This is a genomic window from Brevibacillus dissolubilis, from assembly GCF_006170445.1.
Taxonomy (GTDB): domain Bacteria; phylum Bacillota; class Bacilli; order Brevibacillales; family Brevibacillaceae; genus Brevibacillus_B; species Brevibacillus_B dissolubilis.
Map to the genome: position 1 here is coordinate 344,629 of NZ_VCNA01000003.1, position 57,671 is coordinate 402,299.

Consider the following 57,671-nt stretch of genomic DNA (forward strand, 5'->3'; position numbering starts at 1 on the left):
CATGTAAGGGTGCGTATTTTCCCACAGGCCTGGTTCGTTGTCGATCTCATACGCTTTAATTCCGGTTGGGGTAGCTGCACTGCCAAACTTATGAATCATCAGGTTGACGAATTCATCCATGTAGACATAGTTGTCTGTCAGGTCTGGAGTCGTGCTGAATGGTGCATTTTTCGCAGCTTTTACCTCTACCCAGCGGTTGGATGGAGCTGTTTCGGTGGCATTTACTTGCCCATTGGTGTCCTTGGCTACAAAGCCTGCGGTCTGGAGCGTGGTCAGGGTCAGAGCACCTTTCGCCAGGGATTTCTGGTGGAAGCCTGCTACCCCGATACCCGGATCTGCCATATTGCCGCCCCATGGCACACCGCCATAGTACCACGGAATATAGTTATCACTCATGTTGAAATAATCTTCACCTGCATTGGAGGCATTGTTCTCCCAGTTGTAGGTGGAGAGACGGTTCCCGCCGAGACGTCTTGCTGTCCAATTCTCTGTGCCGGACAAGTCATCATTGGTTCCATAGATGTAAGGACTGATCGGTGCGCGGTCTGCTGTCGGATCGATGGTGAAATTGACTTGGAACGGGCCAGTCGGTTCGTACTTGGTGTTGACCTTGAGCAGATCGCTCCACTGCCCTGCTGTGCTGCCGTCTTTGGCACGGACGCGGTAGGTATGCTGAGAGCCGCTGACGAGATTGCTGTGGGTGTAGGAAAGATTCGTCTGAGCATCAATCACATTGCCGTCTACTTCGATGTCATAGCCTGTAATCTCTTCCTGCAACTTATCCCACGTAACGGTGATCGTATCTGCCGTCGCGGTCGCTCTCACATTGGACGGAGCTGGGAGCTGCTGTTGACCTGTTGTTTTCAGCTGAATCTCAGAGCTCCATACGCTGAGTGATTCGCCTTGACGGGTACGGACTTTGTAGGAATGTCGCGTCCCTGGATTCAACCACTGTACGAGGTAGGTGTTGGCTCTGATATCGGTGATGATTTTGCCGTCTGCCCAGATATCATAGCCGGTCGCCCCTGCCACTTGATCCCACGTCAGAGAGATCGTCGTATCGGTTGGGACAGCAGCCAGATTCAATGGAAAAGCAGGCATGTCGAACAATTCAGGCTCTGTACCCCAATCTAATGTGCCACCCACATATCCGGTGACTTTTTCACTGAAGACTTCTTCGTTGGAATTGATGAACGAGTAGTCATTGGTCTGAGTGAACTTGGAGGAGTAGTCGCTAAAATAGAACCAGGTGTAGACCCCTACCATGGCTCCAGGTTGCAGGGCACCCGCCTGATCGGTGAAGCCAATCTCCATGTAATGATCAGCTGTAGCAGAAGGAATCGGCATCTTCACGATCTTCGCGATGACCACTTCTTTTGCTTTGGTGCTCCAGAAGTTGACGCTGACTGGTTTTTCCTCATCGATCGTGAAGTAGTAACGTGCCTTCACGTCTTGGAGGTTGATCGGTGCATTGCTTACATTGGTGATCTCGATGTTGGGTTCAGCCTGTGCGGTTGTGGCATCTGTGCCCGTCTCGACGCTTACTTTCACCTTGGTTGGACTGGTAGAAGAAGCATTGGTCTTCGCGGTAATTGCCGAACTCCATGCGCCTGTAACACTTGCATTTTTGGCGCGGACTTTGTACGTGTGTGTGGTATCTGGCTGCAAACCGTTGTGGGTGTAGGAGGTTCCGGTTACCCCCACAACTGCTCCATCCACTTCGACATCATAGCCAGTCGCACTCGTTACGCCATCCCAAGACAGTGTGATGGAGCTGTCAGTTGGAACTGCTTTCAGATTGGCAGGAACGGCTAGAGCGGGTTGTTCGCTGGAGACGACTTGGAATTCCCCTGCGGAAACGTTTTGATGATAGCTCTGCGTACGGTCTGGATTGTGGACGTCGACCACGACCCGATAGGTGCCAAGCTCTGCATCTGCTGGGACGGCCCAGTCGAATTCCAGATGCTTAGTTTCAGAGGTGGTGAACGTGGCTGTGAATTCTTCGGTCAGCACATTGGCTCCGTTTGGCTGCAGCACGCTGATATCTACCGCCGTATCTGTCCCCAGATCAGCCGTCACAGTCGTGTCTACATGCACGGTGCCGCCTGGAAGTACCTGTTGCGGTGTTGTTGCCGCACTGCTGACGAACTTGATCGTTGGCACTGCTTTTTCCACTTGAATGAAGGTGGCTCCTGCGTGCCATTTATATTGCTTGCTCCAGCCAGCTCCAAAAATCCCTACGCTGACGGTATATTTGCCTTCTGGAAGATTCGTCGGTACGTTCCATTTGAACGGAATCGACTTGGCCTCATTCGCGTTCACGTTCACATTATCGATGAACGATTGATGGACTCTTTTTAAAGAAGGATCAAAAATCTCCAAATCGATCAACAAGGAAGCCGCTTCCGACATCGTTACCTGTACATCAAGGTCGGTGCCAGAACCCTGGGTGACCGTAGATGGTGTAGCCTGTGCAGATGAGGCTAGGACAGTCGCCTCTGCTCTCGCAATATCGGCTGGGCCGATCAGACTGAAGGTGTTGAGCATAAGCAGGCAAGCGGTCACGAATGCGAGCCATCTCCGCCCCTTACTGGGTGAAGCAAAAGACATAATGAAGTTCCCCTTTCATTTTTGAGCTGGTTCATTCTCGGTATCGGTTAAGTCGTCAGGTTAGTCATATGGGATTGGAATAATAGCAGGTTGAATAGGCTTCGTGTACATATACATGCACATGCAACTTCTCCCTTTTTTAGCGAATCACCTCGGTTCCTTTTACCCACGAGAGTCATCATACCAGATATTTCTTTGGAATATTATAACTTTTTTCTAAAACATTCATAATCAGGACTGTCCCATATCTACAAGGACTAGACGCATTACTTGAGACCCAATAAAACGATTTTGGATTCGTACAAAAAGTCTTATATACCTGTTCGGCGGAAGTGGCTGAAAAACTATTTTCCGGGAAATAAAAAAAGACACAGATCAGATTCGATGCGCAACTGCTTGCGCCACGCGGAACCTCTGTGTCTTTTTAATGTATGTTGGATTTAGAGTGGAAGCAGCATTGCGATCACTTGTTTACCGCTTACCTGAATCCCTTTGTCTTGTTTTCCGCAATGCTTGAGGTCTTTGACCAGCTGCTCAGCCAATTCCTTCGCTGGTTGGGTGTTTTTCTTTTCGACGAGAACGGTCAGCTGTACGGCATCTCCTCCTGTGAGGACACGCTCGGCTTGACGTTTTTTGGTATCGTAATCGTGTTCTTCGATGAAGGCGTTGAGACGGATTTCTTTGGTCTTCATCCCTTTTTCGGCTTTGCGGTTCTTCTTGTTTTCTTGGTTTTGCTCTGCTTTGAAGTCGGATTTGCTGACCAGCTTGCATGGCGGCGGGCTGGTGTTGAGGGAGAGGCAGACGAGGTCTACCTTCAGCTCTTTTGCCATGCGCAGGGCTTCTTTGGTAGAGACGATCCCGAGGTCTTCGCCATTGAGACCGGTCAGTTCGACTTCGGATGCTTTGATTTTTTCATTGAGAATCATGGTTGGAGGGTCACCTGTCTTCTGTAATGTAAGATCTTTTAATCTATTATAGCGTATTGTGTTGCACGGTAGGGCATCTACAGGATTGAACGCAGAAAACTCATGCGATGAAAAAAGAGCTAGTCAGGGTTTCACACTGCCAAACCCTAACTAACTCTACCTTCATCTATTCCCGCATTTCAAGTCCCAATGCCGAAACCAACTCTGTTAAATCTTAAACTGCTTGACAAGCTCATTCAGCTTTTCAGCCATCGTGGACAGCGATTCGGAGGCAGCCGTGACTTCCTCCATGGATGCGGTCTGCTCTTCGACTGAGGCCGCGATGGCGTCGGTATTGCCTTTGGACTGTTGGGAGATCTCCGCTACCTGATCCATCGAGGCGTTCATCTCTTGTGCGCCTGCGTTGACCTGTTGAACGATCGCTGCCACTTCTTCTGCCTGTTTGGTAACCTCTTCGATGGCTTGCGCAATCTGGGCAAAAGCCTTCGCCGCCTCTTCTGTCGTCGCCAAGCCTTCTGCGACCGAATCACGGCCAGCTTCCATCGCGATCGCTGTACGGTCGATATCCCGCTGGATCGCCTCGATGATTTCTTTGATATTGGTCGTTTCGGCAGAAGACTGTTCTGCCAGCTTGCGTACCTCATCCGCAACTACCGCAAAGCCCTTGCCTTGCTCCCCTGCTCTCGCTGCCTCAATCGCGGCGTTGAGCGCCAGCAGGTTGGTCTGTGAGGCAATCCCGTTGATCGCTTCCACAATCCCAGAGATTCGCTTGGATTTCTGACTCAGCTCATTCATCACGGCGGAGGCTTCCTGCGTATTGAAGGAGATTTCCGTCATTTGGGTACGTACCTCGTTGACGACCTTATGGCCATTTTGTGCTCGGTCGTTAGCGATTTGGGAGGCGTCGGAGACTTTTTCCATGCTGTCGGAGATATGAGCCATACCTTTTGTGATTTCTTGTACGGCCAGGACAGAACCATTGACCGTGTTGACTTGCCGTTCCGCTCCGTTTGCCACCTCTTGGACCGACTCAGCGATCTGGGAAGCGGCCTGAGCCGATTGCTCTGCACTTGCTGTCAGCTCTTCTGAGGTGGAGGCCACTTGCTCAGCCCCGAGTGTTACCTCTTTCATCATCGAACGCAGCTGCTCTGTCATTTTATTGAAGTTGTGCGTCAGTTGTCCAACTTCGTCTTTGGTTTTTACCGGAAGAGGTTCTACCGTAAAGTCACCGTTTGCCACGATTTCCACTTGTTTGGCCACCGCATTAATCGAGCGGGAGAGGATGGAGGAGAGCACCCAGCCGATGATCAACGCCACGACAACCCCGGCAAGGGTCAGGTTGAAAACCGCTTTCTTCCCGGCCTCATCCGCTGCAAGCGCCTCTGCTTTGGCCGCTTCTGCCCCATCTCCGTTGATGTGGATCAGCTCAATAAGCGACTTTTTTGCCGTATCGAATGAAGTATCAGATGCTTGGAGCGCTCCAAAAGTAGCATTGGTATTTTGCGTGTTCGATACTTTGATAACAGCCGCGATGCTCTCTTTTACTGCCTCCCAATCTCTTGCAAACTCTTCACTTTGTTCTTTTTCTTGTTCGCTGATCAGTGGTTCGTACACCTTCCGTCTTTCTTCCACGAGATTGATGGTGTCCGTAATCATTTTTTCTATCTCAGCTTTACGTGGCAGGTCCGGTGCCGAACCATGCATCAGGATTAGGCGCTGCAGCTCGGTGACATTGGCATTGATAATACCGAGAGTATCCTTGCTAGGACTCCATTTGTCTGTCACTTCCACTAATTTGATACTGACATCAGACATTTTGGTATTGCCTACTCCACCTTGCGCGATCAGGATCAGGACGATAGCGAAAAACCCGATTAAAAGTTTCTTGCGGATGGTTAGTTTCATAAAGACCTCCAAATAAGATGGTTGTTTTCGTTTATAGATGATTTATGATTTCAATGTATACCATTGTTTTGCATATACTAAAAATAATTCTTCCTCTATCACTTTTATTAAAAGATATGTATCGGATTTTCCCTGTTCTCTTCCTATTTAAACAGGAAACTTTATTCCTTGTTTATATTTGTTTATCTTGATCGGATTCACTGCCTCGCTTCTTTGTTCTTCTTGGTTATGACTTCCATTAAAACAGAGAGTGCTTAAAATTTTATAAACAATGCCTAAAACTTTAATTAATAAAGTCTTAGGCATTTGGTTCGGTGGATGTAGCTTTGTGGGAATTCGGGCAGGTGGAGAAAATAAGGTCCACAATTGGATTCGTGGGTATGTACATAGGTCCAGGTGAATTCTTTATCTACAATATAAATATCGTCTTCATATTCGAAATCGGAAGCGGTAATGCCAGCAGCCTCGGTAAGTAATAATGCCTTTCTCTGATGCTGGTAGAACACATAGCAGCTTGATTTCTCGATCATATCTAATGCCATCCTTGCCTCCTCTTCTTTTAGACAAGGATGTTTTCCAAAACTGAATAAGTGCCAGAGATATTGATGAAGATAAATGCGTTTTTTCTCTTTTGGTGTTAGGTGATCGGCAAATTTATTTTCCCAGCGGTCACGCAGTTTTCTGCCTTTCTTCTCCAGGAGGATGATGGGGATGTTTTTGGCAAGACCTTCTTTCTGCAAATCCTCGCTCCAGCTGATGATGTGATCCTGACGAAACTCTTCATACGTTAGGCAGTTTTCACCAAGGACTGTCCGCTCGTCCACCTGACCAAAAGACACTTCATACTTGTCGGTAATCTCAATCGTACACATGTACTTTCCTTTTTTGCTGTGCACCTGTATCATCTCGCCTATTTCGCATACCTCATCCGGTTGGGCATCATACCAGACTTTTGGTGTGCACGTCGCCGTCTTTTTTCCTTGGAGAATCTGCTGGACGAGGGTTTCGTCGTTTTCATCCCGACCCCAAAAGGTTGTTTTTTTCATATGGCTCACTTCCAATCTTTGATCTTTAAGCAAAGCATATCATATTACCACAAAAGGAAATCACTGTAATCAGGTACCCTCTCCAACTAAAAAACGTCCATATAAAAATAAAGCCCTGTATTAGCAATTCTTTTGCTAGTACAGGGCTTCGGACTTATGACATATATCTGTTTACCTACTCTTAACTACACTTCGAATACCCACAGCTCGTGCACGTCTTGCAGCCTTCCGCAGGCAACAGACTTGCCGATCCGCAAGACGGGCAGAAATCACGGTTGCCGCCATGGAAGTCGTCTTCAAAATCATGGTCATGCTGTGGCTCTGGGCTTGCCTTCACGTACTTCGGCTCGCTCGCAGCTGCTACGGATGCGTTCTCGTCTTCGCCGTCGAGGTGCATTTCCAGTGCTTTTGCTACTGCATCTGGGATGGACTCGACACGGTTGGCGCCGAAGCCGACTGCACCGGAACCGCCGATACCTTTGAGGTGCTTGATCAGCAGACGGGCTTTGTTTCCGTCAGGGAGTTCACCGAAACGCAGGAACAGCGTGGAGACGCGGCCGAGTGCTTCGGACATAGCGAAGACATCGGAGCCTGCTTTGCCTACATTGACGAGGACTTCGTACGGATGCCCGTCCACCTCGTTGACCGTGATGTAGGCTTTGCCCAGTGGGGTGTTCATTTTATAGGTAGCGCCGCTCAATTTTTTCGGGCGCTTGCTGTATTCGGATTTTTTCTTCCCTGCTTTGACTGGTGCGGTTGCAGCTGGTTGGGCGGCGACGGTGGTTTCCTTGGCTTCCGCTGTGGTTGCTTCGGTTGTTGATTCCGCCTTGGCCTCTGTTTTGTCTTCCTTCTTATCGGTAGAAAGAACCTGCACGTCACGGCTGCCGTCACGGTAGATGGTTACGCCTTTGCAACCAAGGTCAAACGCCAGCTCATAGAGACGCTTGGTGTCTTCGACAGTGAAGTCGTGCGGTGCGTTGGCTGTTTTGGAGATGGAAGAGTCGACCCACTTCTGAATCGCTGCTTGGACGCGGACATGATCCTCTGCACTGAGGGTCATGGCGCTCACGAAGAAGTCTGGGAAGTCTTGGTCTGGGTTTTGATCGACCCAGTCCTTCGCGATTGGTACGTATTGTTTATCGAAACCCAAGCGGCTCTGACGATAGTATTCAAACGCGTAGAACGGCTCGATCCCGGTGGAAGTGCCGACCATCGTACCTGTGGAGCCGGTCGGTGCTTGGGTGAGCAGGGTTACGTTGCGGATGCCTTTTTCGCGGATGGCATCTCTGACTTCGTCGTCAAATTGCTTCATGAAGCCGCTCATCAGGAATTTTTCGGTGTCAAACATCGGGAAGCTGCCTTTTTCCTCGGCGATCTCAGCAGATGCGAGATAAGCTTCGCGGGCGATGAAGTTGTACAGCTTGTCCAAGAATTCAAGAGATTCAGTGCTGCCGTAGCGGATTTCGAGCTTGATCAGCATTTCCGCCAGACCCATGGAGCCAAGACCGACGCGGCGTTCGCCTTTTTGGTTGGCTTCGTTCTCTTCAAAATGATATGGTGTCGCGTCAATGACGTTGTCCAGGAAACGCACGGAGTAGCGGACAGCGGTTGCGAGCTTGTCCCACTCTACTTCTTTATTGTCAACGAATTTGGAGAGGTTGAGGGCGGATAAGTTGCACACGCCCCATGCTGGGAGGCCTTGTTCTCCACACGGATTCGTACAAATGATCGGATTATAGTACCAGCTGTTGGACATATCATTGTAATACTCGATGAACACAATACCCGGTTCAGCGGATTTCCAAGCTGATTCAATGATGGTGTGCCATACATCGCGGGCACGGACGGTTTTGTAGACGTTGACTGCTTTGCCCAGCTCGTCGCGCCATTTGGTCAGGTTGCCGTCCCACAGCTCGTCATATTCAGGATCGGATGTATCAGGGAAGACGAGATCCCAGTCGAGGTCTTCCTTGACGGCTTTCATGAAACCGTTGGAGACGCAGACGGACAGGTTAGCGTTGGTAACCAGACCCATCTGTTGTTTAACGGTGATGAATTCGAGCAGGTCTGGATGCCAGTCGTTCATCATGAGCATGAGGGCTCCACGGCGACTTCCCCCTTGCTCAATTAACCCAGTCGTATAGCTGAACAATCCGCCCCACGATACAGAACCGCTGGACGAACCATTCACTCCACGGACGAGTGCACGTCGTGGACGCAGGCTGGACAGGTTGATCCCGACACCGCCGCCGCGTGACATGATCTCTGTCATCTGGCTGAGTGTCTCCATGATGCCGCCGCGTGAATCTTTCGGCGATGGGATCACGTAGCAGTTGAACAAGGTCAGCTCGTCACTGGCGCCTGCACCTGCTGCGATGCGTCCGCCTGGAACGAGTTTCCAATCATCTAAAAGTTCACGGAACTTGGCTGTCCACTCGGCACGTTTTTCCTCGGTTTTCTCAACGGATGCGAGTGCTGTGGCCAGCCTGTCCCACAATGCTTCAGGTGTAAGCTCCAGCGGACGGGTGGTGCGCTCCAACGGGCTTTCGAATGTATCTCCGCTGCGAAGCTGGATGGTCGCGATGTTATTGTTGAGCGCGATCACTTCTCCAACTTCCTTCTGCGGAAATTTGGGGTCATCTTTCGTAAGTACGAGGACGGTATCCCCTACAGTTGTCTTTTTATAGTTGAGGTCCTTCATCGCATATCGATCTAAAAAGATCTTCTCACTTAACCCCTCTAATCGTTTCCCATTTGATGTCACAGAAACTTCCCCTCCAGTAGTCCACAGCAAATTGACCCGATTCGGTCAATTTGTTATGGTGTATGTAATGCATGGTTAAACATGTATCTCATCTCGATGAGACGTTTCTAAAGATACCACACGCTTCGACATGAATCAATATCTTGACGCGCACGAAATTTTTTTCGACATCCAACACTATATATTGTGGTGAGGTGTTAGACTTTTAGTTCCTTGGGGGGATTGACAATGTATTACGTAGACGGGCGTTGGGTTGAAGCGGGTCAGGCCGCGATTTATCCCGAAGACCGGGGGTATAATTTTGGTGACGGAATCTATGAAGTCGCCCGAATTTACCAAGGCAAGATTTATCAATGGAAAGAGCATTTGGAGCGTCTAAACCGCTCTGCGACTGAGATCGGGATGAAGCTGCCCTGGTCGGAAGATGAGCTTCTGGATATCGTCCAAGAATTGATGAAAAAAAATCTTCCAACACAAGATGTTGATGCTGTCCTCTACATACAGATCACGCGTGGGGTTGAGCCTCGTAATTTCAATTATTCTCAAAACATTAAGCCGATTCTGACCGCTTTTGTCCGCGAAAAGGCTCGTCCGCTCCATGACATGCAAAACGGCATCACCGCCACCCTCGTTCGCGATATCCGCTGGCTGCGCTGCGACATCAAAACACTCAACCTCCTCGGTGCCGCCATGGCCAAGCAGCAAGCCGTCGAAAACGGCTACCATGACGCCATCCTCCACCGCGACGGACTCGTCACCGAGGGCAGTGCCTCCAACCTCTTCGCCGTCAAAAACGGTGTCCTTCACACCCACCCAGCCACCAACCTCATCCTCCACGGCATCACCCGAGCTACCGTGATTGGACTGGCACAAGATCTGGGGATTCAGGTGATCGAAGAGGTGTTTGATACTGAATTTTTAAAAGAGTCAGATGAGTTGTTCTATACCGGAACGACAACCGAGATCTGCCCAATCGTTTCCGTTGACGGAAAAGCAATCGGTACGGGCAAAGTCGGCGAGGTTGTGAAGAGATTGCAAGAGGCTTTTGATAAGCATATTGCAGAGTAAGATAGGCAAATGGAAACGAGCCAAGCAAAGAAACATATATAATAGAAAAGAAGTAAAAATCAAGAAGAAAGAATTACAGAAAGCTACATAGGAGTGCTTCGGATTAGACAGGATCGTTAAGGAAGCAGCTATCGCCAAATCTCCGAAGATAAGAGAGAAGCCTAGATTGCCACCACCGCTAGTGGATCAACCTAGGCTTTTTTATTTTTCATTGCTCCTGTCTTTCCCTACTCCCTAGCCGGCTGGAGAGGAGGCGACATTCATGACGTGCGCCTCTTTGAACCGCCCCCCAGCGAAGCAAGCATCATGTGTGGCTAACGCTCCCCTGAATCCGCCCAGGGGCAAACCCCTTCGCTTGAATCCGCTTCCTCGAACATTTTTGACCCGGCCCACACTTGATGATTGAGAAGCGGCCAGTCTCTTCTTCGAAGCGAGGTTCAACAAGGCAACGCCATGAATGTCGCCTCCTCTCCCACTCCGAATCCAGGGATTCAAGCCAAAAACAACTAACTATCGCCGGAAATTCCACTCCCGCGTACTATATCTAGTTTCCGCCAACTCTTCCGCTAGCTTTTGCTCATACTCACTCAACTCAGACGGCACAAGCTCCACCCCAAGTCCACTCGCAAACCCTTTATAAAACGCCTCAATCGACTCCGGCAGCTCAATCCGCCGTTCGCTCACCTCATTAATCGTCACCGCTCTCTCCCGGAATCCGTCAATCATCCGCTGACGCAGACGGTCACTGGAGAACTTCAACAGCGAGAACAGCATGTCCACATCCATATCCAACAGAATCGACCCATGCTGCAAAATCACGCCCTTCTGACGCGTCTGGGCACTGCCTGCGACCTTTTTGCCCTCGACGACGAGTTCATACCAGGATGGCGAGTCAAAGCACGCAGACGAGCCAGGAGAGCTGTATTTTTCCTTCTCCTCTTCGCTTGCAAGCGATACCATTTCTGCATTCAAGCCAAGATTCTGAAAACCATGCAAAAGCCCCATCGAGAGAACCTTGTACGATTCGTTCACACTGCGCGGCATATTGGGATAATCCTCGTTGACGATCACGCTGTAGGTTAGCTCCTGATCATGAAACACAGCGCGTCCCCCTGTCGCACGGCGCACGAAGCCAAAGCCGTGACGCTCTACTGCCTCGATATCGATCTCTTTTTCTGCCTTTTGAAAATAGCCGATGGACAGTGTAGCAGGGTCCCATGTATAGAAACGAACGGTCGGTGGTACTTTTCCTTCACTGTGAGCGATGAGGATAGCTTCATCAATCGCCATGTTCATTGCTGGTGACATATTTTCAGTGATGATATAGCGCCAGGATGTCATCTGATAGAGTCTCCCCTTTTTATCATTTATGTATAAAAAAATGAAACGTAACTCGTCCATTGTACGTCTCATTAATTAGACAGGCAAGCATGAGCGGCAACTTACGCAAGACAACTACGAGTCAGACCCAATACGGAGGTAACGAGTGATGAGAAATTTTAATGTACTGTAAAAAAACAACCGAGCTATATCAATAAAAAGGACTGCCTCCATTTGTGAGACAGTCCTTTTTATATGTGATGCGAAAGTTTTACACTTCTTTGGTATAACGCAGGATCGGCTTACGGGCCGCTGTCGCTTCATCCAGACGCTTAACCACAGTGGTGTGAGGAGCTTCCTGTACGATCTCTGGAGTCTCTTCGCACTCGCGGGCAATCTGGAGCATGACGTCGATGAACTCGTCGAGGGTTTCTTTGGTCTCGGTTTCGGTCGGTTCGATCATCAGGCACTCTTCGACGATGAGCGGGAAGTAGATCGTTGGTGGATGGTAGCCGAAGTCAAGAAGACGCTTCGCGATGTCGAGGGTACGCACGCCTTGTTTTTTCTGGCGAATACCGGAGAGGACGAATTCGTGCTTGCACACGACATCATATGGCAGATGATACGCAGTTGCGAGGCGGCGCATCATGTAGTTGGCATTGAGTACCGCATACTCGGATACTTTGCGCAGACCGTCTGCACCCATGGTACGGATGTAGCTGTAAGCACGCAGCAGGATCCCGAAGTTACCGTTGAAGCCTTTGACACGTCCGATGGTTTGTGGACGCTCGCTGTCCATGTAGTAGCTGCCGTCTTCACGCTGAGCTACGATTGGAGCTGGCAGGAACGGGATGAGGATTTCTTTTACGCCGACTGGACCTGCACCTGGGCCACCGCCGCCGTGAGGGCCAGTGAAGGTTTTGTGCAGATTCAAGTGAACGACGTCAAAGCCCATGTCACCCGGACGAGCGATGCCGAGGATCGCGTTGGCATTGGCACCATCGTAGTAGAGCAGGCCGCCCGCTTCGTGGACGATCTGTGCCATTTCTACGATATCCTCTTCGAACAGACCAAGGGTGTTCGGGTTGGTCAGCATGAGTGCTGCAGTGTCAGGGCCTACCGCTGCGCGGAGTGCTTCGATGTCTACGAGACCACGGTCGTTGGACGGGATGGTGATCGTCTCAAGACCTGCGATCGTCGCAGATGCCGGGTTGGTACCGTGTGCGGAGTTCGGCACGATAACCTTGGTACGGTTCGCTTCACCACGGCTCTCGTGGTAAGCGCGGATCATCATCAGACCAGTCCACTCCCCTGCTGCACCTGCTGCAGGCTGGAGGGTTACAGCGTCCATACCGGTGATTTCAGCGAGGTCTTGCTGCAGGTTGTACATGACTTCGAGTGCGCCCTGTACAGACTCATCTGGCTGGTATGGGTGGATGTGAGCGAAACCAGCGTAACGCGCCACGTCCTCATTGATTTTTGGATTGTATTTCATCGTGCAGGAACCGAGTGGGTAGAAGCCGTTGTCTACACCATGGTTGCGGCGGGAGAGTTCGGTATAGTGACGAACCAGCTGAAGCTCAGAGACTTCTGGCAGTTCAGCTGGGGTTTCACGGATCAGGTGTTGCGGGAGCAGTGAGGTCACATCTACTTCCGGCACATCAAGCTCAGGCAGGTTGTAGGCTACGCGGCCCGGTCTGCTCATTTCAAAGATGAGTTCTTTTTCTTTATGCACGTACGATCGCCTCCAGTTCTTGCGCCAAGGTATCAATCTCCGCTTTGGTACGAAGCTCGGTGACTGCGATCAGCATGTGATTCGCAAGTTCTGGGTAGTCGAGGCCGAGATCGTAGCCGCCGATGATGCCTGCGTTAAGCAATGCGGTGTTGACATCCTTCACCGGTTTTGGAAGCTTCACGACGAATTCGTTGAAGGTTGGGCTGTTGAAGACCACTTCGAGACCTGCAGTGTTTGCCAGGGCTTGCTTCGCGTAGTGAGCCTTTTGCAGGTTCATCATCGCCATCTCCTGTACGCCTTGTTTGCCAAGAGCGGTCATGGTGACAGATGCAGCGAGTGCGAGGAGCGCTTGGTTGGAGCAGATGTTGGATGTCGCTTTTTCGCGGCGGATATGCTGTTCACGGGCTTGCAGGGTGAGTACGAAGCCGCGTTTGCCTTCTTCGTCTTTGGTCTGACCGACGATTCGGCCTGGCATTTTGCGCATCAGCTTGGAAGTGGTGGCAAAGTAACCGCAGTGTGGGCCGCCGAAGGATACTGGAATCCCGAATGGCTGCATGTCACCGGTTACGATGTCTGCGCCGAGTTTACCAGGTGCTTCGAGTACGCCGAGTGCTACAGGGTTGGATGCAACGATGAAGAGTGCGCCTTTGTCTGCTGCGATTTTTTTGATCGCGGCGAGGTCTTCGATGGAGCCGAAGAAGTTCGGATACTGCACGATCACTGCACCTGTACCATCTGTAACAGACGCTTCGAGTGCTGCCAGATCAGTTACACCTGCTTGGGTATAGCCGACAGTGACGACTTCAACGCTTTGACCTGCTGCATAGGTAGTGAGAACGTCGCGGTATTCTGGGTGAACCGCACCGGATACGACCACGCGGGCTTTGTTGGTGTGGCCTGCCGCCATCATCGCTGCTTCCGCTGTAGAGGTAGCGCCGTCGTACATGGAAGAGTTGGCTACTTCCATGCCAGTCATTTCACATACCATGGTTTGGAATTCAAAGATCGCCTGGAGTTCACCTTGGCTGATCTCTGGTTGATAAGGAGTGTACGCGGTGAAGAACTCACCACGCAGAAGCATATGGTTGACGGTGCTTGGGATGTAGTGCTGGTACGCACCTGCACCGAGGAAGTTCACATGGGTGGTGAAGTTGGCGTTTTTATTGGAGAGTGCGCTGAAATAACGCACATGGTCCACTTCGTTGAGCGCCTCAGAGATGTTGAGCTCACGCGGGAAGCGTACTTCTTTTGGAATGTCGGTGAAAAGCTCTTCGATGCTGTTGATTCCGAGCGCTTCAAACATCTCGCGCTTGTCTTGATCCGTTTGTGGAAGATAACGGTATCTCACAGTGTGGTTCCCCCTTATGGCGAATGCCTTACTTTTTCTCGCGTTTATAGAATGGAGCAGCAACGACTACGGATTTGAGGCGTTTGCCGCGGATCTCTACGTCGAGGTTGGTACCGATTGCGGCGAATTCGGATTTGACGAGTGCCAGACCGACGTTCTTTTTCAGCGTAGGAGACTGAGTACCTGTGGTCACTTCGCCCACTTGCTCGTCACCCACAAAGACTGGGTAATGGCTGCGCGGGATGCCGCGGTCAATCATCTCTATGCCGACCAGCTTGCGTGGGGCACCATTTTCTTTTTGCGCCTTGAGCACGTCGTTACCGATGCATGGCACGTCTTTGTCTACCTTGACAGCAAAGCCGATGCCAGCTTCGATCGGTGTGATATCCTTGGACAGCTCTTGGCCGTACAGCGGCAGCTTCGCTTCAAAACGGAGCGTGTCGCGTGCACCAAGACCCGTCGGGAGCAGGCCGTCTTCTTTGCCCGCTTCGAGGATGGTGTGCCAGAGCTGCTCGGCTTTGTCTGCATCCATGTACAGCTCGAAGCCATCTTCACCGGTGTAGCCGGTACGGGATGCGAGGCAAGGTACGCCGTCCACTACCACATTGCGCTCAAAACGGAAGAAGCCGATTTGGGACAGGTCGGTCGTGGTCAGCTTTTGCAGGATGCGCTCAGCGTCTGGGCCTTGGATCGCCAGCTGTGCGGTCTGTGCGGAGATGTTCTCGATCGTCACGTTGTCGGTGAGATTTTCCTGCATCCACGCGAAGTCCTTGTCGATGTTGCCTGCATTGATAACGAGCAGATAGTGGTCATCTGCATATTTGTAGACAAGCAGGTCATCCACAGTACCACCGTCCGGGTAGCACATCGCACTGTATTGCGCCTGGTTGACAGCCAGCTTGGATACGTCATTGGTGGTCAGGCGTTGCAGATAGTAGAGAGCGCCTTCGCCTTTTACATCTACTTCACCCATGTGGCTTACGTCGAACAGACCTGCTTTGGTACGTACCGCTTCATGCTCTTGGGTGATGCTTGAGAATTGGACCGGAAGCTCCCAGCCACCGAAGTCAATTGTTTTAGCGCCATAACGGCTATACGCCTCAAATACCGGCGTGCGTTTCAGATCTGCCATGGTACATCCACCTCCTATGTATTTCCACGCTTTACTTTTCCCCGATTCCAAGCAAAAAAGGACAGAACCAAAGAAAAGGTTGCGCGTATGACAAACAGCGCCCCTATTCTCTTGGTCTCTGTCCTGTGTACCTGAGAGTTACCTCGCGATGATCTCGATGACTGACATGCTCGCAAGTTTCCCCTTTGGTGGCTCATCATCGAGCTCTCTCCAGAGGTGCGTCCGGTAGAGGTACTTTTGCCTGAGAGATTCACCCGTGGGCTTGCTCCTTCGGCGTCGTCCTACTTGGAATATTCCGACTCGAAATATTCCGACGATCTCTCCCTACTACTTTCAACCGCATAAGATCGGGATTATTATACATATTTTGCACCATACTTAGCCATACTGAGACTATGTGTATGTGCTTCTGTTCTTATCCTAACACGAGTTCGGCAAGTTGAAAATAACAAATTGATTGATTCACAAAAAAATCTTAACAAGAATCATATACTTGTATACGAATGTTAGGATTTTACCAGATGACCGTTCTTATACTACCCACAATTCGGAAGGAGGTAGTACCGATGCCGAATATTCCCGTGACATTCGACCGCTCGTGGGTACAGGAATTGAGTGACATGATCCAAACCGACGGACCATGGCACCGCTATGAATTGTTCAAGCTGGCCCTGCAAGCCGAGGACGCGCTTGCGGTCAAAGAATTCGACCAGCTGCAGGCACTCAAATACCTGCCGAAGCTCTCCCCCTTCCCCCACCAGCTCCAGACCGCAGAAAAAGTGCTCAATGAGATGCGCGGACGGGCAATTCTGGCAGACGAGGTAGGCTTGGGGAAAACGATTGAGGCTGGCTTGATTATGAAAGAATATATGGTTCGTGGACTGGCGAAGAAGATTCTGATTCTCGTCCCGGCCTCGCTCGTCATCCAGTGGACCAAAGAGCTGAACAGCAAATTCGGCATACCCGCCGTCGCACAGAAAAAGGAATATATGTGGCGGCAGCACGATGTGGTGGTCGCGTCCATCGATACCGCCAAGCGTGATCCCCACAGACGGCATGTACTTGATATTGAGTATGACATGTTAATTATTGATGAAGCACATAAGTTAAAAAACAAACGGACGAGAAACTATCAATTCGTCCAAGAGGTTAAGAAAAAATATTGTTTATTGTTAACAGCGACACCGATCCAAAATGAGATGGATGAATTGTATAACTTGATTAATCTGCTTCGCCCCGGTCACCTCGGCCACAACACCTCTTTCTCCCAAAACTATGTCGAGGGCAAGCGACAAGCCAAAAACAACGAACAATTAAAAGAAGAAATCCAAAAAATCATGATCCGCAACAGGCGCAGTGACGGTGGCGTCTATTTCACCACCCGCCGCGTGCAGTCGGTGCCAATTGAACTCTCACCAGATGAGAGAGAGCTGTACGACGGGGTGACTCATTTTGTCCGGACGCATTATCGATCAGGCTTGGGCGGTGTCAATGCACTGGCTCTCCTCACCTTGCAGCGTGAGGTCTGCTCCAGTCGGGAAGCCGCTTTTATGACGCTGTACAACATGATTCAGCGTACGCAGGAAGGTTCTCCTGAGCACCAAGAGATTATGCGCCTCATCGAGATCATCAAGCGGATCAAGAATCACTCCAAGGCAGAAAAAACCGTCGAGCTGCTCAAAGAGATCAATGACAAGGTGATCATTTTCACCGAGTATCGGAATACGCAGAATTACTTACAAAAATATCTCCACGAAAACGGCATCACCTCTGTCCCCTTCCGAGGCGGCTTCAAGCGGAGCAAAAAGGACTGGATGACCGAGCTGTTCCAAAACCGCGCCCAGGTCTTAATCGCCACCGAAGCGGGCGGCGAAGGGATCAACCTGCAATTTTGCAACCAAGTGATCAACTACGACCTGCCATGGAACCCGATGCGGATCGAGCAGCGGATCGGCCGCGTGCATCGTCTCGGGCAAAAGCGGGACGTACATATCTACAATCTCTCAACCAGCGGCACAATCGAGGAGCATATCCTTAATCTTTTATATGAAAAAATCGATCTGTTCGAGATGGTCATCGGGGAACTGGACGATATCGTCGAACGCCTCGGCCTCTCCGACTCCCTGGAAAAAAGTCTGGTCGACATCATCATGGACTCCAAAAGTGAGCGTGAGATGGCGATCAAGCTCGAAAACATGGGACATGCCATGCGGAGTGTCCGCGAGCAGAAACGGATCAGTGATCCGCAGGCCCAGTTGAAGGAAGCGAGTCCGTCGTAAGGTTGGCTGTTGGCAGCTGTTTTTCGCGGCTGTACTTTTTGATCGTAGTGAAACCAAGGAGGCGCTGTGCATGAATCAACAGGAAGTACGCCGCTTCGTGGAGGAATACTTCACCGCCTTTCACTCCCACGTCGCCGAGTCGCACCCCGATTATCTGAGCGTCAAACTCACCGAAGAAGTGGACAAGGATATCGGCAACCGTCCGTTTTACTGGTCATGGGTCGAGCGAATGGGCATGCAGCCGCAGCCGATGACGCTTACCTTTTTCTTCGACGCGGAAAAGATTCCACAGGGGGTGCGCGGGGAAGAGCTTCATTTTGGCTCTGGGCGCATGCACCAGATTTTTCAGTCCACGTATCGGCACGGGCGGTTCGTCTGCATGTACGAGCACAATGAAGCCCAGCAGTCCCGTATGCTTCTGTCGAAAAACCGCTCGACACCCTTGACCCCGTGGCTCAACCTGAATCTCAAGATTTCGTTCATCTGTGACAAAAAACGGGATCTGATCCTACACGTAGGGATTAATCTACATAATCCGAAGCTTAAGATCGTGCATGATTTCTATACTTTTTTACAGCAGTTGAACCTCTCGCCTGCGATCCCTAACTATTTTTATACACTGGAACAGAATCTGTCGGTCGATCAGGCGGCGAATCGGGCGATTGATGAGGTGTACCGGATCATCGACGAGCAGGATCAGGCTTGGGCAGATGCCGCGCGAGAGCGGCTGGCAGAAGAGCTGGAGATTCTGGAGGCGTATTATACGGAGATGGCGCTGCGGGAGAAGGAAGCGGCGAAGGAGCAGGAGGATGGAAGTGACGCAGAGACTGCGGATGCAGACGGTGCAAGTGTGAAGGGAAATGGGAAGAAAAAAGCCGTGAAGTCGAAGAAGGCGAAACAGAGCGTGGAAGCGGTCGTGGATGTGGGTGAGGATGTGGATTCAGTCACAGCAGATCCCGTTGAGAATGCAGAAGCAGGCGAGGCTGGCGAAAATGTTGCGGTTGAGGAATCAGGTGTTTCGGCTTCCTTTTTTGCTCCTGACTCATCACGAGCTATTGCTTCGGCTCCTTCTTCCACGCCAGCCAATGCCCCCTCTCTGTCATCCATACCAGCTACCGCTACCTCCCCTACTTCAACACGAGCTATCGCTTCCTCTCCCGCTATGACAGACGGCGGCACTGCCGGGAAACGTACGACCGTTTCAGCCCTTCTCCGTGGAGAACGTCCTGTGGGCGATCAACCTGTTTTTTCACCCCAACCCATCCTCAATCCACTGCCAGCCGATACCGAAGCGGCCACTGAGCTTACAGGCTCCACGACGGTAGTTGGGTCAGGCTCCCCTGCGGTAGTTGGATCAGACAGCACGGCGCAAGCCCCCTCCCAAGGTACGGGCGGACGTATCCTCGACTTTTTACGCATGAATGGCATCCCGGAGCCGACCAAGGTCGAGGAGCTGGACGAATGGGTGAAAAGCACGCCGGAAGAGGAAAAACAGCGCCGCATGGATGAGCTTCGCTGGCAGTATGAGCCGCGCATCGAGGTAAAGCTGATCAACGGCGGTCTGTTTTATCTACACAATATGCCCCCGATTTGATGGCATTTGTCGATGAAAAAGAGGCATATACCTGACAGCAACCCACAAAATTTTTTCCGGTATTTGGTTACAATTGTTCCTGTAACCTATGAAAAGGGATGGTGGAAAAAGTGAAACTCCGTACTCTCCTGACCCACGCGCTCGTCTTCGCGCTGGTGCTCACCGCTCCGCTGACGGCTCTTGCCGAGCAAGAGACCTGGAGCCAAGCGCTCAGCCAACAGATACATACCTGGATGACCCAGCTCGCCCAAAAGGACAAGCAATTCGCCCCTTGGCAGGATGCCACCGTCAAAGTGGAAGCACTCGGCCCAGGCTCCCACCAGTGGCTCGTGACCATCCACAAAGACGGCAACCAGCTCGGCTACATGGTTGTCGGCGAGGTCCCCGCACCAGAAACCCCAGAGGGTCAGGCACCTCAGGTAGAGAGCCGCACGCCTGATTTTGCCCTGATGGAATACGGTCTTGGCGAATACCTGCTGTTCGACGAGGCCATCTCCCCGATGCGCTCCTCGGCACAGCTCATCTATGACGGTCTCTCCTCCTTCTGGGAAGTGGCCGAGCACGACACCATTCAATACTATGACGCCAAAACCGGCGAAAAATATCCGTCCATCGCCAAACCCGACTCGTTCGTCATGCCGACACTGGGCGCGGACAAGCTGATCAACAGCCAGGACTCCCTGCAGACAGTCAAGACACTCAGCACCCAGCCTGCCGACCCGTTTGCCACCAGTGACTGGATGATGTCCAAGCCGCTTCAGCCGACCCAGCAATCTCCGCTCACTTGGCAGCAGGTGATCAACGCGCAAGCAGCCAAACCAGTGATTTTCACCGCCAATCTGTTCCAAGACGAGGTGCTGGCTCCGTTCTCGATCGGGTCTGTACACGTCTGGGACGACACCGCCTACATCGGCGTGTGGGATGAGGGACTCCGCTTCCTTCCCTCCTCCTACATGGAGAAAGTTGGTCATCTATTCGTGCAATAGGGAATTATGCCGACAGCCTAACTACTCACTCAAATTGACTAAAGACTTGACGAAAAAAGCTGACAGCCCCAGATTTTACGGGTGTCAGCTTTTTTCATTGACAAAGATGTTAATAAGCTTCTATCTATGCGTCTTCCATTACATAGTATGTCCAATACATTGCTAACTGCCCAGACATCCCGTATGCTCGTTCAATACGCGAAAGCCAACTTTCAAAGAAAACCCTATCCCCTGGGTTATCTGTACGTATATCCAGAACATCAACGATTCCCTTTGCTAGTTCAAAAATGATAACAAGATTATCTGGAATGGAAGGATTATTTTCGTACTCCGTTATCACTTTAAAAACAATACCCAGTGATGAAAAAGCTTTCTGTATTGACTCGATAATACGTTCACTTATCTCGGATACATAGAGCTGATATGCCTCCCTCATTTTGGGATTAATAACATTTAAAGAGGATACATCAATGACATGATTAAGGAGTAACATAACATGATTTAACTCCATAGTCATGCTATTAACAATTTCTGTCCGAGGATGATCCCATAAACATACATTTAGATTAAGCAACCATTCCTCAGTAATTTCAACAGGGAAATAATTCCACCACTTTGACTCATAATCATCTTTTGCGAGTTGAGTAAGGAACGGTATTTGCCAAACTAATTTATTAACTTTCTTGCCATCTAACAATGGGACAACTATTATATACTGCCATTTAGTCTCGAGTGTAAACCTCTGCAGTCTGTTATCTTCTTCTAGACTAAGAGCATTATTAACTGCTTTATATACCAAGTTTAATGAATCTTGGTCTATTGGTATACCTTTGTGGTTGACCCTAATACATATGGCGTTTTTTCCTACGTATTTAACATCTTTTGCTATTAACGACAGTTGTCTAGCTTCATTCGACGAGCACTTCAGTTCTTCTTTTAGCTGTTTAATGAATTTATTCGATCTATGTTCAAATTCATTTATTAATGCCTCGGAAGAGTTTCTTACAATTCGTTTTGGATGAAAAGTAAAGTAGTACCAAATGGGGGTAAAACGAGTTAAAATGTGCTTTTCTTGCTGTTCAAGATGCCTTAAAACCTTTTCATCTACAAGATGCTTAAAGTGACTATTAAACTCACGCTGAAGTTCAAACAGCACTGTACATGCGTCGGCTAAATTGACCATTGTTAGGGGTATCACATCAGTGCGAATTCCTTCTTCCTTAGCAATTTGTTCAACCTGTTGCAAATTTTGTCCTCTACCGACAAAAGGGTTATAAAGCAGTGCATGAAAACACTGGTTAAAAAAATTAGAAAACGAACTGGTATAGCTCCTAAGTGTATTGTTGTAAGATATATACCTTTCGTTAGCAAGTGTTTTTTTGCTTAATGCTGTACCATTGTTTCTTTCCTTCTGTTCCTTTCGTACATCTTCTGCAAAACCCCATTCGTCAACAGCTACCTTAGGAAGATCCGGGATTTTTTTAAGTGAGTTTTTTAACTTATCAAATTGGTCGATATCTATACGTTTATGAGGAAGATCTAGTTCCGATCGTCTAAAGTATTCCTTCAGCGCATCTTCCAACTCCTTGCATTGAATAGCAATTGTTCTACGAAAATCCATAATCTGATTCACATAATCAAACCATGTTTTCTTCCGTATTTTATTAACGATGAGACGGCGGAAAGTTCCATTTACATCTTTTGACCATTCATTACCAAGATTTTCTCTTTTTATATTCTTTACCGATTCATCCATCTCAACAGGCAAGCTAACTAATCGATGACCATACCCCTTAGTAGCATATGCATCATAATAAGGGAACAACCTATGTAACAGATCGAGTCTTTGTAATGTTTCAGAATGTACAAAATTATCTCTTTGTGTGTTCTCTTTTTCAGATAACGGTTTCACCTGAGGCGCCCTATCCATTTCAATAACAAAATGCGATCTGATTGTTGAACCATCTTCCTCTAAATGGAGAGTAAAAGTATCGTTGCAATATTTTTCAATCAGTAATTCTTTATTAGCATGAAGCCACACCATGAAAGTATCTGGTTGTACCGAGTAGAACCCATAAGTTAAGTACGACAAAGTCTCTGTTGTAGTTTCAAGGAGAGCTTGATCTAAAAATTCTACCTGAAATATATCTGAAAGAGAGCAAATTAGGTTCAATTTGCCTAACCAATACCCACAATATGCTAGTCCTCTCCAATCATTCTCATCCATAGTTGAAACAGAACAAGGTTTACGTGTAATCAGCCAATTTTTCACCAAATCGAAGACACGATCTTTACTTGTTTGGCGGGATTTAAGCATAAATAGGTTATTGAGTTCATTTTTAGGTATTAAGTTCTGAAACGCATTTAAAAACAGATTAGATGAGCCAGGAACAGAGTTTGTAATATCAATGTCTACTATACCAATAAAACCGTCCCCGAATTTATCCAAGACATCATTTATAAATTCCTCGTTCTCTTGAATATAACGAATTAAACCAAGCCAGATAAGAGAACGGACTACCCCCGCATAACCTGTCCAGCGATACGGAGTATATTCGGAAAGACTTTTAAGCAACTTATCCGTTTCATCCTGCCTGCGTGAGAACGAATACAATAAGAAGCCCTCAACGTCCTCCTCATGTATAAGAGCCAAACAAGATTGGGCAGCCTCATCCCATGGTACAAATAAAACTTCACCTAACTGGCTAACCAAGATTTCCGAACGAATTGGGTGAAGACCTTGAACCAACATAGATTGATTAGTAACCCGAATCAGGTATTCATTTTCCAGCCTTCTAAAAATAGTTCCGGGTACCTTTATATCAAGATACTTAATCAGGGGTTTTACTTCAATTCGTGATTCAAACGCAGAAGCAACAGCAACCAAATAAAGAAGATGAAGTATAGATGGATTTAATACTCCGGTTTCTACTTCTTTTTCAAGATACATAATCTGCTGATGGAGGCGTTCACGGAGAGTCGTTCCCTGAGATACTAAGTATACGAACTCCAAAAGGGGTCCTTCCCCGCCAAAACGCTCCCAAGCTTCATCAAAATTTAAAAACGTGGACAAACCCTTGTTCTCTACAAACGAATGGTAAAGATTCAAAGCCTCTTCTTTCGTTAAAGCCAAATCAATCTCCTCAAAAGAAAATTCATATCCTGTTACACTAGCTTTCTTCCAATCCTCCTCTCGTACAGTCACGAGAATACGCATTAGCGGATGTGTTGACAATTGTCTAACTAGTTCTATCCAATCAATGTCAGCTGGAGAAACATCAAGATAAACAAACAACGGGATCCCCATTGCATTGGCATGACCAATGAGTGCTGTAGCTAGACTTAAAGCGTGCTTTTTATCTTGGATGCATTGGATTCGAAAGCGCCACTCTTTTGGTAAATAATCTTTCAGGAAACGGTAAGCCAAGGTTGACTTACCTTGACCGGAAGCACCGTGAATAAAAACAACCCGTTTTCGGCCAAACAGCTCGGAGATTTTGTTAAGTTTATCAGTTCTACGCAGATCCAAGTTAGACAAGATATGTTCATAACGAGTAGACACGCCTTGATAAAACTCTTCTGTCAACTGGATTCGCATATCTTCACTAATTTCAACGTCCTCAATTGGAACAATTACCGTCCCCCACTCTTTATGATGAGCCGCACGTTCAGAAAGGAATCTACCTACACTATTGATTTTTCCAATTACGTCCTCTCTAGTAATTCGTTGCTTATTTTCAGAACAAATATACAACCAAAAATTAAGCATTTCAAAAGCACGTTCTGGATCTACCCCGGTAGCCATTTCCTTAAGTTTAGCAAATACACTTTCTAGAAGTTCTAGCTCTCCCATTTGTTCAGCGGTAATTCTAGAAAGCATTAAACGTGCCTCAGTCTGAGTGGTAAAACCATGTTTACTAATTTTCTTAGCAACACTATTAAGGTTTTTATTATCTCCATTAAGCGCTCCTTGTAATTCTGGTCCAATCAGTCCAAAACTGAAGATTTTAACCTGCATATCAGGATTTGTTTTAATCTGGGGCGCAATTCGATTAAAAAAAGATAGTGGTTTTTGAGGTTCAAAATTAGAAAGCGTCAGCGGAGTGCTATAGGCTTTTATTTGTATAACCTCTTGGCTCTTTAGGGCTTCGTCATATATCGTTAAATCCTCATTTCCCTCTGGCTGGAATACCAATTGAGATCCTACTGGTACTTTTAGGATACGGTATAGTGTATACAGTGCTTGCAGACGATATCCTCGGTACGCATGAGTTGCATCTGTCGACATTACAGAATCCTCTCCTAAATGGTTTTTATCCATTATCACATATCAGTATTTATTTACCAATAAATACATTATGTACCCAAGCATGCCACCACATACTCCGCATCCCGCCCCACTCCCCCAAGCAGTGCAGACCCCCGCCGATACTGCCACGGCAGCCCTACAAAATACAGACCTTCCACCGCACTTACCCCGCGATGATGCAACAGCCTGCCATCCTCCCCGAGCAAACCCGGTAGATCGACCCACGCATAATCACGGCGAAATCCCGTCGCCCAGATGATATTCGCCACCTCTTCATTCGTACCGTCCGCAAAAGAAACCCGTTTGCCATCTGCTGATGTTGATACAGCCCGTCCCTTTTCCACCACGTCCCCACTCTGGCTCAGACGGCGAAGCTCCTCGCCATATCCAAAGATCGGATCAGGCTGCCTACTGAGCCACTTGCCAATCCGGTGCTCGATGGTGACGGACAGGAAACCGATTTTTTGCAGATACCAGAAGATGTTTCTCCCCCACAAATATTGCGGCAGATAACGGCGGGGCTGTCCTGCTGAGAGTATGACAGGGTGAGTCTGGGCCACCTCGATGGCGATCTGTGCACCAGAATTCCCTGCGCCGACGACTAGTACCGGACCAGGCTGTAATTGCCTTGGGTTCAGATACTCGGATGTGTGCAGTTGTGTCACAGCCTCATCGATCTGCCCAGCCCACGCCGGAATCGCTGGTGTAGAAAAAGGACCTGTGGCGATCACCACTTTTTTCGCGTGATACTCCCCAGCAGTCGTATAGGCGATGAATCCTGTCTCTGTTTTTGCCAAGCGCTGTACGGTCGTATTCGCATGGATCGGCAGGCTAAAGTGGCGGGCATAGGTGTCCAAATAGTCCGCCACTTCGTTTTTGTCAGGAACGCCGTCAGGGTCTCCGGGGAAGGGCAAGCCAGGCAGGCCGTTCATGCTTCGCGGTGTAAAGAGAACAAGTGAATCATAGCGTTTCCGCCAAGTGTCACCTGCCTGATCGAGACTATTGAGCAATACGCAGGACAGTCCGTTTTGCCTGCTCAGATAGTATCCTGCCGCTAATCCCGCCTGTCCCGCTCCGATCACCAATACATCGTAGTCCCTGTTCATCCCGAATCCCCTCACTTGCCCCATCTTTTTTTAATGCCCGCTTTTGCATTCCTGAATATGCTCGACCCCAGCCAAAATCAGATGCTTCACATGATCGTCGTCTAACGAATAGAAAACGAGTTTTCCTTCCTTCCGTGACTTCGCCAATCCCATGTTGCGAAGAAGACGCAGGTGGTGGGACGTATTCGCCATCGTAGAGCCGGTGATGTTGGCGACATCGCAGACGCACAGCTCCTGCTCCAGCGCCAGTGCATAGATGATCTTCGCCCGGGTGTCGTCAGCGAGCGCCTTGAAGATCTTCGCGACGCCCTCCGACTCCCCAACCCGTGGTTTGACGCGGTTGACCTTGGTTTCGTCCAAGCATGGAATGTCACAAGTTTCTTCTGTATGATCAGCCATTGAGACTTTCACTTCTTTCTTGAAAAAATAGTGGAGGAATCTTTATCTAGGCATGAACGTGTGCCGTCTGTTGACCCTTGCCTTGCTTGCTGCCTGTCGCCGCGTGGTCGTGGCTGCAGCCTTTGCCATCTTTGTGGTCGTGCGCATGATCATGTGCTTCATGGCTGTGATCGTGACCATCGTGACTGTGGTCGTGATCATGATCGTGGTCATGACCCGCTGCATTCGGCCCGGTCTCACATGTCATATCGCCATGCTCCACGCTCGAATCCTCGATCTGAATCGTCGCATGCGTAATCCCAAAATCCTGCTTCAACACCTTCAGCGCCTGATTCAACACGCCATAGCTCGTTACTCCGTCCTCGACCTGCAGATGGCAGGTCAGGGAATCAAAGCCGGAAGTAACAGTCCAAATATGCAGATCATGTACTTCTTTTACACCAGCGACACCGGCCAATGCTGCGGATACCTTGTTCGTGTCGATATTAGACGGTACACCCTCCATCAGCACATGCACAGAATCCTTCGTCACACGCCATGCACTGGTGAGTACCAGCACCCCCACGATAATACTGATGATCGGGTCGGCAATATACCAGCCATACGCCCACATCAATAAGCCAGCCACAATCGCCCCGACAGAACCGAGCAAGTCACCCAGTACGTGCAGGAAAGCACTTCGCATGTTGATATTATTCTTCACATCGCCACCCATCAGGACGAATGCGACGACGATATTAGCAATCAGACCAACCGTTGCGATGCCCACCATAGTCAGGCTGGCAACCTCCTGCGGTGCCCAGATCCGCTCCCATGCTTCATAAAAGATATAAAGCGAAACGAGAACCAGTGTGACCCCATTGATCAGAGCTGCCAAGATTTCAAATCGATAGAACCCAAACGTCTTTTCCTTCGATGGCTTCCGACTGGCAAAATACATCGCCATCAGGCTCAAGAACAGGGCAGAGGAGTCACTGAGCATATGCCCCGCATCCGAGAGCAATGCCAAGCTGTTGGTCATAAAGCCCCCAACGACCTCTACAATCAAGAATACCGTGATAATCACGAGTGAAATCAAAAGCGCCTTTTTATTCGCACCCGCTCCGTGGTGGTGATGTCCGTGTCCATGATGATCGTGTCCGTGGTGAGAATGCCCATGGTGAAGTCCCATACTTAATCTCCCCTATTCCCTATTTGTTGTACCGATAAACCAATTATAGCCAATAACATTCAAACATTCAAGTACTTATTTGAATGTTAGGCAACAAAAAAACGGTGGGGTTCCCAGGCCATGTGGTGTCGGGAAACCACCGTTTTACGTTAGTCGCGGACGCGTGGGGTTTGACTGTGGTTGTAAGGTGTTAAGCGTTCATTTACCTCATGGAACACTTCCATGGTAGTCAAGCCTCTTGCAGAAATAACCGGCGCACCTGTGATCGATTTGTCCTCGATCCCCATGATGTTTTCATCCAAGCCGGTGATGACGACGCAATCTACAGTCTGTTGCCAGTTGCCGAGATTGACGACATCGTAGCCATTGTCACGAAGCATTTTGCTGACATCTTTAAGCGAATGTTCAACCGCAACTTTTCCTCTTGACATGTCTACCTCCGTGATGTGTTTATTTTTTGAGGTAAAGCTTGATGGACATCGGGATCACGCCGAACCAACGCGAGGTCCAAGATTCACGCTGAAGCTTCTTCGATCTGCGCTCTTCCTTCGGCGTCTCGAAATGATTGACATAATGCTTCACCATGTACTTCAAATAATCTTGGAATGACATCGCAGACCCCTCCTCAGGCATTATTGTTGCCTGAATCCGTCCGTTTCAACCATGCGTCCAAGAATTTCACTGACGATCGCATCCACTTCACGTCCGGTCGTCTCCACCTGCACCGGGGCAAAGTCATACGCCCCAGCCCGCTCGCGCAATAGCGTACGCACCCGCAGAGCGGCATCTCCGGCAAGCAGCGGCCGGTTGACATCTCCTGAGACCCGGCGGATGATCTCTTCCTCTGTCGCCGTGAGCGCCACGACCGTGCCACCTGCAAGCATCGCTTCCACATTGGACGGACGCAGTACAGCACCGCCGCCCGTGGTGATCACCAGACCTTCCTGATCCAATAGCTCCTGCAAAAGCTCTGCCTCTATGTCACGAAACGATGCCTCTCCCCGTTCGCGGAAGATCGTCGGGATATCCATCCCCGTACGCTCCACGATATACGTGTCCAAATCCACCTGCTTACGCTCCAGGCGCTTTGCCAAGACCTGTCCGATGGTAGATTTTCCAGTTCCCATGAAGCCAATCAAAATCACATTCGTCATTCCCATTGCATTTACCCTGCCTTTTATTTTGCTGTCACCGTTATTTTGGCGATTCGTTGCTCGTCATCATATCGCACCTGGTACTTCATCACATCGGAAAAGAATGCCAGCGGTACCATCGCCCGCTCCTGCACCTCAATCAGCGGCTGTTTTAAGGTGAACGGCTTGTCATTAAGCTTTCCTTTGTTGGTTTTGGCGTACAACAGCACATCGTTGCCGCCTGCTTTCAGGTTGATCCCGCCTTTTTCACGGGTGTAGGCGACACGATACCCCAGCCGCTCCATCACTTCGCGCAGCGGCAGATAGACGGTATTGCCGATTTTGCGCGCGGGAACAATCGGATAGTAGCTCATCCCGTTGATTTCGATGTTCACCTGATAATACTCGACCCGCATCGGAACGAACGGCTCTTGGTTAAGCTTCTGTACGTTAGGCACAAAATAACTGACCTTCGCCCGAAGAACATGGCCCAGCGCCTGATCCAGATGCTTGGGTCCGATCACCATCCCGTGGTAATTGCGCTGTACATTCTGCAAAAACGCACGGTAGCTCTCATCTCCCAGCTGTTCACGCAGGTTGTTGTACAAAAGCGCTCCGGTCGAATACCATGTCCAGTTGAATTCATCGCTGTTGAGCTGGGTCAATTGTTTGGCCAGTTTGCCATATGGGTACTTGTTCTGGAGGAATTGGTAGTCCTCCTTGTATTCGTTGAGTTCCTGCTGGGCCACCTGTTCACCGTAGCGTTGCTTCTTATAATGATACACGCTCAGCTCGACCAGACCCTCATCCAGCCAGCCATGGGTGGACTCCAGCGTCGCGATGCTGTTGTACCACCACAGATGGGCGATCTCATGCGGCAGCCAGTGATCGACCCGGTTGCCGTCATACATATCCCGTGAAAAAATCGCCAGGTTCGGATATTCCATCGCATAGACCGCATGGCGTCCTGTCTCAGCAATCCCTACACGCGGATATGGAAGCTCCCCGTACCACTTCGTGTAGACCGGCAACACCTCTTGGACGATGGTTTTGATCCGGTTGATGTTGGCTGCCTGGGTTGAGGCGATATCAACGGTCAGCCCGTTTACCTTGATCGTCTCCACCTTGTAGCTTGGGCTTCCCAACAGGGCGAAGTTGAGCAGCTTCTTGCCCCTGATATGCATCTGCTTGCGGCCATCTGCCAGCTTGGTCTGCTCCCCCGGCCCAGATGAGGTCACCCACTGGTAATTCCCCGGCGAGGTGAACATCACGTCATAATCCCCATAGTGAAAGACGAACGGATCTCCATACCCGATCGGCTTCGGCGGATCATACCACTTTTTCTGCGGGCTAAGTCCTCCCAGCATCGGATACCATGTTGTCAGCGTCCAGATGTCATCAGCTACCCCGAAGCGCGTAGGTGAACGCGGTACAGGCGTCTCGAATTGGATCGCGAGCGTGAGGCGTTTGCTTTTGCTGTCGGGGTTGTTCAGCACGATGACCGGATCACGGCGTTGATAGGTCAGCGCCTGTTTTCCATGCCAAATCCCTTTGATCTGAATCGGCTTCCATGTATAGCCATACACATATACGTACAAATCCTTGGTCTTAGGATTATCGAATTCCACGTTAACGGTCCCTTTGATCACCGCTTGGCCTGGGTCAAGCTCTGCATTGATCGTATAGGCAGGGTGCAGGTCGGTGACCAGAGATGGGAGCAATTGATCCTTTTGGAATGGATCAGCACCGCCCAAGGCGACAGGCTTGCCCGCCTCTTCCGACACCTTCAGCCATTCATTTAGCTTCGGCTCGATTTTGGGCCACTGAAACAAAATACCGCCTGCGGCAAACAACAGGAGAATCGCGATGCACATCAGTAAGCTGGTTCGTTGAATATTCGTCATGGATCCCGTTTTCATCTGCCTTCTCTTTGGTCTATCGTGAATAGCCAAATTGTATCACACTTCACACAAAAAGCGACCGTGGGAAGATTAGGACTTCTCCACGGTCTGATTGGTTCAACCATTCGATGATTTATTCTTGTATACGGACAGCGGTACCAGTCGCTGAGCAGGAGGCATATCCGTCCCCATACTGGAAGTCAAGGCGCAGGCCAATGATCGCGTTTACATGAGGGAGAGAGTCTGCCATTTTTAAAATTCGTTGCATGGCTTCTACTCTCGCCTCTTCCAGCTTGATTTCGATAGACGTACTACGATCGGTAAAAAAGCCTCCATCTGACGGCTTTACCCCTGTCTCCACTACTCCATGACCACTAACCACACCAATATATTGCAGAATATTTTTCCCTTGCAGGGTTTCCGTTGTTGTAATTAGCATCTGTCTTACCCCTTTTTCTGATTAATTCATTTCGATCGGCTCGATGCTGACTCCGTTTTGCTTTGCCCATTTATGTACTTCTATGAGGAATGACAGGCAATCCGGGCTTTCACTGTGGATACAGAGCGTGTCTGCGGCAAGCTCAATCTCGCTGCCGTCCACAGTCTCGACCATATGCTCCAGCACGAGACGGCTCGTCTGCTTCAGCTGCTCATCCTTGCTGATCAGCACGCTTCCTTCCAGATCACGGGGAGCGAGGCGGCCTGTCGGCAGGTAGGCACGGTCGGCAAACACTTCCTCCGCCACATTCAGCCCATGCTCCAGACCGATATGCACCAAGGCACTTCCTGACAACGCATACAAAATCAGGTCATCACGTACATCGCATACAGCGCGTACCACGGCTTCCGCCATCTCTGGACGCTCGGCTGCTTCATTATAAAGCGCACCATGCAGCTTGACGTGGTGCAGTCGGCCACCCAGCGCACGCGTCATGCCTTCGAGCGCGGATACCTGATACAAGACCAGTTCATACACTTCTTTCAGCGACAGGTTCATCGAGCGGCGGCCAAAGCCCTGCATGTCCGGGTATCCCGGATGCGCTCCGATCTTCACGTTGTGCCTGATTGCCCCTTCGATCGTACGGGCGATTACATGCGGATCGCCGGCGTGCACGCCACAGGCTACGTTGACCGAGGTGATCCATCGCATGATCCCCAGATCTTCGCCCCAGCGGGAACGTCCAAACTCTTCGCCCATATCGCAGTTAATATCCAGTTTCATTACATTCCTCACCTCAGTCATCTAATGTTTATTGATTGTGATGCTTGTTTGTTTATACCAAATCATATCACGAAACCTGTATAAAAAGAATAAAAAGCTACCAAAAATTAGGTAGCTTTTGTGTCAAGATGAGGCGTTCGCCGCATTTTTGCTTGGCAGGTCGATCAAGAGGGATTCGGCGATGGCTTTGAGCTGGTTTTTCTCCAGCTGGTAGTCGAACTCTTTCTGTTTATCTGGCTTCGCGTTATTGTATTCCGTTGGGATCTCATGACGGTGTGAGCGTTCCACCTTGAGCACGAAGTTGAGTCGCTCCAGTTCCCGCGTCACTTGGTCGATTTCTTGTTCGCCGACATACATCGAGACGTAGTTGAGGCGTTTGGAGACATAGTGGATAGTACCGTATTTGCGCAAGTTTTTCGCCAAACGTGGATGCTTGATCCAGACGGCTAGACCGATTCTTCTTTCTCGCATGGTGGATGTATGAGTCCCCTTCCCGATGAAATTACGCTATAATATAGGAATCATGTTGAAATGACAGGTGTGATGATACGTCTATGCTCGACATCTATTATGATAAGATACTTTCGGCTTTGCGTAAATATCCAGATTCACAAGAGCTGAACTGGCGCGAATTTGCCGGACAGCGGTTCTTGTATGTAAAATCCTCCGCGCAAGTACAGACACTGATGGAGCGTCTGCTTGGCGAAGGACAGATGACCATCGCGGGAACGAGGCTGTCGCTCGATTGCCAATACGTACGCTCCCAAGGGGATGTGCATGTGTTTCGCTATCGTCTGCTCGTTCCCAACGAAAAGATGTTCTGTTGTGCCAATGGCTGTCCGGATTGTACGCTGTACCGCGACCGCACGTTCTAGTCGGGTCACGCTGCACGGTCGAATCTTCGCTTACTTCTTGGTCTTACAGCCGCAGCTGCCGCCTGTACCGCAACCACTTGCCATCGCTTCGATGATCGGGTTGTTGCTCGGTACCTTGATCTCCGGAGAGACGGCATCAGCAATCGTGCGGCCTACTTGATACAGAAGCGTGTCGAGATTGATCTCCGCCCGCTTGAAGGCTTGCACAGTGTCGAGCATCTCCAGAGAGCGCTTCAAGTCACGTACATCGGTGGTCACTTTATTGAAATCAGGGTGGTACTTGCCGAAGCGTTGCACCTCTTCATATTGTTCCCTTTTGCGTTCAAACAGGGTGATCAGGCGCGCTGCCTCTGCGTCTTGATCCATCGCCCGTTTGGCCTGTAAATACTCGGCGACTTCGCGAGAGTTATTAATCATGGAGGCCAAGTCGTCGGCGTATAATATCAACTCCGCCATATCAACGGTTTCTACGGTTGGCATCATCTTGCAAAGCCCCCCTTTCTGTGTTGTTCCCACCTATTGTACCACGAAAGTAACGTTTTTGTCGTCTTCCCGTACACTTCCAGCTATACATAATTTGGCAGGAGAAGCCGTACGCGTCCAATCTCGTCAAGCTTGACCTTGTGCCGCTTGCGTTGCTCGGTCTCAAGCGTCACGATCCAATAGCCCATCTCCACCTCGATGTTGTGGGTCGTTCCTTTGTATTCCTGACCGCTCCTAAGTTCCAGCTGGGTGGTAAGCTTAAGCTCCCTAGCACGACGGAACAGGTCGCGCAGGGTCTGCGGGTGATAGGATTGATAGTGGGATGTCCACATCTTGGGCAGCATCGCCAGCTGGGGCATGCTGTCGTATTGATCAGGGAAGACGTTCTCGATCCGGTAGCCGGTCCATGGGTTCTCGGCTTGGAAGAGGCCTGTCGTCTCGGTTTCTGCTTCTATCTCATGTTCTGCGAGAGCTGTGACGGCGTCTCCGTCAGCTGAGGATTCCCGATCAGCCTGGAGTGATTCCACAAGCGGGGTAAACCGCTCGATCTTGCCTGCCTGCGGCTCGTATCCGCATTGGCGTAGGCGCTCCATCAGGTCGGCCTCCTGCTCACACGGGATGAGGAAGTCGGTGTCTGAGATGACCTCGGTCAAAAAAGTCTGGAGCATCGGCAGCTGTTTGAGTTCATCTAATAGACGCGGATTGGCGGTGCGGACGCGGACAAGGGTCTGAAAGCGGATTTGCCGTGCATTTTGTCCCCATTTTTCCACCAGTTCAGTGATGCTCTCAGGCAATGGATACGGACAGTTCTCCTGTAAAAAGGAAAGAATCTGCTCCTCGCTGCCGCCATTGCCAATGTACGTCTGAACCTGCCCGGACGTGAGCACACAGCGTACCATGTCGCCGTCAAAATTCAGTTCACCCAAGCGGCCGATCTGCCACATCCGTGTGAGCGGCACAGTCGGCGGGATGATGACGGTTCCTGTAGGCTCCACATACCATTGTCCCTGCTCCACCTCTGCGTAGATGACGGTCGGATTCCACCGCCAGCACAGACCTGCTTCGGGATGCTCGCCCAGTTCGACACAGCCGAAGCCAAGCAACGGATGAAGCCACCAGTTGCGGAGCTGCTCTTGTGCATCTGAGGGGATCGTGTAGCCTTTTACTCTTAGCTGCTGTAAGCTGGCCTCTACCGCGATCCATTCACTGTGACTGATCCGGCGCATTTCGCTGACGAAGGCTTCGATCCACGCTTCCTTGGGCAGATAATCGGAGATGAGCAGCTGCATGATTCTCTCCCAACGCTCCACCTTTTGCATGGACAGCCATTGATCTACTATTGATTCAGACAGGGCTAATCTTTTATCCTGTATATACAACAGACGCATACGAAACACTATATCCAGTAAGACCGCAAGCGAGGCAGGATACGCTTGGCGCACCTCGGCGGGAAACCGCTCCGTGTACAAGTGTCCCACATGCTCGTCCAACATGCTGATCAGTGGCATTATGCGCTGAATCATTCTGCGGTGCAGCTGGTTTTTTTGCGTGAGCTTCATCTCTTGATCGCGTACGAACAACAAGAGAGCGACGATATCCAGATGAATGCCCCGCCCTGAGATGACATCATAGCTTAATGTCTGAAATGATCCGATCGAAATCACATCCGGCTCGGAGGAGTCCTGCTGTTGGGACATGATCTGTTGACCCAGCGCGTGACGCACCTCCAGCGGCATCATATAACCCACTTCACTCCACATCTTGCGGACCGTCAGCACCAGCCCCAATCGTCTGAGTCCGGTCAGCCCCCACGCCAAATGCGCCTTGTCTGCTGTGAGTTGATCCCACTCTTTTTTCCGGTAAAATCCGTGTGATGATTCCAGAATGAACAAGCGAGCCGCTTCCTTCTCCACGTCCCGCAAACCAGCCCAGAGTGCACTGAGAAACGCTTCGTCCACAAGTCTGCCGCATACGTTCAGGTCACGCCACGAATCGTCTGTGAGGCGGTTGTCCTGTTCCTGTTTGATATGCGAAATCGTTGATGCGGACAGCATCTCGTATCCGGCTTGTACACGCAAGATTGTCTCACCTCTTTTTACCCAGACCCATTTTGTGATTACTTGATTACTTGGAGGGATATTCCATAATGAAAAACATGAAAATGATGATGATATCGCTGTTCGCTGTAGCGTTCGTGTTCATGGGTTGCCAAGCACTGCCACAGGCAGATGCTACGGAGAAAACAACGGAGAACACGGCTCAACAGCAAAGCAACGTGACAGATAAAGCAAACGCACCAGCCTATGAGCTAGTTCAAGCTCCATACCCGGCTGACGTCGATCAAGCCTTGGAGCAGATCCGCAAGCAAGGCGGTTACAAGGTCGTCCCTGCAGCAGATCAAACCTATGTCGCCATCGGACTTGGTCAGCGCAACAAAGGCGGCTTCAAGCCTGTCATCAACCGAGTGGAAACGGCTAATGGCGTAACAACGGTCTATGTCAGCGAACAGAAACCAGCGGACGGTGCGATGACGATCCAAGTGATCAGCTATCCGACTGCGGTGATCTCCCTGCCTAAGACATCAACCACCATTAAAGTCGTTTTCGCCTAAAAAAGCAAGAGCAGAGGTGCTTAGCCGCCTCTGCTTTTTTGCTGTCTATTTGACGCTATCTCCACGGTTTATTTCACTTCGATCGTAAGCGTCTTTTTCACGCCGTAGGAGCTGTGGTCGTTGTTGGCAAGCTCCAGCATGATGGTGTGTTTGCCTGCAGGAACGTCTTTGTATACATACGTGCTGTCAAAAATCTTAGCTACCTTTTTGCTGTCCAGATAGAGGTGGACGTGGCCCTCACCATGCTTGTTGTCCTTGCCCATGTTCTCCAGAGAGAAGCGGAAATTTTTGACGGTGAGATTCAGGTGGAGATCATCCCCTTGAAGCTGGTGCTTCACTTCAAAGCTCGGCTGGGCTTGACTCGGGCTTGACGCACTGACGGTGACAGCCTCTGGCTGCTTGGCGCTGGACTTGTCATCCTCTGTCTTGGGTGATGTGGCTGATGGTTCTACCGATTGGGCCTCCTGCTGTTTGTGGGCATGCTGCTCTGCACCTGCGTCGGGCAAAGACTTGCTCATATGGTGATCGTAGTAGAATAGGGACGCTTCCACGCCAGCTACAATGATGAGTCCATACATGAAGCGTTCCATGATGCGTTTCCAGTTCATCGAGACACACTCCTTGTTTTGATACGATTGGTCTAGTAGGTAGTGTGTCCGTTTTTTTGGTGTTTTATTGGTGTGCGGAGCAATAAAATCGTATTTCTTTTCTAGGAGGTGATCCTAATGAAAACGAACAAGCACTTCCCAAACAACACCGTTGACCAAAAGATGCGTGAGACCTTCTCCAACGATCCAAAATCCGGTGGGCAAAGGGATTCAGAGCTCCAAGTACGATTGGAGTTCCTAATCGTGATAATTCGATGATATAAATGATCTCATAATAAAACTCCCCCTGTTGAGAAAACAGGAAGGGAGTTTTTCGTCACTGTGACTCTACTTTTCAATCGCTTATGTGATATCGCTTTTTTCTGTTCAGAATTGAGGAATTGATAGGACACCGGTTTCTTCAAGCATAGAGCTAAAGTCGGGACATTTACGCTTGTGGCGCGGATACTCCCAGGCAGATTTTCGCCTGTGGCGTTGCTGAACCCAGACAGATTTTCGCTTGCGGTTCCGGCGTTCCCAGACAGATTTTTGCTTGCGCTTCCGGTGCTCCTAGACAGATTTTTGCCTGCGCTTCCGGCGTTCCCAGACACACTTTTGCCTGCGCTTCCGCCGCTCCCAGACAGATTTTTGCCTGCGCTTCCGCCGTTCCTAGGCAGACTTTTGCCTGCGCTTCCGCCGGCGCACTTGGGGATGCTCCGAGCAAAGTCTGCTCGACGCGCTCCAGCAAACGCATGGTTCTCACGGTCAATTCATTAAAATATTTCTCGCCGAATTCCGCTTCGTACAGGCTCATCGTCGACTCAAAAACATTATTCAGTGTAGGCCGCTCCTCCTCTGGTCTCCCAAATCCACCATAGTGGTCCATCAAGCCTCCGAGATAATTCATACAATCATGATAATAGCTGCGCGGGTTCATCATATGCAAATGCCACATTTCATCAATATCGTGGCTCGGAGCAAGCGGCTGGTGAGGGTATTTCGAAGCCAAATAGAGGAATCTACGATAACGCTCCTCGATCTTTTTCAGCGACTCGACATCCATCACTCTCAGAACACCATCGCTTTTCAGTGCCGTCGCTACAAGATCCGCAGTCAAAACAGGCAATTGTACATCCGTTACCATCTGAAATCACTCCTGTTATTGTGATTGTTGCACACAGTTACTTTATTTTGTTATATATACAGATATTAACAATTAATTTTAAATACTTTGAAATTTTTAAAGAATATTATCCGTTGTTTATGGGAGCATTCTACCGTATTAGGCTCATCTATACAAAAATACTCCTTTCGCATGGAAAGGAGTTCTTGGTAGCTCTTGTATTCGATTGCATGAATTATGTGGAGTATCTCTGCTTCAAAATCCGATTGACCGTCTCCCGCCGTACCCCGATCAGCTGGCCGATCTCCTCTTGGGTCAACACCTGCGTCAGATTAGACTCCGGGAAATACGAGCCAAACCATGCCTCCAACAATTCCAGCCGTTGGATCGGCGCGACGGCGGTGAGCATGTCGATGCGCTGTTGCATCATGCGCAGCTTGGTCTGTAACAGCATAGCGACATCGCGGTACTGCTCTGGATTCTCAGCCAGCCGCTGGTACCATTCCGCTCCAGGGATCACCTCGACCTCGCTGGTCATCAGGGCGATCGCGGTGCCGTGGTAGTCTTTTGGCGATATCAATGAGTGATGCGGGATATACTCTCCCGGCACGATAATATTGAACAAAAACTGACTGCCGTCCTCCTGTAGCCGCAGTACTTTGAACAGCCCGCTTTTGACATGGTACAATGGGCCTGATTCGCCTTGCCGGAACAAGACGTCCCCTCTATGTAAAATCACCCGGTTCACTCCTCTGCAAAAACTCTCTTTTCTCTATGATTGTAACAAACTTGTCCATGTCAGACAAAAACGACCTGCCAGAATAGTAGGTCGTTTCTATATGGGCGGATTAGTCGCGGTCACTGAGAAAGAAAAACAGCACCACTACAATGATGATAATCCACAAAATCTCCTCGTTATCGCCACCGAAGCTGTCGAAGAAACCCATGTGAATCCCCCTTTCCTCGTGTACGCTACAGCCTATGCCCGAAGCGGGCGATGTGTTACACGAGGGGAGCGCCGTTTCAGTACCATCCGGGCCCACTGCATAGGGATAAGCGGACTCCCCGATGAACTCCTCGTTGCAAAAGCTTACTTCAGCCATCCCACAACCAGATGGACGTAAGGGGTGAGTTGTTCGACTTGTACCGTAAAGCCTAACTGCCGGGCGGCCTCACTCAAGCGGGTGCGGTCGGCATAATGCTCATCTTCGATCGACTCTACGGTGCTGTGTTCCCCGCGTTGCTTCAGTTCATCTAGCTGTGCGGATCTGCTCGCTTCGTCGGCAAACATCAGATCGGCAATCGCAAAACGGCCCCCCGGCTTGAGTACCCGCTTGCATTCGGTGAGCGCCAGAACCTTCTGCTCCTCGGTCAGATGATGCAGAGCGTAGGTGCTTACAACAAAGTCAAACTGGTGATCCAAATACGGCAGCGCCAAAAAATTGCCCAGCTTGGTCTCGACGCTCGGGTTCTTTTCTTTGCAGAGCCGCAGCATCTCGGTTGACTGGTCGGTGGCGGACATCTGACGTGTCAGATGGGTAAAGCGTTTGACCAGATTTCCCGTACCAGTACCGATATCCAGACCATGCTCTTCTGCGGCGGGTGCTGTGATGGTGACGACACGATCCAGCACCTGTTCATAATTTTCATGCGGTTTGAATCCATTCTGATCTGACTCCTGCTGTCGGTTCACCATGTCGTCATAGGTCGAAGCCATCCGGTTAAAATCCCAACGGTCCACCCACTGCTGACGGGTCTGACGCAGGCGTTTATTCCCTTCAGCCAGCGTATAGAGTGCCGACGGATCAAGTGCCGCATCCTCGCGCAGCTTTTCAATCATCGACTCGGTCGTCTGAATCATATGCTTGAGCTCTACCCAACGGTCATACATATAAGAGCGCTGCAGCTCCAGATACGGCAAAATATCTCCGCCATCCCGGCCGGTGGTTTGGGACAGTACCTTTTTGATCCCGTCAATCGACATCCCCACCTCCCGCAACGCAATGATGGTCTGAAGACGCCATGCTTCCTCCTCCGTAAACGTGCGGTAGCCTGACTGATCTTCCTTGGCTGGAGAAAGCAGTCCTTTTTGCTCGTAAAATCGGATCGCTCGTGGTGTGATTTGCAGACGATCGGAAATTTCTTTGATGTGCATGTATGTCATCCCTGCCTGTTCGTTTATGTGTTCTTGGTATCATCATAAACGTTGACGTTACGTTAATGTAAAGTGGGAGATTCGGATATTTTGTAGGGTTTTGGTTTTTCTATTCTTTTTGTTATCTAATGGTTCCGCTGGGAGAGACGACGGCTTGCAAGCAGCGAGCCTCTTTTAAAACCTGCTCAGTGGAAGAAAAAGAACGAGCGATCTTGCTTCCTTGCATATGTCCAGGGGCAACCTCTCCGTTCGAGTCCGCTTCCTCGAACCCTTTTGCACCGGTCTTAGCTCGTTCTTTTTCTGAGCGGCCAGTGCTAACACCTCGCGGGTTTTAAAGAAGGCGAGCGGATTGCAAGCCGTCGTCTCTCCCTTCCCCCCAATCAATGATAATAGAAAAAACACACCCGAGCAGTACCCGAGTGTGTCCCATTAAAATTAAATTTATTGTTGATGCTGACCAGTTGTCTCAGAAATCACAGCAAGCGCTTCGCCCGCTTCGTTTTGAAGCACGTTGCGTACTGCAAGGTCACCGATGGCTACGATCCCCACCAGCTTTCCGTTATCCACAACTGGAAGACGGCGGATTTGTTCTTTCGCCATGAGGCGTGCTGCATCATCCGCAGTCATTTCAGGAGTCACCACGACGACACCTTTGGACATCACATCTTCTACCTTTGCAGAGCCTTCGCGTTTTTCTGCCAGGCCGCGAACAACGATGTCACGGTCGGTGATGACACCCACAACGTCTTTTTCTTCATTAACAACTGGAATAATCCCTACATTCCAGTCTCTCATTTTCACCGCTACTTCATATACGTTATCGAGCAAAGTTACAGTGGAAACGTCTTTGGTCATGATTTCACGCACAATGCGTTGAGCCATTACAAATCTCCTCCTTCCAAGATATCGTTTGTATTGTCTCCTGACGCATCTTTTTTCATGCAAAAATGGAGTTCGTGACAACTTTGTAGACATTTCTGCATTGGCGATTGCACTTATAGCAAAAAACTACTATCATAAGAGAGTGAATATCCTTGAGGAGTGAAGACTAGATGTTAATTAAAGATACAGGCATTGGCAACCTCGAAGGTACGCTCGCTGACCTTGATCATGCTTTCGATGCCATCGGTTTTTATCGTGGAGCTTGGGATTATGCTCACGCTACATATGACTTCAAAATCGTTGATAAAGGTCAAGCTTACTACCTCCGTATTCAGGGTCATGCGATCGAAGGCAAGCTGGAAGATCCAGATGCAATCCTGAAGCTGGAAGAGCCATTCTTGGGTAAACACCTCTTCCCACACGGTCTCGACTACGATGCACCAATGCCAGACCCAGTTCTCAACATCGCGAAACAAAAACTTGCGGCTCTCAAAGAAAAACTGAGCAGCCACTAATAAACCAAACAGAGAGGAGAGCTTCGCGCCTCTCTGTTTCACGTAAAGGGGGTATTTTCTCCGATGAAATCACGAGGCGTCCCTGATTTCCTGCTCTTGATTCTTGCCTTTTTGCTAGTAGGCTTCGGGATTACCATGGTGATTAGCTCCAGTTACATCTACGCCTCAACTGGTATTTATACTTTCAAAGGATGCCCCACAGAACTATGCGGCGGGGACGGGCTGTATTTTGCCAAAAAGCAGATCATGTGGGCCATTATGGGGCTTGTTGGGATGTTGTTTGCGATGAACGTCCCCTTTGCTTTCTATAAAAAACGTTTTTTTGCGATTGGATTTACGAGTATCCTGATTCTGCTGATGGTTCTGATTCCGGGGATCGGTAATGAAGCCAACGGGGCCCGCTCCTGGATTAAAATCGGTCCGATGAGTCTGCAGACTTCAGAGTTCGCCAAGCTTGGGCTGATCCTCTATCTCTCTGCCATTGTTGCCAGAAAAGGAGACCAGTTCCGAGATTTCAAAAAGGGTCTGATTCCTCCTTTGGTCATCACGGCTCTGTTTTTCATCTTAGTGGCCCTGCAGCCTGACTTGGGTACGGCGGCGATCATGCTCGGTACAGCCGGGGTGATTCTTGTCGCTGGCGGTGCGAGGCTGTCCCATCTGTTTATACTGACAGTTCCGCCTTTTGGCCTGATTGTGACCACCTATATCCTTACCAAAGACCACGCGCTGTCCCGTGTCTTATCGTACACTGACCCGTGGAACGATATGCTCGGCAGTGACTACCATCTCGTTCAGTCGTTCTTCGCGATTGCGCGGGGCGGGATGTTTGGATCTGGTTTTGGTCAGAGTTTGCAGAAGTATCTGTATCTGCCAGAAGCACACACGGACTTTATCTTCTCGGTGATTGCAGAGGAGCTGGGTTTCCTTGGCACTTGTCTCTTCCTCCTGATTTATATTGCATTTTTGCTGCGCGGGATTTTTATCTGTCTCAAATCCCAGGACACGTTCGCCAGCCTCGCTGGGGTCGGCATCGTCGCGATGATCGGGATTCAGGCGATGATCAATATCGGCGGTGTCACGGGGACGATTCCGATTACCGGGGTTCCGTTGCCTTTTGTGAGTTATGGGGGGTCCTCCCTGTTGGTATGTATGATCGGGACAGGCATTCTGCTAAGTGCTTCGCGTGAAGTGAACAAGCAGAAGACTGTGGGGAATAATGCGTAAAAAAAATGAGGCTGTCGACGGATTGTGGTCGGCGGTCTTCTTTTTTTGATTCATACTCCGGGAGGAGTGTGGGGAGTGTGAGGAGCATCTGTTTTCCAGTCGCCTTTCCCTCACTTCGTTCAGCCGGTCTCCTTACAAACAGATGCTCCTCACACTCTCTTGCTGGCCTGCAGGAAAAAGAAGAAGAGGGCGTCCAGCTATCGTGGGGAGCCGTGTTATTTTTTACACATATAGAGGTGAATGGGAGGAAAAAGAAAGGACGATTCGACTTCTTCGAATCGTCCCAGGGGAAACCCCTTCGTTTGCTTCAGCTTCTTCGAGCCTTTTTCCCCGTACGTAGTCCTTTCTTTTTTTGGAGCGGACAGTCTTGACCCCTTTGGGTTTTTAAAGAAGGCAAGCCACTTGCAAGCTGCCGACTCTTCGAACTAAGCATAAACATCTCAAATATGATGTTTTTTCCTTTTTATCTTTTTCTTTTGCAACGATGGTTTGACCTTGCTCTACGGCTGGCAGGAGAGGCGGCAGCTTGCAAGGGGTGCGCCTCTTTTAAAAACCAACCGAGCGGAGGAAAAAGAAAGGACGATTCGACTTCTTCGAATCGTCCCAGGGGAAACCCCTTCGTTTGGTTCAGCTTCTTCGAGCCTTTTTCCCCGTACGTAGTCCTTTCTTTTTCTGGAGCGGACAGTCTTGACCCCTTCGGGTTTTTAAAGAAGGCAAGCCACTTGCAAGCTGCCGCCTCTCCTAACCCCACGCCACAAAAAGGTCACACGGCCGTCTCAATCCCCTCCACACGCACGTTAACCTCACGCACGATCAACCCTGTAAACGTTTCCACATTCTCTTTTACTTTATCCTGCAGTTCAAGACACAGCTGATGAATCCTTGCTCCATAGCGTACCTGCACACGCATTTCAATGACCGCACCATCTTCACCGAGCGAAACCAAAATGCCCTTCGTCAGATTTTTGCCACCGGCGCCAAAACGTTTGCTCAAGTCCTCGTACAGACCACCGTTGCCAAGGGCCAAGCCTTCGATTTCGAGCGCGGCCATACCGGCAAACACGGCTACCACATGATCGGCGACAAACACCTCTCCTCTGGTCTTCTCCATGGGACTCCCCTCCTCATTGGGCCATCTATTACAAGTTCATTCACAATTTTTCTCAACATTCCTTTATCGTGTAAAAAATCCTTCGACATTTCACAGTGCCATCATTGATTCATCTTTTGTTCGATAGACGTAAACTCATTTTTCTGGATCGGCTTCAAAGTCGGTAAGGTGCAGCTCACATCCACGAGGGTAGACTGGTTGGACGACAAGGCCCATTTGACGAGATGCGGCAATTCACCTGCGTGTTCAATGCGGACGACATCCAATCCAAATGCCTGCCCTAACAGCGTAAAATCAGGGTTGGTGATCCGCGTACCGAACAGGTCAAAGCCTTCCTGCTGCATTTTATGTTCCTCCAGACCGAGTGAGCCGTTATTGACGACAAAAATGGTGATGGGCAGCTGCTGTTCGCGAAGTGTCATCAATTCACCGAGCGCCATCAGCAGACCGCCGTCTCCCACGATCGCGACCACTTGCCGGTCGGGATATACCTTTTTGGCTGCAATCGCAGCGGGGAGACCGTATCCCATCGTGCGCCATTTGCCAGAGAAGAGAGGTTGCTGCTTGGTCGCCCGAAACACGCGGTTGAACCAGACGGTGTGTTCGCCGGTATCTAACGCGATCAGTGCGTCTTCATTTACCGCCTGCTCGATGGCACGAATCAAGGTCTGCGGCATCACCCGATCTGGAGCACCAAAAGCCTGCCGGTCGTCATGTAACATCTGTTCCATCTCAAGCACTGCCCCATCATGCAGGGTGTGGAGGCGGTACAGCCAATCCATGTTCATCGGCTTCATCCGTTTGAGCCCCTGTACCCATGTCGGCAGAACCTCCTCTAATTGTCCCAAAACCGTCGTCAGATTGGGATACGCATGGAATGCCTCCAGATTCTCATCCACTTGGATCATCGGCAGGTTGTTCGGGATGTAATCGCGGGGGAACCAGGTCGAACCAAGAATCACCAGCAAGTCCACCTCCTGCAACGCCTGCAGGGCTGTATGCGTACCACCGTCCCCTAATCCGCTGATGACCTGTGGATGGTTGTGCGGGATCACTCCCTTGGCTCCCAGCGACAGCAAGACGCCTGCGCCGAGCTGCTCCACGAACTGCTGCACCATCTTGGAAATGTCACGGGTTCCGACACCTAAGAGCACCAACGGCTTTTTCGCCTGAGCCATCATCTCCAGCGCTTGCCGGGCCACCTCTTTTTGCACAAAGGTATGCTGAAGCGGGTCGGGCAGTCGATCCAACAGCGGCTCTTGGGTCTCCTGTGTAAACATATCCTTGCAGATCGACAGGTGGGTCACCCCTTTTTGAGAGATGGCACCGACAAACGCTTTGTGCAGGGCTTGGCCGATCATATTGGGATGGGCCACCACGGTTGAGTAATGAGTGATCGCTCCGTATAACTTTTGTTGATCAATATATTGTTTATAATTGCCGCCAAGCTTGTAGGTTTCCACCTGCCCGGTAATCACCACGACTGGCACATGGTCAATATGCGCGTCAGCAAGACCATTGATCAGATTGGCTGTACCTGGTCCAGACGTCGCGATGCAGACGGCTGGTTTGCCTGTTAATTTGGCTTCTGCGGACGCCATCATCGCAGCCGTGGATTCATGGCGGCAACGGATGTATTCGATATTGGTTTGTTTTCCAAGCGAATCGAGCCAAGGCAGGATCGCGTCACCTGTCACGCCATAGATGCGGGTGACTCCCCATCTGGCCAATTGTTCGGTCAAGTATTCATTGACTTTCACCATATCCCACCCTTTCCCATTCCAATTGTTACGGTTAGTTTCACCATTCGCCCAACATTTAACACCTGATTTTCCTCTTAAACCGTTGGCACACAGGACACAATACAACTGCAATGGAAATTACGAAGGGAGGTTGATCCGGCATGCAACGATTTGCTAAGCTGTTCTGGTTGCTCGCCGCGACAGTGATTACGTTTGCCGCGATTTCTGGCAGTATGCCGCAAACGTCGGAAGCCTTCAGCAAGCGGATTGTCAAAGTCGGTGCCGCAGGCTCAGACGTCAAAGAAATGCAAGGCCGCTTAAAATATCTCGGCTATTACACAGGTACCATCGATGGTGACTTCGGTTGGCGCAGCTATTGGGCGCTTCGTCGTTTCCAATACGAGTTCGGTCTTCCCGTTGACGGGGTACTCGGAGCCAAAACCAAAGTCAAGCTCTACAACGCGACGAAAAAATGGCGTCCTACATACGTCAATCCAGCGCGTAGCAAGAAAAAGTCGACCTCTCACGTAGCCTCTCACTCCAGCAATGACATCAACCTGATGGCCAACGCCGTCTACGGTGAATCTCGCGGGGAGCCGTACATCGGGCAAGTCGCCGTTGCCGCAGTTATCCTCAACCGTACCCGCCACTCCGGTTTCCCTGATTCTCCGGCAAGCGTCATCTTTGAACCAGGTGCATTCACGGCGGTAGCCGACGGCCAGATCTACCTGACCCCAAATGAAAGAGCGAAAAAAGCCGTCCGCGACGCACTCAAAGGCTGGGACCCGACAGGTGGCTGTATCTATTACTTTAACCCGCATACCGCTACCTCCAAATGGATTTGGGGACGGCCACAGGTCAAGAGAATCGGCAAACATATCTTTTGCCGCTAAGCTTAGCCTGAAACCCACACGCTTGATCCATACAAAAAAGGATGCTTCCATCGAGCATCCTTTTCTTCTTCATCATCTCTGGCGTACGGAGCTTATCTCTGCCCCAGTGCTCCAGTCGCATTCGCATTCTGGGCCGTTTTGATAAAACGCTCTTCATTGGCAATCGTGCTGCATACCCCGCATTGAACCAAGAAGTTGTCGCCGCGATACGGATTGTGAAACGCGTCCAAGTCACCCTGCAAAATCTCAGCGACCATCTCACCTGTCTGTGGATGGAGTCTGACATAGCGCGGCACTTGTTCAATGATGGTAAAACGCATTCGATTGGATTTACATACCGGACAAAAATATGGACTGGTCATGGTAGAATGCTCCCTCCTTTTGCCTGCAGATACGTCTATAGTTTTTCGGAGGGCAGTTAAATCTATACAATTAAACGTGACAATCTCCCACCATTTGGATAAACTTAATACTGTTCTCTTTCTCTATACCAAAAAATACATATTGAGGTGAAGTAGCAGTGAAATTGCGCACGTTTTTTATTCTGGTGGGTGCATCTTTGGCCCTTGCCGCGTATGCGCACTATTTGACTCACAATGAGATGCTTCAGTTCATCTCAGCAGCTGTCGCTGTCGTCTTCCTGGCCGCTTGGTTGGGAAAAGCGACAGAGAGCGTGGCCTATTATGCAGGGGGCCGCGTGGGTGGATTTCTCAACGCAACCTTCGGAAATGCGGCTGAGCTGATCATCGCCTTTTTCCTGGTCAAAGAGGGTCTGTTCGACATGGTGAAGGCATCGATCACAGGTTCCATCATCGGGAACATGCTCTTGGTATTGGGCTTGAGCGTCCTTGCCGGGGGTCTGAAGTACAAGGAGCAGACCTTTAACAACAGGCTCGCAGGTCACAACTCCTCCCTGATGATGCTGGCGATCATCGCACTGTTCATTCCGGCTGCATTCATGGGCGGACTCTCCACTGACAAAATCAACACACTGTCCATCGTGATCTCAGTTATCCTGATCGTCTGCTATTTCCTCTGGCTGATCTTCTCGATGATCACGCACAAAGAATTCCTCTCTGACATCGAGCCGGAAGACGGGCACGCAGACTGGAGCAAGGGTGTCTCCATCGCCATGCTGTTGGTTGCTACCTTCTTCGTCGCACTCGTGTCCGAATGGCTCGTACACAGCATTGAGTTCGTCTCCCATTCGCTTGGCTGGTCTGAACTCTTCGTCGGTGCTTTCGTCGTCGCCATCGTCGGTAACGCCGCCGAGCACAGTGCTGCCATCCTCATGGCGATGAAAGGCCGGATCGGTGCGGCTGTCGAGATCGCCATCGGCTCCAGCCTGCAGATCGCTCTGTTCGTCGCACCTGTTCTGGTACTGTTGAGCCTATTGTTTGGCAACCCGATGAACATCGTCTTTACGACCTTTGAGTTGGTCGCGATCGGTGTAGGGACGTTCATCGCAATCTCCATCTCCCGTGACGGTGCAACCAACTGGTACGAAGGGGTTCTCCTGCTTGCCGTGTATATCATCCTCGGTACTGCGTTCTTCTTCGTGTAAAGGGACGAAACGAAACGGTTCACAAAACACAAAAACAAAAACACCCCATCACTCAGAGACTGGAAACCCGACAACCGTGGTTCGTCCTGTACACTCCGAATGATGGGGTGTTTCTCTTTGCTGTAATCATTGACTTCCCTAGTGCCCTGGGTCTTTACTCGGGCTTTCGTTGATCCTTACTCGACCTTCAACGTCATTTCCTTATGATCGTGCAGATGGTCTGCCGCTTTCTCTGCATGGGCCACGACATGGTACTCCCCTTTTGCAAGTGTCAGTTGAGCGGAATACGCACCTTTGTCCCCTTCTGCCGCATCGACAAACGTATGCTTCTGCTCCTCACCGATCCAGTATTCAAACTTCACCTTAGCCCCAGTGATCGGGTCATGACCGGACATGAGCTGAACCGACATCGCTGCTGCTTGGTTCGCCTTAAATCCAGTCGTGGTCAAAAATTGAATATCCGCTTGTCCGCCATGCCCGTGCTGAGCAGTAGAAGTGGTTGCATCGTGGTGGGGATGTGCCTCAGCCGGTTGTGCCGAAGCAGGCTGAGCAGTGGAAGCTGGTGCCTGCTCGGTACTTCCCTCCGCTTTTGTGGCATCTGCCTGTCCTGTCGCATCCGTATGACCTGCCTCATGATGCTGCTCTTGCGCCGTATCTGTGTCTGCCCCGCAACCAGCCAATGCTGTCATCACAACCAGTGCCACGGCAAGAAGTCCGTTCTTTTGTATCTTTTTCATATGTGTGATTCCTCCTCCGAACAAGTAGCTACATCCATCATGATAAGCCTATCGCGCCCCAATCACAATGGCAATCACTAGAACCGCATGATCTGTGACAAAAAAACAAAAATGCCCGCCGGTTTTATCCGATAGCGAGCATTTTTACTTATGACTTCTGATCTTGGTCGAACATCTCATGCAGGGTCGCCAGTTTTCGTTCTAGATGATCGAGGATTTCACGGCCAGTTGCCTCCTCTACGACCCCCAAGCGGACAGCGAATTCGATTGCGCGGGACAGACCAAACATCTGAGTGTCCAATACCTCTTCATAAAGGGGACACGATGGCATGGTCAGATTCTCCATCTGCACGTCGATTAGTTTGTAGATCTTGTCCGCATCTGCTTTTAGCAGGGCCAAAGCTTTGCTTGTCAGTTCGGGAACTCTATCCGCTGCCAAAACCTATCCCTCCGTTTACCCAACTACATACCTCCATAGTACGCCATTATGGGACATTTGAAAAGAGGATAAGCGGTAGAGAACCTTAGAAAATGCTAAGGTTCCACCTTGCAGACAGTTCTTCCAATAATTTGACCCCGCCAATCGAGTTGCCTTTTTCATCGAGAGACGGTCCGAAGACTCCGATTCCCATTTTATGGGGTACCGTTGCCATGATGCCGCCTGACACCCCGCTCTTCGATGGTACCCCTACCGAAATCGCATATTCACCGGACGCATTATACATCCCACAGGTTACCATGAAGGTCTTGACGATCCTGGCGATTGGCAGGGGCACGATCTGTTCGCCTGTGAATAGATCAAAACCGTCGTTAGAGAGAATCGCGGCAATCCGCGACAGATCCGCACTGCACAGCTCAATCGCACAATGGCGCACATATAAATCGAGGATTTCTTCGACGTCCCCCTCGATGATCCCGCTGTCGCGCATGAAATACGCTAACGCCCGGTTACGGTCAGCCGTATCCAGCTCAGATTGATAGACCGCCTGATTCAGCTGAATGTCTGGTCTCCCTGACATGCGCCTAAGCAGATCCAATATTCTCTCAAACCGCTCATCGGCCGTGCTGCCGCTGACCAGTGAGCTTACCGCAATCGCCCCCGCATTGATCATCGGGTTGAGCGGCCGATGCGGCTTGATCGTCTCCAGCTTGACGATGGAATTGAACGGGTCACCCGTCGGCTCCATCCCCACCCGCGAAAACACATAATCAAAGCTCCGGTCCTGAAGTGCCACGATCAGCGAAAAGATCTTGGAGACACTCTGCATCGTAAACGGGACCTGTGTATCCCCAGCCGAAACGGTGGTTCCATCCAGAAACGTGACACTGATCCCTAGCATCGAAGGATCGCTTTTGCCAAGCACTGGTATGTAATCGGCCAGATGTCCCTGCTGGGTGTAAGGCTGCGCACGAAGCAAAGCCTCTTCCAGATCGGCTTTGATCTCATGAGGAGTTTTTTCTGGGAAAATCATAGCGTGGCCCTTCACCTCGTTTTGATATGATCGATTCTATTAGGATAGACATGCAATAGACAAACCATGCCAGATGATTGCAGGGTTGTCGGTGATAAGGTACAATTTGGACGAGAAAGATGAGGAGGGGTACCAATTGGCTGAAGTAATTATGATAAAAGGTCTGGTCACCTATTCGATCACGCTTGATCCTACCGTGTGGGTCTTCGATGATCGCAGGTTTGACCTTCGTACATATGCCGGAGAAACAGATGAGGCCGAAGATGAGCGGCTTGCTTACATCAGAGGCGCATCTGATCACTGGGAGCGGGAATTAAGAGAAGGAGCACAGCTTCCTTCCGAGCGCAAAAGTCTGGCGGAAGAGCGCCAAGTACTTGAAGGTGACTATGGCGTGAAGCTGGCTCCTTTTATCGAGAATGCGAAACCGCATCCAGAGGCTAACTATGTCAAAATCATCAGAGAGGACGCAGAACCTGTGCTGTTGCCTCTTGAAGAGGCTAGAAAAGCGATTCTGCAGTTTTCCAAAGACGGCAAGCCGATCCGTGAACGCGGGCCCGTTTATTTTTATCTTCCAGAGGATCTGTTGTTGAAGCGTCCACCGATCGACAATGTTATCGCCTTTGAGCTAATCAACCAATAAAAACGCCGCCCTGCGAAGCTGCATGCAGGGGGCCAAGTGATACTGGATGTCACATTACCATGCGCGTGTCTCTGTCTCTTATTCTATGCGCTCGCTTCTGTCCGTTCCAGATTGCGTCGTTGAATCTCGTTTTTGAGAAGTTCAATGAACGCAGGCTCTAATTGAAGGTCGACAGCACGCTGGTATACTTCTAGTAGTAAACTATCGCTTAAGTATCTCACGTTTGTCACCTCCCCCTTGATTTGTAAGCTCATTGTATCATGTTGCTAGATCACGAACAACCGTTCTGATATCCACAGAACATGTGGGTATCTTGTTGGCAACTTGTGGGCAAGGTGTGCAAAAGCGCAAAATTCCTATATTTTCCGATGTGGATTTACATGAAAAAGTTATCCACAGAAAGTCGACATTTGTCGAAAAGAAAGTTCCCAAATCTAGGAATATCACAAAAAAGCTTTCGAACTTTGTCAGTTCGAAAGCTTTTTTCGTCGATCTCTATGTTTTATGATTGAGTGGTCAAACGTACAATCTCGGTGATGACAACCATAGTTGCGATCACAAAGCCAAATGAGCCTGTCACTAACAACATTTGCTTCAGCTTTTTACCTTCTTCCATAACCATGGTTCCCTCGCTTTCACGCACCATACCTATCAATTAGGCATCAGGTATGTGTGCTCTCTACTAAATAATACGATGAAGCGATGAAAACGTTACATAAAACTTATGGAAATTCCGTGTAAAATGGATAAATCCAATTTTGTTGGAGCTGCACACCTGTTTCGGAACGCAGGCCCTTCGTGATTTTGACGAGATAATACGCGCCAGGATCAAGGCTTTCTTTTGCCTGGAGCGAAATTTTGCGCTTATCGGATGACAGGGTGATGGTGGCAGGGACTTTTTGCCCGGTATCATCCTCCAGCCAGACATTGGCCTCGGTGACACTCTTGGCATCCATCCGTTTGGTCATCCCGATCTCGAAGCGCTTGGTCAATGGGATGTTCTTTTGAGTTTTGCCATAGACTTGGAAGCCTTGGGTGGAGACGGTGTCTTGGGCAGCTGTGGTGTAGCGGACGATTGGCAGCCCGAGGTAGTGCAGGGTATAGGTCTCCCCTTTTTTCCACGCATCTTGTGAAGATGAGATGGACCAGATATTACCGTTGGAGCGGCTCTTCACCGCTTGGATGGAGACCGGGTTGCCCGATGAATCAAGCAGGACAAGCTGTTCTTTGAACTGGTCTGCGCCTACGCCGTCCATCTCTGTGCCAAACGCAAGCTGAATGGAGCGATACTGCGGTACGTTGGTCTCTCCATAGGTCAGATTGCTCCCGCGTAAAAAGCCCTGATCGGACTCGCCCGGAAGCTTTGTGCGCGGATTGGCTGCCGTCCATTCTACCCATAGGCTATGCAGCGGCTGGGCGCGGAGCAGCTTGTTTACACCACCATTTTCTTCGGTCTCGTCCCATCGGATATTGGCCGTAGTGGATTGCAGGTAGGCCCGGCGTGGGTCAGTGACATCCTGTGCGCCAAACAGACGGTTCGGATTGTCACGCAACAGCTCCATGAGCGAGATGCGTTCGGGCATCAGTGCATTGAGATAGTGGGCCGCCGCCCAGCCTGTGCCGTCTTTGCTCTTGATCTCGTACCAGACAAAGCCGTCACGCTCGATTGGGCCGCCTGTCACTTTCACATTTTCATAAGATTGCAGCGAATCAATCACACGCCCGGCAAGACCTGCCGCATTGCGGACGTTAAGGGAGCTGGCAAAAGTGGAGACCTGTGCGGTATCACCTGCCTGCAGATTGCGGCGGCGAACATCCTCACCCGCGAGATGGACGGGCTGCGGGGTCACATATGGGGTACGGCCGCTTGGAACACTGTCAGCCGGTATCTGTTCTTTTGGAATCCGTGTGATCGGCTGGGCAAAATAATCACGGGTCAGCTGCAGCACCGTATCCTGATACGTGGCAGTCTTTCGGTATTTGTTCGGAATGTTATGCGGATTGTTGTACATCGACCAGCCGTTGTAGGCCCATAGGGTGAAATACCAGCTTTCCATTTCATTTTGCCCCATATTGCCAATTGATGGCAATAGACCCCTGTCTGTATAGCTCCGCTTTTCAAGCAGAACCTGTGCCCCGGCGCGGAGGTTGTAGAGAATGTCGGTTTTCAGACGGTTCTGATCGAAGCTCGGCTGGTTGGTCAATTGCATAATCCCGATCCCGTTGTCATAGCTGATCAACGGATTGCCGTTGGCGTCGAATTGGCGCCAGGAGGACTCTTGCCATGCGACGGCTTTCATCAATACGGCCGGGATTTTGTATTCGGCAGCCACCTGTTCGATCATCCGCTCGATTTCGTGGTAGGGCGGATTTTTCATCGCTTTCCCCTCTAGGCGCTGGGCTTGGCGCGTGGTCGGGGCTTGCTCTTGGCGCTGTTTTTTCCATGGGGAGCCGCTGTAAATTTCGGCGATCCGCTCAGACGGGAAGGCATTGGAATCCCCTGCCTGATAGACCGAATACTGGAGCGACAAGTAGCCTGGATACACCTGCACCTGTCCTTGTATGATGTCATCGGATTGGTACAGCAGACGCGGATTGGGGCCTCCTTGGAACACTAGATAGCGGACGGTACCGCCGGATGCTTCTTCGTGGAGGACGAGCACCAGATCTTGGGTATGATCACCTGTGACGTCTGCTATGTAGCTGTGGGTCGGGCGGAAAAAGACAGGGGCTTGGATCGTCTCCACGATGCCTTGGCTTGCCGTAAGCGTGATTTGGTAGGCCCCAGTTGCGCTTTTCTTTTGCCAGCGCAGGAGTTCGGGTGTAGAATCACCGCCCAGTTCGACGCGGAATTCGGTTTTATTGGTCAGTTCGGTTGGTTGAATCGGTTGGATCTGGTTATTGATAGTAGTAGTTGTATAGATGGCTCGTGCCTCTCCGCCACCGAGCAGTGTAAGTCCAAGGGCTGTGGCGGTTAGTAGGCTGAGTGTGGGAGCGAGTCGTTTTTTTCTGGTTTTTTTCATCAGATTACTCCTCTCTATATTATTTTTATCGGCATTGAACATTAGAGGATACAACGATTTTTACAGGTGAACAACAACCCCTTTTTCTGGTGTAAGCTACAAACTATCAAGTCGTCGATGCTAATGCCCATTTCTCTATTCTATCAGACTACAAAAAGAAACCCCAGACGAGCACGGAAACTCGACTGGGGTTCTGCTTTTCTATCTATGATTCTAGCATTTCCTATTGTACTGGTCTGTTCTCGAACGAATAGTTAACCGGAGTGAAGAAGTTCTTGTAGGTCTTGAAGGAAGGTGTGGACGGGCTAGTGATCTGGTAGAGGGAATCACCGACGATTCTCGCTGTCTGGCTCAGTCTGGTCTTGCTGATGTTTGCGATGGTATCTTGTGCGGTGTGGTACTGTGGCTCTACAGGAGCGTAGATGAACAGGGCTGCTGGAATCCCTTTTTTATAGAATGGCTCGTGGTCACTGCGGCCCAGCTTGCCGTACGGGATCACGGTATACAGCTTGGCAGCGGCGGTCGCACCGAGGTCTGTGACGACGTTCTTGTAGCCATCTACGGTGTACATGATGAGAGAGCCTGCATTCGGGCTGCCCACCATGTCGAGTTGGAATTCACCGATGGTTCTGCTGATCTCATCCGTGGTCAATGTGTTCACATATGCATTGGATCCAAGAATACCCAATTCCTCGGAACCGAATGTGCAGAAACGTACTTCTGTATCACGGGTGGTCAGAGCCATGACACGCGCCAGCTCGATGACGGTGGCGGTACCGGATGCATCATCATTTGCCCCAGGGCCATTCGGGACAGAGTCGTGATGCGCACCAGCGATGACGATTTCATTCAGGTTGGAGGTGGAGTTAGGAGCCAGCTTGGCGATGACGTTGTAGGAGTAGTAATACGCGTCCACCCCGATGCTTTTGAGTTCAACGGTATCTTCCACTTGTTTTTGGATGTTCGCAGTTTCACTGTCTTGCTTGACGAGCTGTTTGCCCTCCTTATCGATCCCTTGAAAGGAGGTGTCCAGCATCATGACCCCGATGGCTCCCTTTTTCATCACCTTTTTGATTTTTTCCTTGATCGGGGTGCCGCCTGGGGTGATCATGGCGTACATGCCTTTCAGGTCTACATTTTTCAGGTCTGCGTCCGTTGCTTTGTTCACGTTGACGACTTTATTCTGGTTCAATTCAAAAGGCTTGTTCTTGTCATGGGAATCAACGCCCGCTGCGATGTAGTTTTTCCAGATGGTAAAGCGCTGAAGTGTGGTGGTATAGCCGAATTGATCGAATTTTCCTTTGATATAGAGTGCGGCTTGGTACTCCGCATTGGTTCCGGCTTCACGCGGTGCTTTGGCCAGATAAGCGACATCGTTGTAGATATTGTCAACGTTGATCTGATTGAGGAATACATCAGATGCGATCCGTTGCGGTGCGTCTGTGGCAGGAGCGGTAGCAGCGGCCATGGCAGATGTTCCGGTCAGCAGCAGGCTTGTTGCGAGAAAAGAAGAAAGAATGTGTCTCGACTTCATTTCAAAACCTCCATAACATGGTTTTATTGTAAAAATATATCTACAATTTATCTTATCAAATGTTTTTTGTCTATTGATAATTTTTTATAAGATAAAAATGATTCTTTGGTACTCTTTGGTTTTAGGAATAGGGGTAGACATGAATCAAGATCATAGGTGTAAAAAACATTTGACACCAATATTTTCTTGTTTTATATTTTAGGTGTCAAATATGTTTTACACCAAAGCGGAATTGAAGGTGCATAAGTCACATGGAGAATCGAATTAAGGAACTTCGTGAACAGAAAAATATTTCACAAGGAAAGCTGGCTGAGCTCTGTAACGTAAGCAGACAGACGATCAATGCAATCGAGAACAACAAATACGATCCCAGTCTTCAATTAGCTTTCGACTTGGCCAACCATCTGGGTGTGACTGTTGACGAGCTTTTCCAACCCTACTAAATAAGGAGACGGTTGTTATGAAAAAATTCAGTGTGATTGGATCGTTGCTATTATTCCTGATCATTGGCGGGTATGGGGTGTTTCGATGGGTTCAGGTAGGAGCGGTTGATGTAAGTACCATTTTCTTCGGTTGCCTGAGCCTTTCGTATCTCTTCCAATCATTGACCTGGGGTAATCCTTACGGCAATAAGGACAAAGATGAGTTGGACCGGCATATCAAGACGCAAAGTGGGGAAATCAGTTATTATGTGCTGATGATTTTATCTGTCTGTACGTTATTTATTTCTGAAGGTGCTGTTCATTTGGATGCGATTAAGAATCTGCCTCTGGCCTTTGTTGTTTGTTTGACCTTTGTCGTGGTTCCGATTACGGAATTTATTTACTCAAGAAAGTTCAGATAAAAAAGCCCGAATATAGGACATGATCGACTGTCCTATATTCGGGTTCCTCTCGTTTCCCTGTTCAATTGAATGCCGGTGCCGCCTATTCTTCGAAAAACCATTCCTCTGGATAACCCTTACTTGGTCGATCGTGAATATCACTCATGTTATTAAGCCCCCGATACCATGCGATATAGGTCGCTCCATCCCGCTCATAGGTGATCTTGTACACCGTATTTGTGCTGCTTCTTCCGTCAAAAGGATGCTGGTCTCCGAAAACGGTATCGATGTCGGTAACTTTGGCTCCAGTGGCTTCGATCACTCTGTTGATCTCGGCTTCATGCTTTTGTCCCATTAGGAAAAACATAGATATTGTACTTACCTTAATAAATCCAAAAACTACAAGGAAAAATATGATTTTTTGTTTTGTACTCATGATCCTGTTCGTTCCACTCCTTACAAGACTTATTTGTTTATCCCATTATGAATGGGCTACATAATTGTTATAAAATCCGTAACATGATAAGAGCAAGAAAATGATTCCCCAACCGCGTCTCCATATCTTTGTAACCAAAGAGGGCTCCGGAACTTTTTGAAACACCTCATATGATGTAAAGACTCTCGCGTACTTTGGGAAAAAAGCGAAGAGAATCCCGAATAGAAACAAGAATATGCTTTCTGCAACATTACGTTCCATTTTTTAACTCCTGTTCTTATTCGTATTCATTCGAATTGCTAGTTCAGAAAGGAATAAATAACAAAGCAAAATGCAAAAACGAGTTGTATCACACCCATGATCCGAAACAACAAAATAGTTCTTTCTTCCCCTTGCTCTTTTTCCTTCTCCTCTTCTTTTTCATTCTGAAGATTGATTCCTGTATTTTTTTCCAACCATAATACTTGCTTGGGGAAAAATGTATGAGCCACCCCGAGTACCAAAACGATTAGGAAGAAAAAGAATTCCCCAACTACCACTGTGATCCTCCATTCGCTTTGTTTCATCATGAAGCATTCGAAACATAAGCATGTCTTATTTCACCAGATCATAGCGATCGACCACATGAGCGGAATCAAGGAACCGAACCCTGTCCAGAGGAGCCCAACACGGTTTAGGATCAAGAGACAAGTTACCGCAACCCAAATACTTAGCCAAAAAATAATCCTACGTTTATGATTTTCTTTGTAAGTAAAAAGCAAGTCGTCTTTGTTCACTCGTTGCCCTCTATTCTCGCTTTCATCTCATCAAGGGTTTCATACTTGATCACCACTCCATACTCCCAGTGGAGATATCGGTTAATCGCCCATCCGACCTCTTCCCATGTTGGCCGATGACAATCTTTTAAGATTTCGTTGATACAATCCCTGATTCGTTCCAAATTACATTCACGTACGATCACATATCCCCTAGAGCATATGACCGGGCGTCCTTCCAGTTCCTTCATTAAACGTTTTGGGGTGATGACGGTAAAATCAAAGAAATCAGCGCCTAGCGAGTCACGACTGCCTATACACGCAGTTCCCGCTAATCTAAAATCATCACCGATATCCCTCGTAGATGACAACTCAAGTTCTCCGTATAAATTGGGGTCACCCGTTATGACAAGTTCTTTCAACACAGGTACGATCATGAATCCCGCTCCTTTTGTCACCTCTAGACCTATTGGCCGATGATCGATTTATAGTCACGCTTGATTATATGTACATCATGTATCCTTGTAAAGGT

At 49.7% G+C, this 57,671-nt stretch carries 53 protein-coding genes and 2 riboswitches (1 of these 55 running past the window's edge); of the genes, 14 read left to right on the forward strand and 39 right to left on the reverse strand.

What is annotated here, in order from left to right; genetic code table 11:
* The 5 genes from FGI41_RS07745 to FGI41_RS07765 form a co-directional block, all read right to left on the reverse strand.
* Nucleotides 1-2,610 carry the 5' portion of a glycoside hydrolase family 44 protein gene (locus FGI41_RS07745; RefSeq protein WP_139489388.1) on the reverse strand. 984 nt of this gene lie to the left of the window's left edge, so only the first 2,610 of its 3,594 coding nucleotides appear in the window; the start codon lies at nt 2,608-2,610; the stop codon falls past the left edge of the window.
* A 440-nt stretch (nt 2,611-3,050) separates the two neighbouring features.
* Nucleotides 3,051-3,536 (reverse strand): translation initiation factor IF-3, encoded by a 486-nt coding sequence (gene infC, locus FGI41_RS07750; protein ID WP_139489389.1) that lies wholly within the window; start codon nt 3,534-3,536, stop codon nt 3,051-3,053.
* Nucleotides 3,537-3,743: 207 nt separating this feature from the next.
* Nucleotides 3,744-5,441 carry a HAMP domain-containing methyl-accepting chemotaxis protein gene (locus FGI41_RS07755; RefSeq protein ID WP_139489390.1) on the reverse strand — a complete coding sequence of 566 codons (1,698 nt, stop codon included), beginning with the start codon at nt 5,439-5,441 and terminating at the stop codon, nt 3,744-3,746.
* A 287-nt stretch (nt 5,442-5,728) separates the two neighbouring features.
* Nucleotides 5,729-6,487 carry a DUF4275 family protein gene (locus tag FGI41_RS24820; protein WP_176560177.1) on the reverse strand — a complete coding sequence of 253 codons (759 nt, stop codon included), beginning with the start codon at nt 6,485-6,487 and terminating at the stop codon, nt 5,729-5,731.
* A 181-nt stretch (nt 6,488-6,668) separates the two neighbouring features.
* On the reverse strand, nt 6,669-9,251 hold the full coding sequence (locus FGI41_RS07765) for an adenosylcobalamin-dependent ribonucleoside-diphosphate reductase (protein WP_255298365.1): 2,583 nt from the start codon (nt 9,249-9,251) through the stop codon (nt 6,669-6,671).
* 228 nt (nt 9,252-9,479) lie between these two features.
* On the opposite strand from FGI41_RS07765, the gene dat reads away from it, so the two are divergent.
* A complete protein-coding gene (dat, locus tag FGI41_RS07770) occupies nt 9,480-10,319 on the forward strand; it encodes a D-amino-acid transaminase (RefSeq protein WP_139489391.1) in 840 nt (279 codons plus the stop codon).
* 510 nt (nt 10,320-10,829) lie between these two features.
* On the opposite strand, the gene FGI41_RS07775 is transcribed toward dat, so the two are convergent.
* The 4 genes from FGI41_RS07775 to gcvT all read right to left on the reverse strand — a co-directional run bounded on the left by FGI41_RS07775 (nt 10,830) and on the right by gcvT (nt 15,854).
* Nucleotides 10,830-11,660, reverse strand: a complete 831-nt coding sequence (locus FGI41_RS07775) for a lipoate--protein ligase family protein (RefSeq protein ID WP_139489392.1) — start codon at nt 11,658-11,660, stop codon at nt 10,830-10,832.
* A 250-nt stretch (nt 11,661-11,910) separates the two neighbouring features.
* Nucleotides 11,911-13,344, reverse strand: coding sequence for an aminomethyl-transferring glycine dehydrogenase subunit GcvPB (gene gcvPB / locus FGI41_RS07780; RefSeq protein ID WP_255298388.1), 1,434 nt, complete (start codon nt 13,342-13,344; stop codon nt 11,911-11,913).
* A gap of 22 nt (nt 13,345-13,366) precedes the next feature.
* On the reverse strand, nt 13,367-14,722 hold the full coding sequence (gene gcvPA, locus FGI41_RS07785) for an aminomethyl-transferring glycine dehydrogenase subunit GcvPA (protein WP_139489394.1): 1,356 nt from the start codon (nt 14,720-14,722) through the stop codon (nt 13,367-13,369).
* A 28-nt stretch (nt 14,723-14,750) separates the two neighbouring features.
* Nucleotides 14,751-15,854 (reverse strand): glycine cleavage system aminomethyltransferase GcvT, encoded by a 1,104-nt coding sequence (gene gcvT / locus FGI41_RS07790; RefSeq protein ID WP_139489395.1) that lies wholly within the window; start codon nt 15,852-15,854, stop codon nt 14,751-14,753.
* 116 nt (nt 15,855-15,970) lie between these two features.
* A riboswitch (glycine riboswitch) is annotated at nt 15,971-16,070 on the reverse strand.
* A gap of 3 nt (nt 16,071-16,073) precedes the next feature.
* Nucleotides 16,074-16,190, reverse strand: a riboswitch (glycine riboswitch).
* A 230-nt stretch (nt 16,191-16,420) separates the two neighbouring features.
* Here gcvT and FGI41_RS07795 point away from each other — a divergent pair.
* The 3 genes from FGI41_RS07795 (at nt 16,421) to FGI41_RS07810 (ending at nt 20,713) form a co-directional block, all read left to right on the forward strand.
* Nucleotides 16,421-18,133: a DEAD/DEAH box helicase gene (locus FGI41_RS07795; protein ID WP_139489396.1), complete on the forward strand. Its 1,713-nt coding sequence runs from the start codon at nt 16,421-16,423 to the stop codon at nt 18,131-18,133.
* 70 nt (nt 18,134-18,203) lie between these two features.
* Nucleotides 18,204-19,727 carry a YqhG family protein gene (locus FGI41_RS25385; protein ID WP_255298366.1) on the forward strand — a complete coding sequence of 508 codons (1,524 nt, stop codon included), beginning with the start codon at nt 18,204-18,206 and terminating at the stop codon, nt 19,725-19,727.
* A gap of 110 nt (nt 19,728-19,837) precedes the next feature.
* On the forward strand, nt 19,838-20,713 hold the full coding sequence (locus FGI41_RS07810; RefSeq protein WP_139489397.1) for a hypothetical protein: 876 nt from the start codon (nt 19,838-19,840) through the stop codon (nt 20,711-20,713).
* Between the two features lie 124 nt (nt 20,714-20,837).
* On the opposite strand, the gene FGI41_RS07815 is transcribed toward FGI41_RS07810, so the two are convergent.
* The 11 genes from FGI41_RS07815 to FGI41_RS07865 all read right to left on the reverse strand — a co-directional run bounded on the left by FGI41_RS07815 (nt 20,838) and on the right by FGI41_RS07865 (nt 32,425).
* Nucleotides 20,838-25,001, reverse strand: a complete 4,164-nt coding sequence (locus FGI41_RS07815) for a P-loop NTPase (protein ID WP_139489398.1) — start codon at nt 24,999-25,001, stop codon at nt 20,838-20,840.
* Between the two features lie 68 nt (nt 25,002-25,069).
* On the reverse strand, nt 25,070-26,128 hold the full coding sequence (locus FGI41_RS07820) for a flavin-containing monooxygenase (protein ID WP_139489399.1): 1,059 nt from the start codon (nt 26,126-26,128) through the stop codon (nt 25,070-25,072).
* 30 nt (nt 26,129-26,158) lie between these two features.
* Nucleotides 26,159-26,527, reverse strand: coding sequence for an ArsR/SmtB family transcription factor (locus tag FGI41_RS07825; protein ID WP_139489400.1), 369 nt, complete (start codon nt 26,525-26,527; stop codon nt 26,159-26,161).
* Nucleotides 26,528-26,573: 46 nt separating this feature from the next.
* A complete protein-coding gene (locus FGI41_RS07830) occupies nt 26,574-27,698 on the reverse strand; it encodes a cation diffusion facilitator family transporter (RefSeq protein WP_139489401.1) in 1,125 nt (374 codons plus the stop codon).
* A gap of 149 nt (nt 27,699-27,847) precedes the next feature.
* Complete coding sequence (locus tag FGI41_RS07835) at nt 27,848-28,129, reverse strand: YkuS family protein (RefSeq protein WP_139489402.1); 282 nt, start codon at nt 28,127-28,129, stop codon at nt 27,848-27,850.
* A 19-nt stretch (nt 28,130-28,148) separates the two neighbouring features.
* Complete coding sequence (locus FGI41_RS07840) at nt 28,149-28,310, reverse strand: YqzE family protein (protein ID WP_139489403.1); 162 nt, start codon at nt 28,308-28,310, stop codon at nt 28,149-28,151.
* 20 nt (nt 28,311-28,330) lie between these two features.
* The gene (locus FGI41_RS07845; protein ID WP_139489691.1) at nt 28,331-28,852 is read right to left on the reverse strand and encodes a shikimate kinase; all 522 of its coding nucleotides are present in this window, start codon (nt 28,850-28,852) and stop codon (nt 28,331-28,333) included.
* Between the two features lie 23 nt (nt 28,853-28,875).
* Nucleotides 28,876-30,750 (reverse strand): stalk domain-containing protein, encoded by a 1,875-nt coding sequence (locus tag FGI41_RS07850; protein WP_255298367.1) that lies wholly within the window; start codon nt 30,748-30,750, stop codon nt 28,876-28,878.
* Between the two features lie 115 nt (nt 30,751-30,865).
* Nucleotides 30,866-31,171, reverse strand: a complete 306-nt coding sequence (locus FGI41_RS07855; RefSeq protein WP_139489404.1) for a YbjQ family protein — start codon at nt 31,169-31,171, stop codon at nt 30,866-30,868.
* Between the two features lie 21 nt (nt 31,172-31,192).
* A complete protein-coding gene (locus FGI41_RS07860; RefSeq protein ID WP_139489405.1) occupies nt 31,193-31,954 on the reverse strand; it encodes a LamB/YcsF family protein in 762 nt (253 codons plus the stop codon).
* A 123-nt stretch (nt 31,955-32,077) separates the two neighbouring features.
* Entirely contained in the window at nt 32,078-32,425 is a 348-nt protein-coding gene (locus FGI41_RS07865; protein WP_139489406.1) for a YlbG family protein, read from the reverse strand.
* A gap of 83 nt (nt 32,426-32,508) precedes the next feature.
* Here FGI41_RS07865 and FGI41_RS07870 point away from each other — a divergent pair, with 83 nt between their 5' ends.
* Nucleotides 32,509-32,829 (forward strand): hypothetical protein, encoded by a 321-nt coding sequence (locus tag FGI41_RS07870; protein ID WP_139489407.1) that lies wholly within the window; start codon nt 32,509-32,511, stop codon nt 32,827-32,829.
* Nucleotides 32,830-32,859: 30 nt separating this feature from the next.
* Here the strand turns inward: FGI41_RS07870 and FGI41_RS07875 are convergent, their stop codons facing one another.
* Entirely contained in the window at nt 32,860-33,309 is a 450-nt protein-coding gene (locus FGI41_RS07875) for a YlbF/YmcA family competence regulator (RefSeq protein WP_139489695.1), read from the reverse strand.
* 86 nt (nt 33,310-33,395) lie between these two features.
* On the reverse strand, nt 33,396-35,390 hold the full coding sequence (locus tag FGI41_RS07880; RefSeq protein WP_139489408.1) for a hypothetical protein: 1,995 nt from the start codon (nt 35,388-35,390) through the stop codon (nt 33,396-33,398).
* Nucleotides 35,391-35,458: 68 nt separating this feature from the next.
* Here FGI41_RS07880 and FGI41_RS07885 point away from each other — a divergent pair, with 68 nt between their 5' ends.
* Nucleotides 35,459-35,923: a protease complex subunit PrcB family protein gene (locus FGI41_RS07885; protein WP_139489409.1), complete on the forward strand. Its 465-nt coding sequence runs from the start codon at nt 35,459-35,461 to the stop codon at nt 35,921-35,923.
* Nucleotides 35,924-35,991: 68 nt separating this feature from the next.
* On the opposite strand, the gene FGI41_RS07890 is transcribed toward FGI41_RS07885, so the two are convergent.
* Nucleotides 35,992-36,531, reverse strand: a complete 540-nt coding sequence (locus tag FGI41_RS07890) for a hypothetical protein (protein WP_139489410.1) — start codon at nt 36,529-36,531, stop codon at nt 35,992-35,994.
* Between the two features lie 117 nt (nt 36,532-36,648).
* Between FGI41_RS07890 and FGI41_RS24825 the strand changes: the two genes are divergently transcribed.
* Complete coding sequence (locus tag FGI41_RS24825; protein ID WP_176560178.1) at nt 36,649-36,789, forward strand: hypothetical protein; 141 nt, start codon at nt 36,649-36,651, stop codon at nt 36,787-36,789.
* 169 nt (nt 36,790-36,958) lie between these two features.
* On the opposite strand, the gene FGI41_RS07895 is transcribed toward FGI41_RS24825, so the two are convergent.
* The 4 genes from FGI41_RS07895 to FGI41_RS07910 form a co-directional block, all read right to left on the reverse strand.
* Nucleotides 36,959-37,654, reverse strand: a complete 696-nt coding sequence (locus FGI41_RS07895; protein ID WP_139489411.1) for a glycine-rich domain-containing protein — start codon at nt 37,652-37,654, stop codon at nt 36,959-36,961.
* Nucleotides 37,655-37,868: 214 nt separating this feature from the next.
* A complete protein-coding gene (locus tag FGI41_RS07900; RefSeq protein ID WP_139489412.1) occupies nt 37,869-38,372 on the reverse strand; it encodes a Crp/Fnr family transcriptional regulator in 504 nt (167 codons plus the stop codon).
* A gap of 351 nt (nt 38,373-38,723) precedes the next feature.
* Nucleotides 38,724-39,788: a MerR family transcriptional regulator gene (locus FGI41_RS07905; RefSeq protein ID WP_139489413.1), complete on the reverse strand. Its 1,065-nt coding sequence runs from the start codon at nt 39,786-39,788 to the stop codon at nt 38,724-38,726.
* A gap of 441 nt (nt 39,789-40,229) precedes the next feature.
* Nucleotides 40,230-40,670: a CBS domain-containing protein gene (locus tag FGI41_RS07910; protein ID WP_139489414.1), complete on the reverse strand. Its 441-nt coding sequence runs from the start codon at nt 40,668-40,670 to the stop codon at nt 40,230-40,232.
* Nucleotides 40,671-40,840: 170 nt separating this feature from the next.
* Here FGI41_RS07910 and FGI41_RS07915 point away from each other — a divergent pair, with 170 nt between their 5' ends.
* Together FGI41_RS07915 and ftsW are read left to right on the forward strand one after the other, a co-directional pair.
* Entirely contained in the window at nt 40,841-41,185 is a 345-nt protein-coding gene (locus FGI41_RS07915) for a YugN family protein (protein ID WP_139489415.1), read from the forward strand.
* 63 nt (nt 41,186-41,248) lie between these two features.
* Nucleotides 41,249-42,409: a putative lipid II flippase FtsW gene (ftsW, locus tag FGI41_RS07920; RefSeq protein WP_139489416.1), complete on the forward strand. Its 1,161-nt coding sequence runs from the start codon at nt 41,249-41,251 to the stop codon at nt 42,407-42,409.
* A gap of 763 nt (nt 42,410-43,172) precedes the next feature.
* Here the strand turns inward: ftsW and FGI41_RS07925 are convergent.
* Together FGI41_RS07925 and FGI41_RS07930 are read right to left on the reverse strand one after the other, a co-directional pair.
* Nucleotides 43,173-43,520, reverse strand: coding sequence for an Asp23/Gls24 family envelope stress response protein (locus FGI41_RS07925; protein ID WP_139489417.1), 348 nt, complete (start codon nt 43,518-43,520; stop codon nt 43,173-43,175).
* Nucleotides 43,521-43,621: 101 nt separating this feature from the next.
* A complete protein-coding gene (locus FGI41_RS07930) occupies nt 43,622-45,283 on the reverse strand; it encodes a thiamine pyrophosphate-binding protein (protein ID WP_255298368.1) in 1,662 nt (553 codons plus the stop codon).
* Nucleotides 45,284-45,423: 140 nt separating this feature from the next.
* Between FGI41_RS07930 and sleB the strand changes: the two genes are divergently transcribed.
* On the forward strand, nt 45,424-46,155 hold the full coding sequence (gene sleB / locus FGI41_RS07935; RefSeq protein WP_139489418.1) for a spore cortex-lytic enzyme: 732 nt from the start codon (nt 45,424-45,426) through the stop codon (nt 46,153-46,155).
* 92 nt (nt 46,156-46,247) lie between these two features.
* Here the strand turns inward: sleB and FGI41_RS07940 are convergent, their stop codons facing one another.
* Nucleotides 46,248-46,517 carry a hypothetical protein gene (locus tag FGI41_RS07940; protein WP_139489419.1) on the reverse strand — a complete coding sequence of 90 codons (270 nt, stop codon included), beginning with the start codon at nt 46,515-46,517 and terminating at the stop codon, nt 46,248-46,250.
* A 158-nt stretch (nt 46,518-46,675) separates the two neighbouring features.
* Between FGI41_RS07940 and cax the strand changes: the two genes are divergently transcribed.
* Complete coding sequence (gene cax, locus FGI41_RS07945) at nt 46,676-47,719, forward strand: calcium/proton exchanger (protein ID WP_139489420.1); 1,044 nt, start codon at nt 46,676-46,678, stop codon at nt 47,717-47,719.
* 176 nt (nt 47,720-47,895) lie between these two features.
* Here cax and FGI41_RS07950 read toward each other — a convergent pair whose 3' ends face one another.
* The 3 genes from FGI41_RS07950 to glsA all read right to left on the reverse strand — a co-directional run bounded on the left by FGI41_RS07950 (nt 47,896) and on the right by glsA (nt 49,928).
* Nucleotides 47,896-48,456 (reverse strand): FixH family protein, encoded by a 561-nt coding sequence (locus FGI41_RS07950; RefSeq protein WP_139489421.1) that lies wholly within the window; start codon nt 48,454-48,456, stop codon nt 47,896-47,898.
* Between the two features lie 148 nt (nt 48,457-48,604).
* Nucleotides 48,605-48,895: an Fpa/YlaN family protein gene (locus tag FGI41_RS07955; RefSeq protein ID WP_139489422.1), complete on the reverse strand. Its 291-nt coding sequence runs from the start codon at nt 48,893-48,895 to the stop codon at nt 48,605-48,607.
* Between the two features lie 85 nt (nt 48,896-48,980).
* Nucleotides 48,981-49,928 (reverse strand): glutaminase A, encoded by a 948-nt coding sequence (gene glsA / locus FGI41_RS07960; RefSeq protein ID WP_139489423.1) that lies wholly within the window; start codon nt 49,926-49,928, stop codon nt 48,981-48,983.
* Between the two features lie 136 nt (nt 49,929-50,064).
* Here glsA and FGI41_RS07965 point away from each other — a divergent pair, with 136 nt between their 5' ends.
* Entirely contained in the window at nt 50,065-50,568 is a 504-nt protein-coding gene (locus FGI41_RS07965; RefSeq protein WP_139489424.1) for a molybdopterin-binding protein, read from the forward strand.
* A gap of 83 nt (nt 50,569-50,651) precedes the next feature.
* Here FGI41_RS07965 and FGI41_RS07970 read toward each other — a convergent pair whose 3' ends face one another.
* From FGI41_RS07970 to FGI41_RS07980, 3 genes are all read right to left on the reverse strand, one after another.
* Entirely contained in the window at nt 50,652-50,789 is a 138-nt protein-coding gene (locus FGI41_RS07970) for a sporulation histidine kinase inhibitor Sda (RefSeq protein ID WP_139489425.1), read from the reverse strand.
* A gap of 501 nt (nt 50,790-51,290) precedes the next feature.
* Nucleotides 51,291-53,591 (reverse strand): Ig-like domain-containing protein, encoded by a 2,301-nt coding sequence (locus tag FGI41_RS07975; protein WP_176560179.1) that lies wholly within the window; start codon nt 53,589-53,591, stop codon nt 51,291-51,293.
* A gap of 223 nt (nt 53,592-53,814) precedes the next feature.
* Entirely contained in the window at nt 53,815-55,125 is a 1,311-nt protein-coding gene (locus FGI41_RS07980; protein WP_139489427.1) for a M28 family peptidase, read from the reverse strand.
* 251 nt (nt 55,126-55,376) lie between these two features.
* Between FGI41_RS07980 and FGI41_RS07985 the strand changes: the two genes are divergently transcribed.
* Together FGI41_RS07985 and FGI41_RS07990 are read left to right on the forward strand one after the other, a co-directional pair.
* Nucleotides 55,377-55,568, forward strand: coding sequence for a helix-turn-helix transcriptional regulator (locus FGI41_RS07985; protein ID WP_139489428.1), 192 nt, complete (start codon nt 55,377-55,379; stop codon nt 55,566-55,568).
* A 17-nt stretch (nt 55,569-55,585) separates the two neighbouring features.
* Nucleotides 55,586-55,969: a hypothetical protein gene (locus FGI41_RS07990; protein WP_139489429.1), complete on the forward strand. Its 384-nt coding sequence runs from the start codon at nt 55,586-55,588 to the stop codon at nt 55,967-55,969.
* 82 nt (nt 55,970-56,051) lie between these two features.
* On the opposite strand, the gene FGI41_RS07995 is transcribed toward FGI41_RS07990, so the two are convergent.
* The 3 genes from FGI41_RS07995 to FGI41_RS08005 form a co-directional block, all read right to left on the reverse strand.
* Nucleotides 56,052-56,384, reverse strand: a complete 333-nt coding sequence (locus tag FGI41_RS07995; RefSeq protein WP_139489430.1) for a hypothetical protein — start codon at nt 56,382-56,384, stop codon at nt 56,052-56,054.
* Between the two features lie 299 nt (nt 56,385-56,683).
* Complete coding sequence (locus FGI41_RS08000; RefSeq protein WP_139489431.1) at nt 56,684-56,923, reverse strand: hypothetical protein; 240 nt, start codon at nt 56,921-56,923, stop codon at nt 56,684-56,686.
* Nucleotides 56,924-57,156: 233 nt separating this feature from the next.
* Nucleotides 57,157-57,576: an Imm8 family immunity protein gene (locus tag FGI41_RS08005; RefSeq protein ID WP_139489432.1), complete on the reverse strand. Its 420-nt coding sequence runs from the start codon at nt 57,574-57,576 to the stop codon at nt 57,157-57,159.
* Between the last annotated feature and the right edge of the window lie 95 nt (nt 57,577-57,671).

Coding starts and splice junctions, on each gene's coding strand:
- infC (WP_139489389.1), bottom strand. CDS start 3,536: ATGATTCTCAATGAAAAAATCAAAGCATCCGAAGTCGAACTGACCGGT.
- FGI41_RS07755 (WP_139489390.1), bottom strand. CDS start 5,441: ATGAAACTAACCATCCGCAAGAAACTTTTAATCGGGTTTTTCGCTATC.
- FGI41_RS24820 (WP_176560177.1), bottom strand. CDS start 6,487: ATGAAAAAAACAACCTTTTGGGGTCGGGATGAAAACGACGAAACCCTC.
- dat (WP_139489391.1), top strand. CDS start 9,480: ATGTATTACGTAGACGGGCGTTGGGTTGAAGCGGGTCAGGCCGCGATT.
- FGI41_RS07775 (WP_139489392.1), bottom strand. CDS start 11,660: ATGACATCCTGGCGCTATATCATCACTGAAAATATGTCACCAGCAATG.
- gcvPB (WP_255298388.1), bottom strand. CDS start 13,344: ATGAGCAGACCGGGCCGCGTAGCCTACAACCTGCCTGAGCTTGATGTG.
- gcvT (WP_139489395.1), bottom strand. CDS start 15,854: ATGGCAGATCTGAAACGCACGCCGGTATTTGAGGCGTATAGCCGTTAT.
- FGI41_RS07795 (WP_139489396.1), top strand. CDS start 16,421: ATGCCGAATATTCCCGTGACATTCGACCGCTCGTGGGTACAGGAATTG.
- FGI41_RS25385 (WP_255298366.1), top strand. CDS start 18,204: ATGAATCAACAGGAAGTACGCCGCTTCGTGGAGGAATACTTCACCGCC.
- FGI41_RS07815 (WP_139489398.1), bottom strand. CDS start 25,001: ATGTCGACAGATGCAACTCATGCGTACCGAGGATATCGTCTGCAAGCA.
- FGI41_RS07820 (WP_139489399.1), bottom strand. CDS start 26,128: ATGAACAGGGACTACGATGTATTGGTGATCGGAGCGGGACAGGCGGGA.
- FGI41_RS07825 (WP_139489400.1), bottom strand. CDS start 26,527: ATGGCTGATCATACAGAAGAAACTTGTGACATTCCATGCTTGGACGAA.
- FGI41_RS07830 (WP_139489401.1), bottom strand. CDS start 27,698: ATGGGACTTCACCATGGGCATTCTCACCACGGACACGATCATCATGGA.
- FGI41_RS07835 (WP_139489402.1), bottom strand. CDS start 28,129: ATGTCAAGAGGAAAAGTTGCGGTTGAACATTCGCTTAAAGATGTCAGC.
- FGI41_RS07840 (WP_139489403.1), bottom strand. CDS start 28,310: ATGTCATTCCAAGATTATTTGAAGTACATGGTGAAGCATTATGTCAAT.
- FGI41_RS07845 (WP_139489691.1), bottom strand. CDS start 28,852: ATGACGAATGTGATTTTGATTGGCTTCATGGGAACTGGAAAATCTACC.
- FGI41_RS07850 (WP_255298367.1), bottom strand. CDS start 30,750: ATGAAAACGGGATCCATGACGAATATTCAACGAACCAGCTTACTGATG.
- FGI41_RS07855 (WP_139489404.1), bottom strand. CDS start 31,171: ATGCTAATTACAACAACGGAAACCCTGCAAGGGAAAAATATTCTGCAA.
- FGI41_RS07860 (WP_139489405.1), bottom strand. CDS start 31,954: ATGAAACTGGATATTAACTGCGATATGGGCGAAGAGTTTGGACGTTCC.
- FGI41_RS07865 (WP_139489406.1), bottom strand. CDS start 32,425: ATGCGAGAAAGAAGAATCGGTCTAGCCGTCTGGATCAAGCATCCACGT.
- FGI41_RS07870 (WP_139489407.1), top strand. CDS start 32,509: ATGCTCGACATCTATTATGATAAGATACTTTCGGCTTTGCGTAAATAT.
- FGI41_RS07875 (WP_139489695.1), bottom strand. CDS start 33,309: ATGCCAACCGTAGAAACCGTTGATATGGCGGAGTTGATATTATACGCC.
- FGI41_RS07885 (WP_139489409.1), top strand. CDS start 35,459: ATGAAAAACATGAAAATGATGATGATATCGCTGTTCGCTGTAGCGTTC.
- FGI41_RS07890 (WP_139489410.1), bottom strand. CDS start 36,531: ATGAACTGGAAACGCATCATGGAACGCTTCATGTATGGACTCATCATT.
- FGI41_RS24825 (WP_176560178.1), top strand. CDS start 36,649: ATGAAAACGAACAAGCACTTCCCAAACAACACCGTTGACCAAAAGATG.
- FGI41_RS07895 (WP_139489411.1), bottom strand. CDS start 37,654: ATGGTAACGGATGTACAATTGCCTGTTTTGACTGCGGATCTTGTAGCG.
- FGI41_RS07905 (WP_139489413.1), bottom strand. CDS start 39,788: ATGCACATCAAAGAAATTTCCGATCGTCTGCAAATCACACCACGAGCG.
- FGI41_RS07910 (WP_139489414.1), bottom strand. CDS start 40,670: ATGGCTCAACGCATTGTGCGTGAAATCATGACCAAAGACGTTTCCACT.
- FGI41_RS07915 (WP_139489415.1), top strand. CDS start 40,841: ATGTTAATTAAAGATACAGGCATTGGCAACCTCGAAGGTACGCTCGCT.
- ftsW (WP_139489416.1), top strand. CDS start 41,249: ATGAAATCACGAGGCGTCCCTGATTTCCTGCTCTTGATTCTTGCCTTT.
- FGI41_RS07925 (WP_139489417.1), bottom strand. CDS start 43,520: ATGGAGAAGACCAGAGGAGAGGTGTTTGTCGCCGATCATGTGGTAGCC.
- FGI41_RS07930 (WP_255298368.1), bottom strand. CDS start 45,283: ATGGTGAAAGTCAATGAATACTTGACCGAACAATTGGCCAGATGGGGA.
- sleB (WP_139489418.1), top strand. CDS start 45,424: ATGCAACGATTTGCTAAGCTGTTCTGGTTGCTCGCCGCGACAGTGATT.
- FGI41_RS07940 (WP_139489419.1), bottom strand. CDS start 46,517: ATGACCAGTCCATATTTTTGTCCGGTATGTAAATCCAATCGAATGCGT.
- FGI41_RS07950 (WP_139489421.1), bottom strand. CDS start 48,456: ATGAAAAAGATACAAAAGAACGGACTTCTTGCCGTGGCACTGGTTGTG.
- glsA (WP_139489423.1), bottom strand. CDS start 49,928: ATGATTTTCCCAGAAAAAACTCCTCATGAGATCAAAGCCGATCTGGAA.
- FGI41_RS07975 (WP_176560179.1), bottom strand. CDS start 53,591: ATGAAAAAAACCAGAAAAAAACGACTCGCTCCCACACTCAGCCTACTA.
- FGI41_RS07980 (WP_139489427.1), bottom strand. CDS start 55,125: ATGAAGTCGAGACACATTCTTTCTTCTTTTCTCGCAACAAGCCTGCTG.
- FGI41_RS07985 (WP_139489428.1), top strand. CDS start 55,377: ATGGAGAATCGAATTAAGGAACTTCGTGAACAGAAAAATATTTCACAA.
- FGI41_RS07990 (WP_139489429.1), top strand. CDS start 55,586: ATGAAAAAATTCAGTGTGATTGGATCGTTGCTATTATTCCTGATCATT.
- FGI41_RS07995 (WP_139489430.1), bottom strand. CDS start 56,384: ATGAGTACAAAACAAAAAATCATATTTTTCCTTGTAGTTTTTGGATTT.
- FGI41_RS08005 (WP_139489432.1), bottom strand. CDS start 57,576: ATGATCGTACCTGTGTTGAAAGAACTTGTCATAACGGGTGACCCCAAT.